General features: G+C 62.0%; 60 protein-coding genes and 2 tRNA genes (2 of these 62 only partly in view). 39 read left to right on the top strand and 23 right to left on the bottom strand.

What is annotated here, in order from left to right; genetic code table 11:
* From nagZ to FJV83_RS26855, 10 genes are all read left to right on the top strand, one after another.
* A protein-coding gene (gene nagZ, locus FJV83_RS26900) for a beta-N-acetylhexosaminidase (RefSeq protein WP_095790978.1) crosses the window boundary here: on the top strand, positions 1–766 show its 3' portion. 254 nt of this gene lie to the left of the window's left edge; 766 of the gene's 1,020 nt are visible here — the last part of the coding sequence; its start codon lies beyond the left edge, outside the window; it ends in the stop codon at positions 764–766.
* 63 nt (positions 767–829) lie between these two features.
* Complete coding sequence (locus FJV83_RS26895) at positions 830–1,633, top strand: ScpA family protein (protein ID WP_095773095.1); 804 nt, start codon at positions 830–832, stop codon at positions 1,631–1,633.
* Positions 1,630–2,394 carry an SMC-Scp complex subunit ScpB gene (gene scpB / locus FJV83_RS26890; protein ID WP_095772859.1) on the top strand — a complete coding sequence of 255 codons (765 nt, stop codon included), beginning with the start codon at positions 1,630–1,632 and terminating at the stop codon, positions 2,392–2,394. The genes FJV83_RS26895 and scpB overlap by 4 nt, the downstream gene beginning before the upstream one ends.
* Positions 2,395–2,574: 180 nt before the next feature.
* A complete protein-coding gene (locus FJV83_RS26885) occupies positions 2,575–2,796 on the top strand; it encodes a twin-arginine translocase TatA/TatE family subunit (protein WP_010909892.1) in 222 nt (73 codons plus the stop codon).
* 30 nt (positions 2,797–2,826) lie between these two features.
* A complete protein-coding gene (gene tatB, locus FJV83_RS26880; RefSeq protein ID WP_095772858.1) occupies positions 2,827–3,552 on the top strand; it encodes a Sec-independent protein translocase protein TatB in 726 nt (241 codons plus the stop codon).
* On the top strand, positions 3,549–4,424 hold the full coding sequence (gene tatC / locus FJV83_RS26875; RefSeq protein ID WP_095772857.1) for a twin-arginine translocase subunit TatC: 876 nt from the start codon (positions 3,549–3,551) through the stop codon (positions 4,422–4,424). The genes tatB and tatC overlap by 4 nt, the downstream gene beginning before the upstream one ends.
* A 104-nt stretch (positions 4,425–4,528) precedes the next feature.
* Positions 4,529–5,833 (top strand): serine--tRNA ligase, encoded by a 1,305-nt coding sequence (serS, locus tag FJV83_RS26870; RefSeq protein ID WP_142886309.1) that lies wholly within the window; start codon positions 4,529–4,531, stop codon positions 5,831–5,833.
* A complete protein-coding gene (gene surE, locus FJV83_RS26865; protein ID WP_095772855.1) occupies positions 5,833–6,591 on the top strand; it encodes a 5'/3'-nucleotidase SurE in 759 nt (252 codons plus the stop codon). The genes serS and surE overlap by 1 nt, the downstream gene beginning before the upstream one ends.
* A complete protein-coding gene (locus tag FJV83_RS26860; RefSeq protein ID WP_142886308.1) occupies positions 6,588–7,241 on the top strand; it encodes a protein-L-isoaspartate(D-aspartate) O-methyltransferase in 654 nt (217 codons plus the stop codon). Before surE ends, FJV83_RS26860 begins: the two co-directional genes overlap by 4 nt.
* 257 nt (positions 7,242–7,498) lie before the next feature.
* Positions 7,499–9,046 (top strand): peptidoglycan DD-metalloendopeptidase family protein, encoded by a 1,548-nt coding sequence (locus FJV83_RS26855; protein WP_142886307.1) that lies wholly within the window; start codon positions 7,499–7,501, stop codon positions 9,044–9,046.
* A 110-nt stretch (positions 9,047–9,156) separates the two neighbouring features.
* Here FJV83_RS26855 and FJV83_RS26850 read toward each other — a convergent pair whose 3' ends face one another.
* Positions 9,157–10,047: an NAD-dependent epimerase/dehydratase family protein gene (locus FJV83_RS26850; protein WP_142886306.1), complete on the bottom strand. Its 891-nt coding sequence runs from the start codon at positions 10,045–10,047 to the stop codon at positions 9,157–9,159.
* Positions 10,048–10,158: 111 nt separating this feature from the next.
* Between FJV83_RS26850 and FJV83_RS26845 the strand changes: the two genes are divergently transcribed.
* The gene (locus tag FJV83_RS26845; protein ID WP_095790984.1) at positions 10,159–10,983 is read left to right on the top strand and encodes an AraC family transcriptional regulator; all 825 of its coding nucleotides are present in this window, start codon (positions 10,159–10,161) and stop codon (positions 10,981–10,983) included.
* Here FJV83_RS26845 and FJV83_RS26840 read toward each other — a convergent pair.
* A complete protein-coding gene (locus FJV83_RS26840; protein ID WP_095790985.1) occupies positions 10,973–11,863 on the bottom strand; it encodes an ATP-binding protein in 891 nt (296 codons plus the stop codon). The genes FJV83_RS26845 and FJV83_RS26840 overlap by 11 nt on opposite strands.
* A 287-nt stretch (positions 11,864–12,150) precedes the next feature.
* On the opposite strand from FJV83_RS26840, the gene yajC reads away from it, so the two are divergent.
* From yajC to FJV83_RS26810, 6 genes are all read left to right on the top strand, one after another.
* Complete coding sequence (yajC, locus tag FJV83_RS26835) at positions 12,151–12,492, top strand: preprotein translocase subunit YajC (RefSeq protein ID WP_010909882.1); 342 nt, start codon at positions 12,151–12,153, stop codon at positions 12,490–12,492.
* A gap of 51 nt (positions 12,493–12,543) precedes the next feature.
* Positions 12,544–15,093, top strand: a complete 2,550-nt coding sequence (secDF, locus tag FJV83_RS26830) for a protein translocase subunit SecDF (RefSeq protein ID WP_142886305.1) — start codon at positions 12,544–12,546, stop codon at positions 15,091–15,093.
* A gap of 26 nt (positions 15,094–15,119) precedes the next feature.
* Entirely contained in the window at positions 15,120–15,515 is a 396-nt protein-coding gene (locus FJV83_RS26825) for an Mth938-like domain-containing protein (RefSeq protein WP_185973408.1), read from the top strand.
* 1 nt (position 15,516) lies between these two features.
* Positions 15,517–16,368 (top strand): phytoene/squalene synthase family protein, encoded by an 852-nt coding sequence (locus FJV83_RS26820; RefSeq protein ID WP_185973407.1) that lies wholly within the window; start codon positions 15,517–15,519, stop codon positions 16,366–16,368.
* Between the two features lie 79 nt (positions 16,369–16,447).
* Complete coding sequence (locus FJV83_RS26815) at positions 16,448–16,876, top strand: hypothetical protein (protein ID WP_142886304.1); 429 nt, start codon at positions 16,448–16,450, stop codon at positions 16,874–16,876.
* Complete coding sequence (locus FJV83_RS26810; protein ID WP_185973406.1) at positions 16,876–17,853, top strand: sterol desaturase family protein; 978 nt, start codon at positions 16,876–16,878, stop codon at positions 17,851–17,853. The genes FJV83_RS26815 and FJV83_RS26810 overlap by 1 nt, the downstream gene beginning before the upstream one ends.
* Here the strand turns inward: FJV83_RS26810 and FJV83_RS26805 are convergent.
* The 4 genes from FJV83_RS26805 to FJV83_RS26790 all read right to left on the bottom strand — a co-directional run bounded on the left by FJV83_RS26805 (position 17,837) and on the right by FJV83_RS26790 (position 20,739).
* Positions 17,837–18,319 (bottom strand): T6SS immunity protein Tdi1 domain-containing protein, encoded by a 483-nt coding sequence (locus tag FJV83_RS26805; protein ID WP_142886302.1) that lies wholly within the window; start codon positions 18,317–18,319, stop codon positions 17,837–17,839. The genes FJV83_RS26810 and FJV83_RS26805 overlap by 17 nt on opposite strands.
* A 112-nt stretch (positions 18,320–18,431) precedes the next feature.
* Positions 18,432–19,841: a methylenetetrahydrofolate--tRNA-(uracil(54)-C(5))-methyltransferase (FADH(2)-oxidizing) TrmFO gene (gene trmFO / locus FJV83_RS26800; RefSeq protein ID WP_142886301.1), complete on the bottom strand. Its 1,410-nt coding sequence runs from the start codon at positions 19,839–19,841 to the stop codon at positions 18,432–18,434.
* A 567-nt stretch (positions 19,842–20,408) separates the two neighbouring features.
* Positions 20,409–20,549, bottom strand: coding sequence for a DUF1127 domain-containing protein (locus FJV83_RS26795; protein ID WP_019858543.1), 141 nt, complete (start codon positions 20,547–20,549; stop codon positions 20,409–20,411).
* Positions 20,550–20,598: 49 nt separating this feature from the next.
* Positions 20,599–20,739, bottom strand: a complete 141-nt coding sequence (locus FJV83_RS26790) for a DUF1127 domain-containing protein (RefSeq protein WP_013531315.1) — start codon at positions 20,737–20,739, stop codon at positions 20,599–20,601.
* Between the two features lie 235 nt (positions 20,740–20,974).
* On the opposite strand from FJV83_RS26790, the gene FJV83_RS26785 reads away from it, so the two are divergent.
* Both FJV83_RS26785 and FJV83_RS26780 read left to right on the top strand, forming a co-directional pair.
* On the top strand, positions 20,975–22,093 hold the full coding sequence (locus FJV83_RS26785; RefSeq protein ID WP_142886300.1) for a DUF2157 domain-containing protein: 1,119 nt from the start codon (positions 20,975–20,977) through the stop codon (positions 22,091–22,093).
* Positions 22,090–22,674: a GDYXXLXY domain-containing protein gene (locus tag FJV83_RS26780; protein ID WP_142886299.1), complete on the top strand. Its 585-nt coding sequence runs from the start codon at positions 22,090–22,092 to the stop codon at positions 22,672–22,674. Before FJV83_RS26785 ends, FJV83_RS26780 begins: the two co-directional genes overlap by 4 nt.
* 219 nt (positions 22,675–22,893) lie before the next feature.
* Here the strand turns inward: FJV83_RS26780 and FJV83_RS26775 are convergent, their stop codons facing one another.
* Positions 22,894–23,745 carry a hypothetical protein gene (locus FJV83_RS26775; protein WP_142886298.1) on the bottom strand — a complete coding sequence of 284 codons (852 nt, stop codon included), beginning with the start codon at positions 23,743–23,745 and terminating at the stop codon, positions 22,894–22,896.
* Positions 23,746–24,405: 660 nt separating this feature from the next.
* Between FJV83_RS26775 and FJV83_RS26770 the strand changes: the two genes are divergently transcribed.
* On the top strand, positions 24,406–24,798 hold the full coding sequence (locus FJV83_RS26770) for a RidA family protein (RefSeq protein WP_095787517.1): 393 nt from the start codon (positions 24,406–24,408) through the stop codon (positions 24,796–24,798).
* A 90-nt stretch (positions 24,799–24,888) separates the two neighbouring features.
* Here the strand turns inward: FJV83_RS26770 and FJV83_RS26765 are convergent.
* Positions 24,889–24,973: transfer RNA gene (locus FJV83_RS26765), tRNA-Leu, on the bottom strand.
* A gap of 371 nt (positions 24,974–25,344) precedes the next feature.
* Here FJV83_RS26765 and tig point away from each other — a divergent pair.
* From tig to FJV83_RS26740, 5 genes are all read left to right on the top strand, one after another.
* Entirely contained in the window at positions 25,345–26,829 is a 1,485-nt protein-coding gene (gene tig / locus FJV83_RS26760; RefSeq protein WP_142886297.1) for a trigger factor, read from the top strand.
* A 12-nt stretch (positions 26,830–26,841) separates the two neighbouring features.
* Complete coding sequence (locus FJV83_RS26755) at positions 26,842–27,516, top strand: hypothetical protein (RefSeq protein ID WP_246691927.1); 675 nt, start codon at positions 26,842–26,844, stop codon at positions 27,514–27,516.
* A 153-nt stretch (positions 27,517–27,669) separates the two neighbouring features.
* Complete coding sequence (locus tag FJV83_RS26750) at positions 27,670–28,050, top strand: cytochrome c family protein (protein ID WP_027046909.1); 381 nt, start codon at positions 27,670–27,672, stop codon at positions 28,048–28,050.
* Positions 28,051–28,086: 36 nt separating this feature from the next.
* Complete coding sequence (locus FJV83_RS26745; RefSeq protein WP_142886296.1) at positions 28,087–29,022, top strand: heme o synthase; 936 nt, start codon at positions 28,087–28,089, stop codon at positions 29,020–29,022.
* 457 nt (positions 29,023–29,479) lie between these two features.
* Positions 29,480–30,292: a DUF2189 domain-containing protein gene (locus FJV83_RS26740; RefSeq protein ID WP_095772839.1), complete on the top strand. Its 813-nt coding sequence runs from the start codon at positions 29,480–29,482 to the stop codon at positions 30,290–30,292.
* A 155-nt stretch (positions 30,293–30,447) separates the two neighbouring features.
* On the opposite strand, the gene FJV83_RS26735 is transcribed toward FJV83_RS26740, so the two are convergent.
* From FJV83_RS26735 to FJV83_RS26705, 7 genes are all read right to left on the bottom strand, one after another.
* Positions 30,448–30,921 (bottom strand): aminoacyl-tRNA deacylase, encoded by a 474-nt coding sequence (locus tag FJV83_RS26735; RefSeq protein WP_095772838.1) that lies wholly within the window; start codon positions 30,919–30,921, stop codon positions 30,448–30,450.
* Between the two features lie 138 nt (positions 30,922–31,059).
* Positions 31,060–31,449, bottom strand: coding sequence for a cytochrome C oxidase subunit IV family protein (locus FJV83_RS26730; RefSeq protein ID WP_095772837.1), 390 nt, complete (start codon positions 31,447–31,449; stop codon positions 31,060–31,062).
* A gap of 9 nt (positions 31,450–31,458) precedes the next feature.
* Complete coding sequence (locus tag FJV83_RS26725) at positions 31,459–32,178, bottom strand: heme-copper oxidase subunit III family protein (protein ID WP_095772836.1); 720 nt, start codon at positions 32,176–32,178, stop codon at positions 31,459–31,461.
* A gap of 14 nt (positions 32,179–32,192) precedes the next feature.
* Positions 32,193–32,897: a cytochrome c oxidase subunit 3 gene (locus tag FJV83_RS26720; protein ID WP_095772835.1), complete on the bottom strand. Its 705-nt coding sequence runs from the start codon at positions 32,895–32,897 to the stop codon at positions 32,193–32,195.
* A complete protein-coding gene (gene ctaD / locus FJV83_RS26715; protein WP_095772834.1) occupies positions 32,894–34,663 on the bottom strand; it encodes a cytochrome c oxidase subunit I in 1,770 nt (589 codons plus the stop codon). The genes FJV83_RS26720 and ctaD overlap by 4 nt, the downstream gene beginning before the upstream one ends.
* Positions 34,664–34,686: 23 nt before the next feature.
* Complete coding sequence (coxB, locus tag FJV83_RS26710; RefSeq protein ID WP_095791083.1) at positions 34,687–35,571, bottom strand: cytochrome c oxidase subunit II; 885 nt, start codon at positions 35,569–35,571, stop codon at positions 34,687–34,689.
* Positions 35,572–35,834: 263 nt separating this feature from the next.
* On the bottom strand, positions 35,835–36,515 hold the full coding sequence (locus FJV83_RS26705; protein WP_142886330.1) for a GntR family transcriptional regulator: 681 nt from the start codon (positions 36,513–36,515) through the stop codon (positions 35,835–35,837).
* Positions 36,516–36,831: 316 nt separating this feature from the next.
* Between FJV83_RS26705 and FJV83_RS26700 the strand changes: the two genes are divergently transcribed.
* From FJV83_RS26700 to FJV83_RS26690, 3 genes are read left to right on the top strand one after another with little or no spacing between them, the layout of a single operon-like run.
* Positions 36,832–37,638 carry an SDR family oxidoreductase gene (locus tag FJV83_RS26700; protein WP_142886295.1) on the top strand — a complete coding sequence of 269 codons (807 nt, stop codon included), beginning with the start codon at positions 36,832–36,834 and terminating at the stop codon, positions 37,636–37,638.
* Between the two features lie 10 nt (positions 37,639–37,648).
* On the top strand, positions 37,649–38,596 hold the full coding sequence (locus tag FJV83_RS26695; protein WP_142886294.1) for a 3-hydroxyacyl-CoA dehydrogenase: 948 nt from the start codon (positions 37,649–37,651) through the stop codon (positions 38,594–38,596).
* Entirely contained in the window at positions 38,593–39,555 is a 963-nt protein-coding gene (locus FJV83_RS26690; RefSeq protein ID WP_142886293.1) for a 3-keto-5-aminohexanoate cleavage protein, read from the top strand. The genes FJV83_RS26695 and FJV83_RS26690 overlap by 4 nt, the downstream gene beginning before the upstream one ends.
* 90 nt (positions 39,556–39,645) lie before the next feature.
* Here FJV83_RS26690 and FJV83_RS26685 read toward each other — a convergent pair whose 3' ends face one another.
* From FJV83_RS26685 to map, 3 genes are all read right to left on the bottom strand, one after another.
* A complete protein-coding gene (locus FJV83_RS26685) occupies positions 39,646–40,416 on the bottom strand; it encodes a hypothetical protein (protein ID WP_185973405.1) in 771 nt (256 codons plus the stop codon).
* Positions 40,417–40,769: 353 nt separating this feature from the next.
* The gene (gene radC / locus FJV83_RS26675; protein ID WP_142886290.1) at positions 40,770–41,531 is read right to left on the bottom strand and encodes a DNA repair protein RadC; all 762 of its coding nucleotides are present in this window, start codon (positions 41,529–41,531) and stop codon (positions 40,770–40,772) included.
* Between the two features lie 57 nt (positions 41,532–41,588).
* Entirely contained in the window at positions 41,589–42,416 is an 828-nt protein-coding gene (gene map / locus FJV83_RS26670; RefSeq protein WP_095772828.1) for a type I methionyl aminopeptidase, read from the bottom strand.
* Between the two features lie 40 nt (positions 42,417–42,456).
* Here map and FJV83_RS26665 point away from each other — a divergent pair, with 40 nt between their 5' ends.
* From FJV83_RS26665 to FJV83_RS26640, 6 genes are all read left to right on the top strand, one after another.
* Entirely contained in the window at positions 42,457–42,651 is a 195-nt protein-coding gene (locus tag FJV83_RS26665; protein ID WP_142876309.1) for a hypothetical protein, read from the top strand.
* Between the two features lie 64 nt (positions 42,652–42,715).
* A complete protein-coding gene (locus FJV83_RS26660) occupies positions 42,716–43,012 on the top strand; it encodes a DUF982 domain-containing protein (RefSeq protein ID WP_095772827.1) in 297 nt (98 codons plus the stop codon).
* Between the two features lie 210 nt (positions 43,013–43,222).
* Positions 43,223–43,486, top strand: a complete 264-nt coding sequence (locus tag FJV83_RS37105; RefSeq protein ID WP_095772826.1) for a DUF6074 family protein — start codon at positions 43,223–43,225, stop codon at positions 43,484–43,486.
* 581 nt (positions 43,487–44,067) lie between these two features.
* Positions 44,068–45,294, top strand: a complete 1,227-nt coding sequence (locus tag FJV83_RS26650) for a pilus assembly protein TadG-related protein (RefSeq protein ID WP_179296426.1) — start codon at positions 44,068–44,070, stop codon at positions 45,292–45,294.
* A 5-nt stretch (positions 45,295–45,299) separates the two neighbouring features.
* Positions 45,300–45,740 carry a TadE/TadG family type IV pilus assembly protein gene (locus tag FJV83_RS26645; RefSeq protein WP_179296079.1) on the top strand — a complete coding sequence of 147 codons (441 nt, stop codon included), beginning with the start codon at positions 45,300–45,302 and terminating at the stop codon, positions 45,738–45,740.
* A gap of 166 nt (positions 45,741–45,906) precedes the next feature.
* Positions 45,907–46,260, top strand: coding sequence for a TadE/TadG family type IV pilus assembly protein (locus tag FJV83_RS26640; protein WP_095772824.1), 354 nt, complete (start codon positions 45,907–45,909; stop codon positions 46,258–46,260).
* 32 nt (positions 46,261–46,292) lie between these two features.
* Here the strand turns inward: FJV83_RS26640 and FJV83_RS26635 are convergent, their stop codons facing one another.
* Both FJV83_RS26635 and FJV83_RS36540 read right to left on the bottom strand, forming a co-directional pair.
* Positions 46,293–46,829 carry a J domain-containing protein gene (locus FJV83_RS26635; protein WP_019858477.1) on the bottom strand — a complete coding sequence of 179 codons (537 nt, stop codon included), beginning with the start codon at positions 46,827–46,829 and terminating at the stop codon, positions 46,293–46,295.
* 74 nt (positions 46,830–46,903) lie between these two features.
* Positions 46,904–47,077 (bottom strand): hypothetical protein, encoded by a 174-nt coding sequence (locus tag FJV83_RS36540; protein ID WP_179296424.1) that lies wholly within the window; start codon positions 47,075–47,077, stop codon positions 46,904–46,906.
* An 825-nt stretch (positions 47,078–47,902) separates the two neighbouring features.
* On the opposite strand from FJV83_RS36540, the gene FJV83_RS37100 reads away from it, so the two are divergent.
* Both FJV83_RS37100 and FJV83_RS26625 read left to right on the top strand, forming a co-directional pair.
* Positions 47,903–48,103, top strand: a complete 201-nt coding sequence (locus tag FJV83_RS37100; protein ID WP_245318119.1) for a nuclear transport factor 2 family protein — start codon at positions 47,903–47,905, stop codon at positions 48,101–48,103.
* A 160-nt stretch (positions 48,104–48,263) separates the two neighbouring features.
* The gene (locus tag FJV83_RS26625) at positions 48,264–48,575 is read left to right on the top strand and encodes a hypothetical protein (protein ID WP_142886289.1); all 312 of its coding nucleotides are present in this window, start codon (positions 48,264–48,266) and stop codon (positions 48,573–48,575) included.
* Positions 48,576–48,644: 69 nt separating this feature from the next.
* Here FJV83_RS26625 and FJV83_RS26620 read toward each other — a convergent pair.
* From FJV83_RS26620 to phaC, 3 genes are all read right to left on the bottom strand, one after another.
* A tRNA-Glu gene (locus FJV83_RS26620) sits at positions 48,645–48,719 on the bottom strand.
* A gap of 439 nt (positions 48,720–49,158) precedes the next feature.
* Entirely contained in the window at positions 49,159–50,415 is a 1,257-nt protein-coding gene (locus FJV83_RS26615) for a YcbK family protein (RefSeq protein ID WP_142886288.1), read from the bottom strand.
* Between the two features lie 216 nt (positions 50,416–50,631).
* Entirely contained in the window at positions 50,632–52,467 is a 1,836-nt protein-coding gene (gene phaC, locus FJV83_RS26610) for a class I poly(R)-hydroxyalkanoic acid synthase (RefSeq protein ID WP_142886287.1), read from the bottom strand.
* On the opposite strand from phaC, the gene FJV83_RS26605 reads away from it, so the two are divergent.
* The 3 genes in view from FJV83_RS26605 to FJV83_RS26595 are tightly spaced (at most 45 nt apart) and all read left to right on the top strand, a layout consistent with a single transcriptional unit that may run on beyond the window.
* Complete coding sequence (locus tag FJV83_RS26605; protein ID WP_179296082.1) at positions 52,455–52,961, top strand: hypothetical protein; 507 nt, start codon at positions 52,455–52,457, stop codon at positions 52,959–52,961. The genes phaC and FJV83_RS26605 overlap by 13 nt on opposite strands.
* Positions 52,962–53,006: 45 nt before the next feature.
* The gene (locus tag FJV83_RS26600; protein WP_019858471.1) at positions 53,007–54,224 is read left to right on the top strand and encodes an LL-diaminopimelate aminotransferase; all 1,218 of its coding nucleotides are present in this window, start codon (positions 53,007–53,009) and stop codon (positions 54,222–54,224) included.
* A gap of 38 nt (positions 54,225–54,262) precedes the next feature.
* A protein-coding gene (locus FJV83_RS26595) for a homoserine dehydrogenase (protein ID WP_142876306.1) crosses the window boundary here: on the top strand, positions 54,263–54,427 show its 5' end (the start). The gene runs 1,149 nt beyond the window's last position; only the first 165 of its 1,314 coding nucleotides appear in the window; the start codon lies at positions 54,263–54,265; its stop codon lies off the right edge, out of view.

Here is a 54,427-nt window from a genome sequence, read left to right as displayed (position 1 = left end):
GGGCGGGGCGCTTGGTGCGCTGTGGCGCGACGATCATGACGCCGGTGCCCGTGCTGCCTGGCTGATGGCGCGCCTGCACGCCTTCGATCTACTGCGCTACGGCATCACCGCGGATTGCCTCCCGGTGCTCGACGTGCCGATAGAAGGCGCCAGCGACGTCATCGGCGCACGTGCCTACGGCAAGGAGCCGCGCGCGGTCATCGAGCTCGGCCGTGCCGCCGCCGAAGGCCTGATGTCGGGCGGCGTGCTGCCCGTGATGAAACACATTCCGGGGCATGGAAGGGCCTTTGCCGACACGCATTTCGAGCTGCCGACGGTCGACGCGTCGCTCAGCGACCTGCAGCGGCATGACTTTGCCCCGTTCCGGGAGCTCAACGACCTGCCGATGGCGATGACGGCGCATGTCGTCTACAGCGCCATCGACCCCAAGAACCCGGCGACGACGTCCGGCAAGGTCATCGACGAGATCATCCGCCGCGACATCGGCTTCGACGGGCTCCTGATGAGCGACGACACCTCGATGAAGGCACTTTCTGGGGATTTCCCGACAAAGGCGGCGTCGATCCTTGCAGCGGGCTGCGATCTGGTCCTTCACTGCAACGGCGTTTTCGAGGAGATGGCGGGCATTGCGTCGCGCACCACGGGGCTTGAAGGCAAGTCGCTGGAGCGTGCAAAGCGGGCGCTGACCTATATAAGGAAACGCGACGCGGCAGAGGAAACCGAGATACGCGCTGAATTCGCCACCTATTTCGATGCGGTGGCCTAACCAAGGGAAGTGACAGAGGCAGTGGCGGAAACATTGGAAGGCAAGGCCGCGAAGGCCGCACCGATGGACCGCCTGTGGGCCGAGAATGACGATTCACGCGTCACCGGCGACCCGTCGCTGGTCGTCGATGTGGCCGGCTTCGAAGGCCCGCTCGATCTTCTGCTGCATCTTGCCCGCACCCAGAAGGTCGACCTGGCGCGCATCTCGATCCTGGCGCTGGTCGAGCAGTATCTGGCCTTTGTCGAGAAGGCGAGGGCGCTGCGGCTCGAACTTGCGGCCGACTATCTGGTGATGGCGGCATGGCTCGCCTTCCTCAAGTCGAAGCTGTTGATCCCCAAGCAGCCGGGCGAAGAGGGCGAGAGCGGCGAGGAACTGGCGGCCGTGCTGCAGTTCCGGCTGAAGCGGCTGGAAGCGATGCGTGATGCGGCGGCCCGCCTAGTCAACCGCAATCGCCTCGGCCGCGACGTGTTCGCGCGCGGCATGCCCGAAATGGTGATCATCGAGAAGCGCAACGCCTATTCGGCGTCGCTCTATGATCTCCTGACCGCCTATGCCCAGCAGCGGCAGAAGCAGGCGATCACCAATGTAACGATCGCCAGGCGTGGCGTCTGGTCGCTCAAGGACGCGCGCGACATCCTGACCCGGCTGATCGGCTCGCTGCGCGACTGGACGGCGCTGGACAGCTTCCTCATCCAATACATGACCAGCCCGGAAGAGCGGCGCACGGCGATCGCCAGCTCGTTCGCGGCGACACTGGAACTGGTGCGCGAGCGCAAGATGGATCTGCGACAGGACGAGGTGTTCGCGCCAATCTATCTGCGCGATCACCGCGCACCGGCAATCAAGGCAGTCGAGGTGGCATCATGAGCGAACGCGCCAACGCTTCGGTTATCCCCTTCAAGGTGGACGATGAGCTGGAAGGCGAGCTCGACCGGACTTCGGCCGAGGATCCGATGCAGAACCCGGCCGAGCGCCTGCATATTGCGGAGGCCGTGCGCATGGCGGAGGCGATCGTGTTCGCCAGCGCCGAACCCGTCAGCGAAAAGCAGCTTGCCGCGCGCCTCCCCGACGGCATCAACGTTGCTTTGGCCATGGCCGAGCTGCAGCAGGTCTACGCCCGGCGCGGCGTTAATCTGGTGCGGGTCGGCGACGCCTGGGCTTTCCGTACCGCCGGCGATCTCGCCTTCCTGATGAGCCGCGATACGGTGCAGCAGCGCAAGCTGTCGCGCGCGGCGCTCGAAGTGCTGGCGATCATCGCCTATCACCAGCCGGTGACGCGTGCCGAGATCGAGGATATCCGCGGTGTCGAGACGTCGAAGGGCACGCTCGACACGCTGCTCGAGACGGAATGGGTGCGCATGCGCGGTCGCCGCAAGACACCTGGCCGCCCCGTCACCTATGGCACCACCGAAACCTTCCTCGATCATTTCGCGCTCGAGGAAATCCGCGATCTTCCCGGTATGGAAGAACTGAAGGGGGCGGGCCTGCTCTCGGGCCGCATGCCGTCGAATTTCGCCATCCCGCAGCCGCCGGCCGATCCCGACTTGCTGACGGAAGACGAGGATCCGCTGACCGACATCGATCTCGAGGAACTCGGCCTGCTGACGCCACGCGTCACGGAAGATTGACCACTGGCGCTCTGTCCAAGCGCGCCGATAGGTCGTAGATGCGCCGATTGGTAGCGGGCCAGCGAGTCGAAAAAGCGTGACATCCGTCACCCTTTCATAAACTCTGTCGCTGTTGTGTTTGAATCCCAACGCGAAAACGCATAGATCATCGCCAGGGAAAACATTCGAGAGAGATTTGCTATGGGTTCATTTTCGATTTGGCACTGGATGATCGTGCTGGTGATCGTGCTGCTGGTCTTCGGCCGCGGCAAGATTCCCGAGCTGATGGGCGACATGGCCAAAGGCATCAAGAGCTTCAAAAAGGGCATGGCAGACGACGACGTCGCCGACGACAAGCGCACCGTCGAACACCGTGCCGACGAGACCGTTTCGGCCGTGAAGGAAAAAGCCAGCAAGAGCTGAGCCAAAAAGTTCTAGTCGGAACAGAGTGCCATGTTTGAAGTCGGCTGGACCGAAATGCTGGTGATCGCGGTCGTCATGATCGTGGTCGTCGGGCCGAAGGATTTGCCCAATATGCTGCGCACCTTTGGCCGCACGACGGCGAAGCTGCGCGCCATGGCCGCCGACTTCCAGAAACAGTTCAACGAAGCGCTGAAGGAAGCGGAACTCGACGACGTCAAGAAGTCGGTCGACGAGCTCAGGGGGCTCAGCCCCGTTGCCGAGATCAGAAAACAGCTCAATCCGTTCGAGCAGGCTGCGGCCGATGTGCGTGCCGGCGTCGACTCGGCGATGAAGCCGAAGCCGGCCGCCGATCCGGCAACGCCGGTGGCTACGGCGCCGCAGGCGTCCGAGCCGTTGAAGAACGGCGCGACGGAAATGCCTGGCGTCAGCGCCGCGGGAGCAACGCCGCCAACGCCGATTTTCCCGGCCATGACCGATGAATCGGTGGTGGTGGCGTCCACGGGACCTGCCGTGACGCCGAAGGCGGGCAGGAAAGCCGCCAAGGCCGCGCCGGCGGCAAAGGTGCCAGCCAAGACCTCGACATCCGCGAAGACGGTGACGGTAAAAGCCGCACCCGCGCCTAAGGCGTCGACAAAGGCCGTGACGAAGCCTGCCGCCGCCAAGGCGACTGCGGCAAAGACCGTGGCGAAAGCCGAACCGAAGCCTGCGCCGGCGAAGAAGCCGGCGGCCAAGAAGACGGCTGGAGCCGCCAAGTGAGCGTTTCGGACAAGGAAAAGGACGAGATCGAGAAGTCGTCGGCGCCGCTGATCGAGCATCTCATCGAGTTGCGCCGCCGGCTGATCTGGTCGCTCGGCGGCTTTTTCGTCGCCTTCCTGGTCTGCTTCTTCTTCGCCAAGAGGCTGTTCAACCTTCTGGTCGTCCCCTTCAGATGGGCGACGAAATGGGCGGGTCTCGACCCGCACAAGGTCGAGCTGATCTACACCGCGCCGCAGGAATTCTTCTTCACGCAGGTCAAGCTCGCCATGTTCGGCGGCATGGTCATCGCCTTTCCGCTGATCGCCACGCAAATCTACAAATTCATCGCGCCCGGCCTCTACAAGAACGAGCGCAACGCCTTCCTGCCGTTCCTGATCGCGTCGCCGATCCTGTTCCTGATGGGCGCCTCGCTGGTCTATTTCTTCTTCACCCCGATGGTAATGTGGTTCTTCCTCGCCATGCAGCAGGCCGGCACGGACGAGCAGGTGCAGATTTCGCTGCTGCCGAAAGTGTCGGAATATCTCAGCCTGATCATGACGCTGATCTTCTCCTTCGGCCTGGTGTTTCAGCTGCCGGTGGTGACCAGCCTGATGACGCGCGTAGGCATGCTGTCGTCCAAGGCGCTGGCCGAGAAGCGCAAATGGGCGATCGTCATCGCCTTCGTCGTCGCCGCCGTGCTGACGCCTCCCGATCCGATGAGCCAGATCGGCTTGGCCATCCCGACCATCCTGCTCTACGAGGTCGCCATCTGGTCGTCCCGGCTGATCGAGCGCAGCCAGGAGCGCGAGCGCCTGGCGCGTGAGAAGCAGGAAGCCGGGGAGACCGTGGCCGACAAGACACCGGACGAGCCTCCGGCGTCGGCTGCCTCGTAAGACCTCAGCGGCGGCGGAAAACGACAAGCGCCGCCCAGCCTCATCTTGCATCGGTCAAGGATGCGGTTTACGCCCTCGGAGCTTAGCTCAGGAGCGTTCAAACCATGCTTGACATCAAATGGATTCGCGACAACCCGAAGGCCCTTGTCGAGGCGCTGGTGAAGCGCTCGTGGTCGGCCGGCGAGGCGCAGTCCACGGTCGATGATCTGATCGCCAGGGACGAGGCGTGGCGCGAACACGTCACCGAGCTGCAGACCAAGCAGGAGCGCCGCAACGCCGCCTCGAAGGAGATCGGCAACGCCATGCGTTCGGGTGACGCCGCTCTTGCCGAAAAACTCAAGGCCGAAGTCGGCGATATAAAAACCTTCATCCAGAATGGCGAGGCGCGTGAGCGCGAGCTCGACAAGGCGCTGACCGACGCGCTGGCGGTGCTGCCCAACGTGCCTCTCGACGATGTGCCGGTCGGCAAGGACGAACACGACAATGTCGTCAAACACATTGTCGGCAAGGTGCCGACGCGGCCGAACTGGGTGAAGGAGCATTTCGAGGTCGGCGAAGCGCTCGGCATGATGGATTTCGAGCGGGCGGCAAAGCTGTCGGGCTCGCGCTTCACCGTGCTGAAGAGCGGATTGGCGCGGATGGAACGCGCGATCGGCCAGTTCATGCTCGACCTGCATACGACCGAGCACGGCTACGAGGAAGTGATCCCGCCGCTGATGGTGCGCGACGAAGTGCTTTTCGGCACCAACCAGCTGCCGAAATTCGAGGAAGACCTGTTCTTCACGCCGCATGGGGAGGGTAGGCTTGGCCTGATCCCGACCGCCGAGGTGCCGCTCACCAATCTCGTGCGCGGAGAAATCACCGCGCATGAAAAGCTGCCGCTGCGCTTCACCGCGCTGACGCCGTGCTTCCGTTCGGAAGCCGGCTCGGCCGGCCGCGACACACGCGGCATGCTGCGCCAGCACCAGTTCTACAAGGTCGAGCTGGTGTCGATCACCGACCAGGAATCCTCGCTCGCCGAGCACGAGCGCATGACGCAATGCGCCGAGGAAGTGCTGAAGCGGCTGGAACTGCCGTTCCGCACCATGGTTTTGTGCACCGGCGACATGGGATTTGGCGCGCGCAAGACCTATGACATCGAGGTCTGGTTGCCCGGCCAGAACGCCTATCGCGAAATCTCGTCCTGTTCGGTCTGCGGCGATTTCCAGGCGCGCCGCATGGACGCGCGCTACAAGGACAAGGACGGCAAGGGCAATCGCTTCGTCCATACGCTCAACGGTTCGGGCACCGCCGTCGGCCGCGCCCTGATTGCCGTCATCGAAAACTACCAGAACGAGGATGGCAGCGTAACCATTCCTGAAGTGCTGCGGCCTTACATGGGCGGTCTGGCAAAGATCGAAGCGAAGTAATGCGCATTCTTCTGACCAATGACGACGGCATTCATGCCGAGGGCCTGGCGTCGCTCGAACGCGTCGCGCGCACACTCTCCGACGATGTCTGGGTGGTGGCGCCGGAGCAGGACCAGTCCGGCTATGCGCATTCGCTGTCGATCTCGGAGCCGCTGCGGCTGCGCAGGATCGGCGAGAAGCATTTTGCCGTGCGCGGCACGCCGACCGATTGCGTCATCATGGGGGTGAAGAAGATCCTGCCCGGCGCGCCCGACCTGATCCTGTCAGGCATCAATTCGGGCGCCAATATCGCCGACGACGTCACCTATTCGGGAACCGTCGCCGGCGCCATGGAAGGCGCGCTGCTCGGTATCCGCTCGATCGCGCTCAGCCAGGGCTATTCCTATGTCGGCGAGGATCGCATCGTTCCCTATGAAACGACCGAGGCGCTTGCGCCGGCACTGCTGAAGAAGCTCGTCGCGACGCCGCTGCCGGACGGCGTGCTTCTCAACGTCAATTTTCCCAACTGCCTTCCCGAAGAGGTCGCGGGCACGGTGGTCACCACACAAGGAAAACTCGTGCACAGCCTGTGGGTCGACGAGCGCCGTGACGGGCGCGGCCTGCCTTACTACTGGCTGCGCTTCGGCCGCGAGCCGGTCGAGGGCAAGCAAGGCACCGACCTCCACGCGCTGCGCAACCGTCTGGTGTCGGTGACGCCGTTGCAGCTCGACCTCACCGCGCATGAGATCCGTGACCAGCTGAGCAAGGCGCTTGCATGAATCTGCCAATCGATGACCGCGAAGGATTTGCTGCTTTCCTGTTGCGCCTGCGCGGCAGGGGAACCGTGCCGAAGGCGTTGATCGCGGCTTTCGAGGCGACACTACGGCGCGGCTTCCTGGCGGCCCACTTCCACCAACTCGCCTGGTCCGACCGCATGCTGCCGATCGAATGCGGCGAGGCGATCGAAGGCGCCGACATGCAGGCGGCGGTGATCGCGGCCCTTGCCATCGAACCGGGAAACCGCGTTCTCGAGATCGGCACCGGCTCCGGCTATACGGCGGCGGTGATGTCGCGGCTGGCGGCGCGGATCGTCACCATCGACCGCTACAAGACCCTGGTCGAGCAGGCCAGGCAGCGTTTCGAGGCGCTTGGCATCGGCAATGTCATCGTGCGCCAGGCTGACGGCTCCGGCGGCCTGCCTGCAGAAGGCCCGTTCGACCGCATTGTCGCCTGGGCCGCCTTCGACAGCCTGCCGCGCTTCCTGCTCGACCAGCTGTCGAGCGGCGGCATCGTCATCGCGCCGATCGGGCCGGAGGAGGGCGAGCAGGTGCTGGCCAAGCTCACCAAGGTCGGCAGCCGTTTCGAGCGCGAGGATATCGGCCTCGTGCGGCTGCAGCCGATCCTGCGCAGCATAGCTGCGGTCATCTAGGAGCATTGATATTCAGGTGAGACCGGCCTGCAAATGGCTGACACCTGCGCTGCCGGTGCTCACGTACTGAAGTACGCTCCGCTCCGGTTCTCGGTATCAACCATTTTCGACTTGGTCTGACCTGAATCTCGACGCGCCTCCGGCGCACTCGAATGTTTTAAGAAAATTTTCGTCGGATTCTAATGGGTTAACCGACCAGTAACATTAACGCGCTTTAATCCGATCCAGTTGGTGCAGCGTTTGTGCGGGTTAGTGCGATGCAACTCAGTGTTTTGAAGACAAACAGTCGCAATCTGGCGCGGGGCTGCGCTGTTCTCATGATTGCGGGGGCGGCCGCCGGGTGCAGTTCCCAGGCTTCGCGGTTCAACAGTGTCGACGACGTCTTCACTTCCTCGACCAACAATCAGCGCGCCATCATCAACAAGCAGGATGCCGTACAGCCCTATCCGGGCGATGTCTCGGCCGCGCCGCTTGACGGCAGCCACACGCAGTCGATCAGCCGCTCGAGCCTCGACCCGGTTTCGAGCCGGCCGTTGCCGCCGCCCGTTTCAGCCCAGGCGCAACCCGCGCCGGCGCTCGCGCCTGGCGCCAATCCAGTGCGTGTCGCTTCGGCGCCGGCCATGGTTCGGCCTGCTCCCCATGTCGACAGGACGACAACCGGCACCGTGGAGCCGGCCGCCAAGCCGTTCAAGAATGCCCAGCCCGACGCGCCGAAGGTGGCCGAGGCGGGCAGGCCGCACGCGACCGAGATCGTCGTCAGGGACGGCGAGACCATTTCCGGCCTGGCGGCGCATTACAAAGTGCCGGCCGATGTCATCATGAAGGTGAATGGCCTGAGCCCGACCAAGGGGCTGAAGACCGGCCAGAAGATCGTCATTCCGGCCTATGCCTATTCGAGCAAGGCCGAGCCGAGGGTCGCCGACGCCAGGCCGTTGAAGGACGGGCCGGCGAAGGATGGCAAGCACGACCTGCCGGCCACCGCGCCGGACAAGGTCGCCGTCCTGCCGCAGCAGCCTAAGCTCAAGGAAGGCAAGTCCGCCGCGCAGGTCGATGCTTCGGCCGCCGCAAGCCAGCCCAAGGAGCCCAAGCCGGCGCAGGTCGCCAAGGCAACAGGCGCCGCCGGCACCTACACGGTCCAGTCGGGTGACACGATGTCTTCGATCGCCAGAAAGACCGGCGTCGGCGTCGTTGCGCTGAAGCAGGCCAACGGAATGAAGGATGGCCTGCTCAAGATCGGCCAGACCCTGAAGGTGCCGGCCGGTGGAACCGCGACGGTCGCCAGCGCCAAGCCGGCGAAAGTCGATCCGGTGACCACGGCAACCACGCAGCCTCCGGCAAAGGCCACGCCGTCGGAAACGCTGGCATCCTATACGCCGCCGAAGAAGGACGCGAAGGTCATCCAGCAGGCCGAGGACGACGACGCGGTGGCGCCCGATGCCACGGGTATCGGCAAGATGCGCTGGCCGGTGCGCGGCCGGGTGATCTCCGGTTTCGGATCCGGCAAGGACGGCGTCGACATCGCCGTGCCCTCGGGCACGCCGATCAAGGCGGCCGAGAACGGCGTCGTCATCTACGCCGGCGACGGGCTCAAGGAATTCGGCAACACGGTGCTGGTGCGCCACGAGAACGGCCTGGTCACCGTCTATGGCCATGCCAGTTCGATCGAGGTGCAGCGCGGCCAGAAGGTCAAGCGCGGCCAGGAGATCGCACTCTCGGGCATGAGCGGTACGACGGACTCGCCGAAGCTGCACTTCGAAGTGCGCAAGAACTCGGCGCCGGTCGATCCCTCGACCTATCTCGAATAGAACAAAAAAAGCGATTTTGCGGGCCGTCTGACCTCCAGTCCGGCCCGCCGGCTCAGCCCGTTCCGCAAGGAGCGGGCTTTTTCAGTTTGTGCAAAGCCCGCCCGCGCGGTTCACAGATGATCGCGGAGCGTGTCGGCGATCATCTCCTCGAGGCTGCTGGCCTTCACGCCCAGAAGTGCTTCTGTGTCGGAGGCATCAACCAGCAGGGGTCTCTCGAAGAGGTAGCGCATCTCGATGGCCTCATGCATGCCCAGGGATTCGATCTCAGGGGCGGAATAGGAACGTGTCCCTGAAACCTCTCGTCCGAGCACCGCCGCGGTTTTCTGGATGAGCTCCCGTGGTGAGGCGTATTGCGAGGGAACGTGAAACGCGCGTCCCCATTCGCCGTTGTAGCGGGCCGCCGCGACCAGCGTCCTCGCGACGTCCTTGGTGAAGGTCCAGGCATGGGTTGCGTCGAGGTCGCCAATGAAGGCGATAGGCGTGCCCTCGATGATGGAGGGCAGCGCGATCAGTGAAAAATAGCTGATCGCGCCATGTCCGAGATAGTCGCTGGAGCGTATTTCGATCGCCGGTACGTCGGCACGAACCGCCCGCTGCCACATGATCGTCCTGGCGGTTCCCTTCCTCGAAGTGGGATCCAGAGGCAGGTCGGAGCGAAGCGGGCTATCGGCATTTTCCCCATAGCCATAGAGGTTTCCGAGCACGATGAGTTTGGCGCCGACCGCTTCGGCCGCGCGCACGGTGCCATCGATGATGGGGAAAAAGTCGATCGGCCACCGATCATAAGCGGCCATGGCACACATGAAAATGGCATCGGCACCTCGGCAGATACGCGACAGTTCCGAGGCATGCGTGGCATCGGCCTGTATGGTCCGCACGTTCGGCAGCGCGTTCGAACCGACGCCTCGGCTGGTGAGAACGACATCATGTCCTTCCTCTCCAAGAAGGCGCGCGGTCTCGCGTCCAACCGGGCCCGCGCCGACGACAACATAGAAACTCATAGCAACCTCTCTTCCAAGCTTGATGGAGAGACGTGCGTACAGGTTCGCGGCATTGAAAATCGCGCGGGAATTGCCAAATCTTGAACAGGTTTCGCCACGAATCGAGAGAGCATGCGTCCACAATTCGCTCCGGCCCGATCCCCATCCGACGTCGCAATGATCTCCCGGCACATCGAGGCAGGTGTCCATCGTCTGCCGCGGGCGCCGCACCATCGTGTCATGGTGCATGCAAGCGCGGCGACACGCTCCTACTGCAATCAGGTTGGGCGCCATTTCGTCAGGCGCGCCGGCGATATCGACCTGGTACCAGCTGGCGAGGAGGGCGGTTTCGAGGCCGAAACCGCGTTCGACACGATCGAGATCGTCTTGCAGCCAGCCCTGATGGAAAGGGTAGCGGCGGAACTTGGCGGCAGGGCGCTGATGTCGCGGCTCGACACGCGCCACCTGCTTCGTGACCAGCGCATCGCGCATCTCGCTCGCGCGCTCCAGAGCGATCTCGATGCGGGCGCACCGAGTGGCTCTCTATTCGCCGACAGCATTGGCGCCGCGTTGGCGGTCAGGCTGCTTGGTGCCGACGATATGGACATCGAACGAACGAACCGCCTGTCGGATATCCAGCTCAAGCGCGTCCTGGAGCACATCGAGGCCGCTCTCCACGAGCCGCTCTCGATCCATCGGCTGGCCCGGGTGGCCGGCGCGAGCAGCTCGCACTTGCGGACATGGTTCAAGGTGGCGACGGGCGTCACACTGCATCGCTATGTGTTGCGACGTCGGGTCGAACGCGCGCGTGCCCTGCTGCAGCAGGGAGATCTCAGCACCAGCGAGGTCGCGGAATTGACGGGCTTCGCGCACCAGTCACATCTGGCGCATTGGATGCGCCGCGAGATCGGCCAAACGCCGCGCGACGTGCGACGGGCGCGACGCCTCAATCCTTGAGCGGCTTGCCAAGCCGGCCGGCCAGATCCTGCGTGAATTGCCAGGCGACGCGGCCCGAGCGGCTGCCGCGCGTCGTCGCCCATTCCAGCGCCTCCGCGCGCAGCTGCTCGGGGTCGATGTCGAGGCCATGATGGCTGGCATAGCCGTTGATCATCTCGAGATACTCATCCTGCGAGCATTTGTGGAAGCCGAGCCAAAGCCCGAACCGGTCGGAGAGCGAGACCTTCTCCTCGACCGCTTCGGACGGGTTGATGGCGGTCGAGCGCTCATTGTCGATCATGTCGCGCGGCAACAGATGGCGGCGGTTCGAGGTGGCGTAGAAGATGACATTGGCCGGGCGGCCTTCGACGCCGCCTTCAAGTGCCGCCTTCAACGACTTGTAGGACGTGTCGTCATGATCAAAGGACAGGTCGTCGCAAAACAGGATGACGCGGAACGGCGCGGCCTTCAGCAGACCCATCAGCTTCGGCAGCGTATCGATGTCCTCGCGGTGGATCTCGATCAGCTTGAGCGGCAGGTCGGATTTAGCCTTTTGTGATTTGGCCCGGGCATTGATCTCGGCATGCACGGCCTTGACCAGCGACGATTTGCCCATGCCGCGCGCGCCCCACAACAGCACGTTGTTGGCGGCAAAGCCGGCGGCGAAGCGCTCGGTATTGTCGACGAGGATGTCGCGGACGCGATCGACACCGCGGATCAGGCCGATGTCGACGCGGTTTACCTTGCGCACCGGCTCAAGATAGCCGGGATCCGCCTGCCAGACGAAGCAGTCGGCCTCGCGGAGGTCGGTTTCATGCACCGGCGGCGGGGCGAGGCGGCCGACAGCCTCGATCAGGCGGTCAAGTTTCTTGTTGAGGGCGTCGATGGTGCTGTCGGTCATTTCAGGTCTTCTGGCTCGTTTCCTGGGCAGGCAGGTGGGACACGTTCGAATCCGTCGGGTTCGAAACCTGTCCCAACCTTTTGTTCGAGCGTGATCTTTTCGGTAAACCGGCTCTCGCTTTTCGCGATCCTGCTCTAACACGGGCGAACAGGCCGGAAAAGCAGCCGATTTGGTCGGTCGCGCAGTTGCATTGACAACTTTACCGACTATATTCCGGCCAAATTTCAAGGGGCCGCCAAACTCCGCAGGACGGTTGGCGGCTGTTTTCAAAATTCAGGAGTACCTCGATGTTCGTGACACCGGCATACGCCCAAGGCATTGGCGGCGCCTCTCCCGATATGTTCATCAGCATTTTGCCGTTTGTCCTGATTTTCGTGATCATGTATTTTCTGATCATCCGCCCGCAGCGCACGCAGCTGAAGAAGCGCGGCGAGATGCTGGCGGCGGTCCGCCGCGGCGACACGGTCGTCACCGGCGGCGGTTTCGTCGGCAAGGTGACGAAGGTGATCGACGACAACGAGCTCGAGATCGACCTTGGTGGTGGCACCAAGGTGACGGCGCTGCGCTCGACGATCGCCGATGTGCGCGTCAAGGGCGAACCGGTGGCCAACCAGAACGCCAAGAAATAACCCAATTCAAGGCGGAGCGATCCGCGGACACGCTCTGACGGACGACGCCATATGCTGTATTTTTCGCGCTTCAAGATGATCCTGATCTGGGTGGCCGTCGCCATCACAGTGATCCTCGCCGCGCCCAATCTGTTCCCCGCCAGCACGTTGGCCCAGCTGCCGAGCTGGGTGCCGAAGCGGCAGATGACGCTCGGCCTCGACCTGCAGGGCGGTTCGCACATCCTGCTGGAGATGAACCAGAACGATCTGATCAAGGATCGGCTGGAGACGACGCGCGACGAGATCCGCACGCTGCTGCGTGACGCCAAGATCGGCTATACCGGCCTTGCCGGCACCGGGCGGACCTTGCAGGTGCGCATCACGGATCCGGCCCAGCTCGACGCCGCGAAAAAGGCGTTGAAGACCTTGACCGATCCTGTTGCCGCTGGCCTGTTCTCTGGCGGCTCCATCCAGGAAATGTCGCTGGATGATTCCGAGCCGGGTCTACTCAAATTCACCGTCACCGACGCTGGTATCAAATACCGCACATCGACCGCGTTGGCGCAGTCGATCGAAGTGGTCGAGCGCCGCGTCAACGAACTCGGCACCACCGAGCCCATCGTGCAGCGGCAGGGCGACGACCGCATCCTTGTGCAGGTGCCAGGCCTGCAGGATCCGCAGCGGCTGAAGGAAATCCTCGGCCAGACCGCGAAGCTGACCTTCCAGATGGTCGACCAGTCGATGCCGGTGCAGGACGCGCTCAAGGGGCGCCCGCCCGCAGGCTCCTCGGTGCTTTATTCCCAGGACGATCCGCCGGTTCCGTATCTGATCGAAAACCGCGTCATCGTTTCGGGCGAAAACCTCGTCGACGCGCAGGCGACCTACAATTCGCAGAACAACGAGCCGGTGGTTTCATTCCGCTTCGATTCGAAGGGCGCCGCCCGCTTCGGCCAGGCGACCTCGCAAAATGTCGGCAAGCTGTTCGCCATCATCCTCGACAACCAGGTGATCTCGGCGCCGCAGATCCGTGAACCGATCCTCGGCGGCACCGGCCAGATATCAGGCAATTTCACCGCCCAGAGCGCCAATGATCTCGCCGTGCTTTTGCGAGCCGGCGCGCTGCCGGCGACACTGACGGTCATTGAGGAACGCACTGTCGGACCGGGCCTTGGCCAGGATTCGATCCATGCCGGCAAGGTGGCCGGCATCATCGGTTCGATCCTCGTCGTTGCCTTCATGTTCGTTGCCTACGGCTTCCTCGGCTTCCTCGCCAACATCGCGCTGGCGGTGCACGTGGCGATGATCGTCGGCCTGCTGTCGCTGCTTGGGGCGACACTGACCTTGCCGGGTATCGCCGGTATCGTGCTGACCATCGGCATGGCGGTCGATTCCAACGTGCTGATCTACGAACGCATCCGCGAGGAGCGACGCGCCGGCCGCTCGGTGATCCAGGCGATCGATACCGGCTTCTCGAAGGCGCTGGCGACGATCATTGATTCCAATGTCACTTCGCTGATCGCGACAGTGGTGCTGTTCTATCTCGGCACCGGCCCGGTGAAGGGCTTTGCCATCACCTACGCCATCGGCATCCTGACCACGGTGTTCACCGCGTTCACCTTCACCCGCATGCTGGTGTCGATCTGGTTGCGCCGCGCCCGTCCGAAGGAATTGCCGAAGGCCCCGGTGACCTTCATTCCGCCGGGCACCAAGATTCCCTTCATGGGCATCCGTCGCTGGACATTCACGCTCTCGAGCGCGCTGTCGATCCTGTCCGTGGTGACGTTCATGACCGTCGGCATCAATTACGGCATCGACTTCAAGGGCGGTTCGCTGATCGAGGTGCAGGCCAAGAGCGGCAATGCGGACATCGCCGACATCAGAGGCCGGCTGTCGGATCTCAACATCGGTGAGGTCCAGGTGCAGCAGTTCGGTGCGCCAAACGACGTGCTGATCCGCGTCGGCACGCAGGATGCCGGTGAAAACGCCGAACAGACGGTCATCGACAAGGTGCGCGGCGAGCTGCAGGACAATTATGACTTCCGCCGCGTCGAAGTTGTGGGGCCAACGGTTTCCGGGGAGTTGGCCAAGCAAGGCACGATCGCAATGCTGGTCGCGCTGGTCGGCATCCTGGTCTATGTCTGGTTCCGCTTCGAATGGCAGTTCGCGGTCGGCGCCATCGTGGCGACGGTGCACGATGTGGTCATGACACTCGGCTTCTTCGTCATCTCCGGGCTTGAATTCAACCAGTCATCGCTGGCGGCGATCCTGACCATCATCGGCTATTCGCTGAACGATACGATCGTGGTCTATGACCGCGTTCGTGAGGATTTGCGAAAATACAAGCGCATGCCGCTGCCGCAACTGTTGAACAACGCCATCAACGAGACGCTGTCGAGAACGACGCTGACCTCGGTGACGACCAGCTTGGCCCTGCTGGCGCTGGTTTTGTTCGGTGGCGAGGTGATCCGCTCGTTTACGCTGGCCATGCTGTTCGGCGTCGTCTTCGGCACCTATTCGTCGATCTTCATCGCGGCACCGCTGCTGATCCTGTTCAAGCTGCGGCCGCAGGCTTCGGCCGACGAGGAGAAGCCGGTCAACGGCGGCAAGGCGGTCGCGACCTGACGCGCGGCCCCGAAGGGGTGACGAAAGTGGTGACCGGCAAAGGCATCGTCATCCGCGAGGCGCACTTCCCCGGCCGCGCGTCGATCGAGGCCTATGGCAATGGCGGGTTCCGCTTTGCCGACATGTCGCATCGCGGTTCGCTGCTGTGCCTGCCATCCGGCATCCATGGCTGGGAGCCGGCGGACGCTTCAGCGCTGACAGTGGCGGATTTCGAAAAACTGCTTGCCGAGGCCGACAAGGTCGAGATCCTGCTGGTCGGCATGGGCAAGGATTTGAGGCCGTTGCCCGCGGCGCTGCGGGCGGCGCTGAAGGAGGCCGGTATTGCCTGCGACCCGATGTCGACCGGGGCTGCGGTGCGGACCTACAATGTCCTCCTGGCGGAAGACCGCGCCGTGGCTGCCGCGCTCATCGCCGTCGAGTGATATGTCGCAAAATGCCAAAATCGTCATGGACGCGGTGCGCGCCGCCGATCATGACCGCTATCTGACGGCACTCTACGCGCCGGCCGACAAGCGCGATGCGCTGTTTTCGCTCTACGCTTTCAATGCCGAAATCGCCGGTATCCGCGATCGCATCCATGAAGCATTGCCGGGCGAGGTTCGGCTGCAATGGTGGCGTGACCTCATCGCCGCCGACAGTGACGGCGCAGCCATCGGCCATCCCGTCGCCGACGCATTGAAGGCGACAATTTCTGGCCATCACCTGCCGAAACTGGCCTTCGACAACATGCTCGAGGCGCGCATCTTCGATCTCTATGACGATCCGATGCCGTCGCGTACCGACCTGGAAGGCTATTGCGGCGAGACGGCGGCCGCGCTCATCCAGCTTGCCGCAATGGTGCTCGATCCCGTCGAGGCGCCCCGCTTCGCCGAACTGGCAGGCAGGGCGGGCTGCGCGCAGGCCATGACCGGACTGCTGCTGCTGTTGCCGCTGCACCGCAAGCGCGGGCAGTGTTTTTTCCCGACCGACATTCTGGCGGCGGCGGGATCGACGCCGGAGGAATTTGTTGCCGGCGATGGCGGGCCTGGGGCGCGGCGTGCCGTAGCGGCGATAACAGCGCTGGCACGCGAACACCTTTCAGCTTTCGAGCAAGGCGCCGCCGTGCTGCCGGCGTCGTTGCGCCCGGCATTCCTGCCATTGGCGCTGTCGCGCGCCTATCTCGACAGGATGGAAGGCTCGCGCCATTCGCCGCTCGACGGCGTCGCGCGGCTATCCGCCTTGCGCCGGCACTGGCTGCTGGTGCGGCGGGCGAGCAAGGGCTGGCCGGCACTTTGACGTAAACGTCAATCGTGCTAAGGATTTGGCCGTGCCGGGAACTGTCGCCAGAGATGACAGGCCGGCCCGGAGGAAATCCATGAGCTTGCCCTTTCTGGTCGTGATCGTCGTCCTTGGCATTGCGCTGTCGGTTGCCGCGGTGCATTTCACCGGCGGCAGCAAGACGGCCACGCTGGCCGATCCCGATCAGGCGTTGCACCGTTTCGCCGAGGATTTTCCCGACGAGATGGTTGCAACAGTTCGCCTGACGGCGGACGCCAAAACAGCATTTCTGGAGCTTGGACGAGGGCGCACCGGCATCGTCCACACCATCGGCGACTGCTTCTTGACGCGCATCGTCACCGCTACGGACGTCTCGGTGTCCAATTCCGACGAGACGAACACAATTCAATTGCGATTGACGGACTTCACCTGGAAGGGCGGCCGTTTCCGCTTCGCCAATGCCGGCGATGCGCAGGCCTTGCTGAAAGCTTTTGAAGCACGCCATGCCGCCAGGGAGGCCGCGTGATGGACAGCTATGATTTTCCGCAAGTTACCCAGTTGGCCATTCCGTTCTTCGTCGCCGCCATCCTGATCGAGCTCTGGCTGGTGCGCACCGGCCGCGCGAAAGGCTCGTTCGAGACGCGCGACACGCTGACCAGCCTGATGATGGGCACCGGCAATGTCGTCGCCGGGCTGCTGCTTGGCGTCGTCTCCTACTGGGCGCTGCTGTGGCTGTGGCAGTTCCGCGTCTTCAATCTCGGCCTGTCGGTCTGGGTGTTCCTGGCCGCCTTCCTGCTCGATGATTTGCGCTACTATGTCTATCACCGCATCGCGCACCGGGTGCGCTGGGTGTGGGCCGAACACGTCAACCATCACTCAAGCCAGCATTACAATCTGTCGACGGCGCTCAGGCAGAGCTGGACGGGCCTGTTCACCTTCATGTTCGTGCTGCAGGCGCCGCTGGTGCTGCTCGGCTTTCACCCAGCGGTGATTGCCTTCACCTTCGGCTTCAACCTTGTCTGGCAGTTCTGGATCCACACCGAGGCCATCGGCAAGATGTGGGGCTGGTTCGAGTTCATCTTCAACACGCCCTCGCACCACCGCGTCCACCACGCCACCAATCCACGCTATCTCGACGCCAACTATGCCGGCACGCTGATCATCTGGGACCGCATGTTCGGCAGCTTCGTCGAAGAGCTGGAAGAGGACCGGCCGCGCTATGGCATCGTCAGGAATCTCGGCACCTTCAACCCGCTGAAAGTGGCGTTCCACGAATGGATCGGCATGTTCAGGGATGCGTTTGCGCCGGGTATTACGCTCAGCGATCGCCTGAACTACCTGATCAAGCCGCCCGGCTGGAGCCATGACGGCTCGCGCGAAACTTCGGAGAGCCTGAAGGCGGCCTATGTCAGGCGCAATCCTGCCGAGGCGGGGAAGCCGGGATTGCCGATGGCGGGTGCCGAGCCGGCGGAGCAGCGTTACGCGCCTAATCGATCACCTTGAGCCGTACCCTTGAGCCGTCGGACAATTCGCTCAGCCGGCGATGAATATCGGCCATGCCTACGAACTGCTCACTCACGGGGACCACAAACATGTTTTCGACATCGAATTTGCCCTCGGCAAAGGCGGGCAAGATGGTGAAGCCGTAGCATTCTCCCGTCTTCGGCTTCTTGTCTGCGGCGCGAAGGCGTTCCACAAGCGGCGGGAGGAACCACTCGTCAACGAGATCAGTACGAAGCCTGATCATCTCCTCAAATTCCGCCCGATTGTGAGCCACCTGCTCGACCAAGCCCGTCCCGGTATCGAGCCAGTGAACCCCGTTGTTCGGCTGCTCGATAAACACGCCTCCAACCATTGAGCAAACAACCGGGTTCCAAGGCTCCGGTAAAAGCCACGACCACGCTCTTGCCGCCGCCTGCGCGACGTCCGGTTCAAGTTGGAAAGCTATCTCTGGCCAGCTGACGCTCATCGGACCTCCACCATGAAGGTAGAGCTAGATGGAGAACTTCTGCAACTAGTCCGTGAAGAACTCTACTTGATGGCGGCCGAGACCGGGGCAGATTGGAGTATGCAATTAAAGGCTACTCTGCCGCCACGGCTCGCACGGGCAGTCCGAGCCATGTCGTGCAATCGTCCAGCGCGCGCGATGTGATGGCATGGCGCTTGGCAACCGTCTTGTCCTTGCCGCGCAGGCGTTTGCCCTCGGCCTTCGATGCTTCCACGGGCGGGAACAGGCCGAAATTCACGTTCATCGGCTGGAAGGAGCGCTTGCCCGGCTCGTCGTCCGAAACAATGTGGCCGCCGGTGATGTGGTTGAGCAGCGCGCCGAAAGCCGTGGTGAGCGGCGGCAGGGACGGCGTATGGCCGAGCCGCTCGGCGGCGGCGAAGCGGCCGGCGAGCAGGCCGATCGCGGCACTTTCGACATAACCCTCGCAACCGGTGATCTGGCCGGCGAAGCGCAGGCCCGGACGCGATTTCAGCTGCAGCGAGGCGTCGAGCAAGGTCGGCGAATTGATGTAGGTGTTGCGGTGCAGGCCGCCGAGGCGGGCGAAGTCGGCGTTTTCCAGGCCCGGAATGGTGCGGAAGATGCGGACCTGTTCGGCATGCTTCAGCTTGGTCTGGAAGCCGACCATGTTGTAGAGCGTGCCCAGCGCATTGTCCTGCCTTAGCTGGACGACGGCATAGGCCTTGACCGTCGGGTTGTGCGCGTTGGTCAGGCCCATCGGCTTCATCGGCCCGTAGCGCAGCGTCTCGACGCCGCGCTCGGCCATGATCTCGATCGGCAGGCAGCCGTCGAAATAGGGCGTGCCTTCCCATTGCTTGAATTCGGTTTTCTGGCCGTCGATCAGCGCCTGGACGAAGGCGAGATACTGCTCCTTGTCCATCGGACAGTTGATGTAGTCCTTGCCGGTGCCGCCGGGGCCGACCTTGTCGTAGCGCGACTGGAACCAGCAGGTGTCCATGTCGATCGTGTCGAAATGGATGATCGGCGCGATGGCGTCGAAGAAGGCGAGCGCATCGGCGCCGGTCGCCTCGGCGATCGATTGGGCCAGCGATGGGGCGGTGAGCGGTCCCGTGGCGATGATCGCCTGGTCCCAGTCCGCCGGCGGCAGGCCGGGAACTTCCTCGCGCTGGATGGTGATCAGCGGGTGCGCCTGGAGCTTCTTCGTCACGGCCTCGGAGAAGCCGTCGCGGTCGACGGCCAGTGCGCCGCCGGCCGGCACCTGGTTGGCGTCGCCGGCGCTCATGATCAGCGAGCCGGCCAGTCGCATCTCGGCGTGCAGCAGGCCGACCGCGTTGTTCTCGGCGTCGTCGGAGCGGAAGGAATTGGAACAGACGAGTTCGGCCAGGCCATCGGTCTTGTGCGCGTCCGTGCCGCGAACCGGGCGCATTTCATGCAGCACGACGGGAACACCGGCCTGCGCGGCCTGCCATGCGGCTTCGGAACCGGCGAGACCGCCGCCGATTATGTGTATGGGATTTTTGCTCATGAGCGCCGGAATAATCGCTTGGGGCGGCGATTGCAATTGCCGTGCTTGGTGCGGGCAAACCGCAGATGGTGAACCAGGCGCCGAAAACAACAACACCCGCCGGGGGAGGAGGTCCGGCGGGTGTCGTTTTGGGGGTCGATCCTCGGGAGGAGGTGAAGATCGACCGTATTCGCCATCGCCGGGGAGGAGGTCGGCTTTGACGAAATCTCTTTCGCGTTTTGAAAAGGGGCGAAACCCTTTGGAGCAAAATTCATTTTGCCCCGGGGAAACAACGCCCGCCGCGGGAGGAGGTGCGGCGGGCGCCGTTTGGTTGGCCAACCCTCGGGAGGAGGTGAAGGTTGGACCTATTCGTCATTGCCGGGGAGGAGGTCGGCTTTGACGAAATCTCTTTTGCCATCTTTTAAAAGGGGCAAAACCCTTTGGAGCAAAATTCGTTTGCCCCGGGAACAGCGCCCGCCGCGGGAGGAGGTGCGGCGGGCGCCGTTTTGGTGGTCAACCCTCGGGAGGAGGATAAGGGCTGACCGTTCGCTGGAGGTCGGGGAGGAGGTCGACCCCAGCGAAATTCCGTTAGATCGCCCGGCGGGCGATGATCTTGATTTCGTCGCGGACGATACCGAGATCATGCAGCTGGCGGTTCGAAAGGCGACCCAGCTCGGTAACCGTCTCGCGATATACGCGCCAGTTACGATAGTTGCGGATCAGGTTCATTGTCGTTCTCTTTTCGGAAACTTGTTCGGACCATTTGCGGTCCGAAAAATTAGACCGCCTTGCGAGCGACGTAAGGAATGTCGCTGCGGCTGATGCCGAGGTCGGTCAGTTCGCGGTTGCTCAGGCGGCTCAGCTCGGACACGGTGTCCCTGTAGCGGCGCCAGTTGCGATAGTTGCGGATCAGGTTCATGGTAGTTCTCGTTTCGTCTTTCTTGCGGATCATTCCGTTTGTGTACGAACTATAAATAGGCGGGCTCATATCGATTTAAAAGCGCTATGGCTGCATGGCAGCAATGCAAATTGTGCAATGCAACATTAACGCGCCTTCATGGACCTGACACAAAGAAGCCAGAATCGGAAAGTGCCGTGACGTCAACGGTTTGGCTGGTTCGGTTAAAAAAACGACCTAGCGGGGGATGCAGGACATGGCGGGCTATTCGACACGGGTCAGATCCGACATTGTGCGGTGGCTCCAGGCAGGCCTGATCGACGCCGCGACGGCCGACGCCCTGACGCGAGACGTCGAGGCGAATACGCGCAAGTCGCTGAGCTTCGGTTCGATCCTGGCCATGATGGCGGCCCTGCTGTTCGGCGCGGCCATCCTGATCTTCGTCGCTGCCAACTGGGATGCCTTTCCGCGGCTGGCGCGGGTCGCGGCGCTGTTTGCCATCATCCTTGGCGGTTATGTCGGCGGCGCGGTGCTGAAGACGCGCGACCATGCGGCGATCGGCGAAGCCCTGTGGATCGTGGCGGCGGCTGCCTTTGGCGGTTCGATCGCGCTGATCGGCCAGATGTACCATCTGTCCGGCGACGAGGCTTCCGCGCTGGTCACCTGGGGCGCCGGAACGGCGCTGGCGGCAGTCGCGCTGCGGTCGAACCCGCTGACCGTCGCTTCGGTCGGCATCGCCGACGCCTGGCTGTTCCTGAAGGGGTTCGACTATTACAGCCGCAGCGAGTTTCCGCATGCCTTCGTCGTCATGGCCATCGTGCTGTTTGCCGTCTCGTTCTGGACCCGCAGCCAGGCCGCGCGGCACCTGATCATCTTGTCGCTGCTCTTCTATATCGTGCTGTTGGCCGGCAATCACGCGACGCTGCCGGTGGCGATCCCTCTGGTCATCGTCTCCGCCGTGCTCTTCGCGGCTTCTGTCTTCGCACCGGAACCGGTCGACAGGATCGTGCAACTCGGCGGCCGCTTGCCCCTGCATGCGCTGCTCGGCTTTCTTACCGGGCTGGCCATCATCCAGTTCGAACTGGCCGACGAAAGCACTTACAACAGCGGTTTCGCCATTGCCTCGGTCGTTGCGCTGGCCGGCATCGTCGCCGCCATCGTGCTGGCGGGACGGGAGAGCCGTGGCCTGCGCTGGCTTGCCTATCTCGGCTTCGCCTTCGAACTCGCCATGATCTATGTCGTGACCTTGCAGTCGATGCTCGACACAGCCGGCTTCTTCCTTGCCGCCGCGGTGCTGCTCGGCATCCTGGCGATCATCATCATCCGCGTCGAAAAACGCATGAAGGGTCCGGCAACGGGGGGAGCCACCGCATGATGACCGGAAAGAGGCTTGTTATCTCGGCGCTGGTGCTGGCGCTCGTCCAGATCGGGTTCCTGAGCTGGATCATCGCCGGCCGGGCGGCGATCCTGCGCAACGGCAAGGAAGCGCTGCTGAGGATCGAACCCGTCGATCCGCGCGATCTGCTGCGCGGCGACTACATCATCCTCGGCTACGCGATTTCGCGCATTCCGGTGAAAATGATCGCCAACATTCCCGCCGGCAAATTCTCCAGCGACGATACGTCGATCGTGGTCCGGCTGAAAAAGGGCGCCGACGGTTATTGGACGCCGACCACCGCCTGGTTCGGCAAGGCGCCGGCGCCGGCCGCAGCCGACGAGGCTGATATTGCAGGCCATGTCGCCGAAGGCTGGGATCTGCGCAGCGAGGGCATGACCATCGCGCCGGACTACGGCATCGAGCGGTTCTACCTGCCGGAAGGCGAGGGGATGGCGATCCAGAGCGACATGCGGGTGCGCCCGTTCGGGATAAGACTTGCGCTCGCCAGCGACGGCACCGCGCAGATCAAGGCGCTGGTGGACGGGGACAAGACGCTATTCGAGGAGCCGCTATATTAATATCGATGGATGCCGGTTATCGGTGCGAAGCAAGACCAGACGCCTCTAAATCAAGTGTAAGGCCTTGCCGTACAAGCGTTGCGGCAGCGCGGCACCGGCATGGACTCATTTTGTGTCAACTGTAGTGCCCCACCGGGAGTGGCGTGTGCCACTATGCGAAATAGCCAAACAGATTTTTCGCAAGAAAGTTCACTGACTCAGGATGGAGGATTCCGCTGGTCAACTCCGGACCTTACTCGTCTCGGCGATGATTTTGGGATAGGGACCAATCGATATTGTGTAGCTAAAGTCTGCTACGCCTTTTTCCTGCTTGTGTGTCGAGGGGCTGCGCACAAGCCAGTCATACACACCAGAAACCATGCAGCGATCGTTTGCACAGGTGACCACAATGCTGTCATTGCGGACGTTATATATGCGTTCAGGCCATCGCCGGTAATAGTTCCTCTTGTCCTGAATGATCGAACTCAGGTTCGTCAACTTGCCATAATAGTCGACGGTGCGAGCGTAGGACGCCTGAACTTGAGCAAGAGCGAAATCGTCGTTGTCGCCATGATGCTCGATCAGATCCTTGACGAAGGCGACCGCAGCGCTCTCCGCCTGTTGCCTTGCGTCAGGTGCAGGCACTGGCACAGGCGCAGGATCTGGCCGCGTCGACACCTGCGACGTATCCACGGGCGATTGGTTCGCTGCGACATTGGTCACACGCAACTCTGCCATTTCGCTGGCCGATAGGTATCTTATGTCATGCTTGTCATAGCTCGACGCCAATTCAATCAGCTCGGGGTCCACTCCCATCTCGACTACATAGGATGTGATTGCGGCCGTTCCGAGCTCGACACGGGCCTTGGCTTCTTCTCTGGAAATCCCGTCAGTCCATTTCAACCAAGCCCGATGAATGCCGATAGTACCTGGTTCGGCAACACGGTGGACGCCACCCAAGAAGGCCAGTGAGCAGGCTGAAGCGCACTGCAATTGGCGAACCTGAAGCGTATCCAATCCCGCCGCGCGGATCATACGCCCCAACCGAAGCGCGCTGCCGACGTTGCCGCCGGGGGAGTTGAATACGATCATCCGAGCCCCGCTGCCCGCAACCGCGTTGCTAAAGGCGTTCAGGGGTTCATTGTCTTTGAACTCTCCGGAAACAACAAGAAACGGCTGCTGCCCTGGAGACGAAACAGGCGTGTATTCTAGGGCCTCAACCTGAGATGTTGCCGCCGCTACAATCGACCCTACCGCCAGAACTAGAGACAATACACGCACAAACTGACAGAGCCCCAACCTGCCTTCAGCCAATAAGAACCTGTCTACGCGCTATTTCAAGAGCCTTCTTTGAAAGTTGGATTTCGTGGGGGCCATTCGCCGAAAAGATTGGTGCAGATGAAGGACCCCCACGTCTTTCGGCACCGGACCCTAAATCCAGGGCATCTACCAGTTCCGCCAAATCCGCATGCTCCGGCGACATGTGGATGCGCCACCGCGCGCCGGCCGGATCAATTGACAGTACGCTGTCGACTGACCAATCATTGCCGGACACCCCATGCGAAATGCACTGAGTTAGCCGTGTTGATGGCGTTGACCCCAATCGGCGCGCTGGCCAGCGCGTCGTCGCCCTGGGAGATTTCGCGCGGGGCCGTGCCGTTGATGTCACGCGCCCGGCGCTGTCGCCCTGTGTGCCAGCGGCGCGGTGATCATCACTATCGATTTCAGCCGAACAAAGCAGGAGATTGTCCAGTGTCGCTCGAACTCATCAACCCCGATGATCTGCCAGTTCCAGAGATGTACACACAGGTTGTCGTCGCGACGGGATCCAAGCTGGTATTCATCTCAGGTCAGCAGCCCGAAGACATAAACGGCAAGCTGGTTGGGCATGGTGATTTTGCGGCGCAAGCGCGCCTGGCATTCGGCAATCTCGGCCGGGCGCTCAGTGCGGCAGGCGCGCGGCCCGAGCAGGTTTGCAAGATTACGATCTACATTGTCGACTACAAGCGCGACGAACATGTGCCGATCATCGAAGAAGCGCAGATTTCGCTGTTTGGAGATCACAAGCCAGCCAATGTGGTGGTCGGGGTGGCGATAATGTCCCCAGGCTACCTCATAGAGGTCGATGCGATAGCGGTCATTTGACGAGGCCATCAGAAGCTAGCTTCCGAGGAGTCTCTTTGCCATCTAGCGAGCTTCAGGTGGCCTGCGACCCGAAGCTCGCAGAGCGAAGGGTGGTGCGGATGAAGGGACTCGAACCCCCACGCCTTTCGGCACTGGAACCTAAATCCAGGGCGTCTACCAGTTCCGCCACATCCGCATCGCCCGGCAATCCCATGTAGCCGTCATTCTGTCAATGTCGGAGACGAGATGTCAGAGACGAGATGTGGGCTAGGGCCGAAATGTTGGTTATTCGCCTAAGCGCGAAGACTGTTGAAAATTAGGCTCGCCTGTGACAAAAGGCGTGTCAAATGTGACGGGACGCGACGATCCGCTTCTGCAGAATGTGATAAGAAGTAGGAAAAACAAGAACTTATTCACATTTTGGAACGCAGTTTGGGAGAGTTTGAGCCGTAATTTCGGTCAAATCGCCAGGTTCCGTACCAAAAGCCATTCCCGGCAAGAATATACCGGCAGGCTGTAAACGGCAGAGGCCGTGGCAGTCTCATTGGTGAAAACAAAGGTTTTACGATGCAGGTCACCGAAACGCTCAATTCCGGTCTCAAGCGCGAGATCAAGATCACCGTGCCGGCCGGTGACATGGAAGCCAAGCTGATGGCGAGGCTCTCGGACGCGCGCAACAAGGTTCGCATCAACGGCTTCCGGCCGGGCAAGGTGCCGGTGCAGCACCTGCGCAAGGTCTATGGCAAGTCGTTCATGGCCGAAGTGGTCAACGAGATCCTCAACGACTCCACCCGTTCGATCATTACGGGCCGCGGCGAAAAGGCCGCCATGCAGCCCGAAGTCATCATGACCGAGGACGAGAAGGAAGCCGAGAAGATCCTGGCCGGCGGGACCGACTTCGAGTTCCGCCTCAACTATGAGGTCATCCCGGCGATCGAGATCAAGGATTTCTCCGACATCAAGGTGACGCGTCAGGTGTTCGACGTGCCTGAGGCCGAGATCGACGATCAGGTCAAGCGCGTTGCCGAATCGGCACGCAGCTATGCGCCGAAGACCGGCAAGGCCGCCGAAGGCGACCGCGTCAGCATCGACTATGTCGGCAAGATCGATGGCGAGGCCTTTGCCGGCGGCGCCGGCACCGACCAGCCGTTGGTGCTGGGCTCCAAGGAATTCATTCCTGGCTTCGAGGACCAGCTTATCGGCACCAAGGCCGGTGACGAAAAGCAGGTCACCGTGACCTTCCCGGAAAACTACCAGGCCGCACATCTGGCCGGCAAGGAAGCCACGTTCGATGTCACCGTCAAGGAAGTGTCGAAGCCGGGCGAGCTGGAAATCAACGACGAGACCGCCAAGAACCTTGGCTTGGAATCGTTGGAGCGCCTGCGTGAGATCGTGCGCGGCCAGATCGAGAACCAGTTCGGCTCGATGACGCGCCAGAAGGTCAAGCGCCAGCTGCTCGACCAGCTCGATGCCGCCTATTCGTTCGAGGCGCCGTCGAAGCTCATCGAGGCCGAGTTCAACAACATATGGGCTCAGGTCACCCGCGACCTGGAGGCCGCCGGCCGCACCTTCGCCGACGAAGAGACGACCGAAGAAGAAGCCCGCGCCGAATATCAGCGTCTTGCCGAACGCCGGGTGCGTCTCGGCCTGGTGCTGGCGGAGATCGGCGAGAAGGCCGGTGTCACCGTATCGGACGAGGAATTGCAGCGTGGCCTGTTCGAGCAGGTTCGCCGCTTCCCGGCCAACCAGCAGCAGGAAGCTTTCGAGTTCTACCGCAGCAACCCCGAGGCGCTGAATGCGCTGCGCGCGCCGATGTTCGAGGAGAAGGTCGTCGACCACCTTCTCGGCCAGATCTCGGTCACCGACGTCAAGGTCAGCAAGGAAGAGCTGATGGCCGACGACGAGGACGCGGAAACCACGACCAAGGCGAAGCCCGCGAAGAAGGCCGCGGCCAAGAAGGCTGAAGCCAAGGCGAGCGAGGCCGGCGACGAGGCGGAAGAGCCGAAGAAGAAGGCCGCGCCGAAGAAAAAGGCCGCCAAGGACGCCGAATAAGTCCCGAGCTTGATGGAATCGACGAAGGCCGCCCTCGAGGCGGCCTTTTTCGTTGCGAAACTGCAACAGCCGATTCGCTTTGCGGGAAATGGCACTTGGCGATACCTGGCGTTGAGCATTATCTGCGCTGCTGTTGCAAACCGTGTGGTTCCTGGAGGGGGCGTTGAGCCTATTCTTCGAAAAGGGGCGTCCCGTGCCCTGGCGCTCGTTCTGGCCTTCGCCTGCGATGTTGCCCAGGCCGGCGCGCTTGCCGGCGAGTGGCGCTTCGGAACGGACGATGATGGCCTTGTGACCGCTTCGCTTCATGGCACCAACAAGCTGATCACGGGTGGCGGTGCCTTGAGTTACAGCCCGGTGTTGACCATTGCCTGCCGGGCAGACGGAGAACCGCGCTGGACCGAATGGCTGCAGTTGAATGACGGGGTTTCGGCCAGCCGCAAGATCACCATGTCCGTCACTGTTGACGACGGCGGCAAGTTCGACGAGAGCTGGTCGGTCGGATCGCGCGGCCGAATGCTGGTGCGCGACGGCGCCGACGGCATCAAGCGCCTTGTTCCCGCAAGCCGGCTGTCGCTTTCATGGCGGTTCGGCTTGTTGTCAGGCCGCGGCCAGGCGGATTTCGACCTTGCGGGGCTCGAAGAGGCGGTTGAGCAGATCGCCGGAAGCTGCCGGACCGATCCGCCTTGAGCGTGGCTGGGTTCTAAACCTTCGCAATGCTTGGCTTTTTCTACCCGCCGCCTGGATTCCATGGTATGTTTGTACCGCAATTCCACTGGGGAGAGATATTCTGCCCAAGGCGCGATCGTCCGAGGCATAAATGGCGATCAGGGAGGAAATGCCATGCGCGCTATAGCGTTTTTTGCTGGGGTGTCCGTTACGATCTTCATCGCGCATCCGTCGCAGGCACAGGATGCCGCGGCTGGTGAGAAGGTCTTCACCAAATGCCAAGTCTGCCACATCGCAAACGAGGACAAGAACAAGATCGGTCCATCGCTGCACGGCGTCATCGGCCGCACGGCCGGTACTCATCCGGATTTTAAATACTCCGATGCCATGATTGCGGCCGGCAAATCCGGCGTCAAATGGGACGAGCCAACGCTGACGACCTACCTTCACGATCCCAAGGCCATGGTCAAAGGCACCAAAATGACGTTTCCCGGCCTCAAGAACGATGCGGACGTGGCCAACGTCATTGCCTATCTGAAAACCTTCTCCAAGTGACCTGGCCCCCTCGCCACCCATCGGTGGTCGTCCGAGATGTCGACTAGGGAAAGCCCCCTCAAGGATACCTCCATCCGCCTTTCGGAAGCGACGGCGGCCGATTTCTTCGCGCTTTTGAAGCCACGGGTCATGGCGCTTGCCGTATTCACCGCTTTCGTAGGCCTGATGGTGGCGCCTGGCGCGATGAATCCGGTCATCGCCGTGATCGCAATCGGTTCGATTGCGATCGGAGCAGGAGCGGCGGGGGCCCTCAACATGTGGTATGACGCAGACATCGACGCGCTGATGTCGCGCACGTCAAGACGGCCGGTTCCGTCGGGCCGCGTCGCGCCGGGCGAAGCTCTCGGCTTCGGCCTTGTGCTTTCCGCGCTTTCGGTCATGACACTCGGCGTACTGGTAGGCTGGCTTGCCGCATCGCTGCTGGCCTTCACCATCTTCTTCTACATCGTCATCTACACGATGTGGCTGAAGCGCTCGACACCGCAGAACATCGTCATCGGCGGCGCGGCTGGTGCCCTCCCTCCTGTCATTGGCTGGGCGGCCGCAACCGGCGCCGTCGGCATCGAAAGCCTCATCCTGTTTCTGATCATCTTTCTGTGGACGCCGCCGCATTTCTGGGCGCTGGCGCTGTTCAAGGTTGGCGACTACGCCGCTGCCGGCATTCCGATGATGCCGAATGTGGCCGGCCCTGCTTCGACGCGTAGGCAAATCCTTGCCTATGCCTTGCTTCTGGCGCCGGTCGGCCTGCTGCCTTGGCTCTTCGGATACACCAGCGGCTACTACGGAATCGCCTCGGCCGCATTGGGCGTCGGTTTCATCTGGCATTCATGGAAGGTTCTGGCCGCTTCCGAAACGGAGCTGAAACCCGCCAAGGCGCTGTTTGCCTATTCGATCCTCTATCTTTTCGCGATCTTCGCCGCGCTGCTTGCCGATACCATTGCCATGCGCGCGCTGATCTCAGCCGGGATCTGAGCGCAGATCGCCATCCGCGAACCGCTCTGGCCGGCCGGCGAGTGCCGTGCCGAAGACGGCGCAGTGCCGTCACGATGGCAGCGCACAGAATCCCAGCAACAGCAGAATGATTATGCCAAGGCCGACTATGAGAAGCGTCCTTGCGTCCATGACCTTCGCCTTCGACCCAGTGCATGGTCCTGAGGATCGGGATCGACTCTGCTGCACCGCTCTCCGGTTCGCAAAGGATCCAAGTGGTCCAGCGCCTTTACGTGCCCCAAAAAAGAGACATGCGGCGCAGCATGAGCATATCGAAGAAGGGTTTCCAGAGCCAGCCATGCGGCCCAACAACGGGCGACAAGTCCCTCACAAGAGAGTATATTGGTGGCGGTGCAGGTCGCGGTTTTGCGTGGCCAGTCACGCAAACGTCAGCACCGCTAAATCGCGACCTTTCCGGACCCGGTCTGGAGGAACGGTCATGGCAAGCTTTCATGTGATAGCAGGCGCCAGCGAGACGCTGGAACATACCAAAATTCGAAAAATCTCTGTTTCCGACCTTTTTGACGCGCTCAGGCGGGGCGTCGATGATTTCATGGTCAAACCGTCGCATATCATCTTTCTCTGCCTGATCTATCCGCTCGTGGGCGTCGTGCTCGCCGCCTGGACTTCAGGCGCCAATGCCTTACCGTTGTTGTTTCCGCTGGTTTCTGGCTTTGCGCTGGTTGGCCCATTCGCGGCGATAGGCCTCTATGAAATCAGCCGTAGACGGGAAGCCGGGCTCGACACCTCCTGGAGGCACGCTTTCGAGGTCAGGAATTCTCCGGCGCTGCCGGCCATCGCGGCGGTCGGGATCATGCTGTTTGCAATCTTCATCACGTGGCTTTTGACGGCGAAGATATTCTACGAATATCTTTTCGGCCCGGCTCCGCCGGAATCGATATCCAGCTTCATCAACGCGATATTTGCCACGGGACGCGGCTGGACGCTGATCATATTGGGGCACGCCATCGGCTTTGTCTTTGCCGTGGTGGTGTTGTGCACGACGGTCGTCGCCTTCCCATTGTTGCTCGACCGCGATGTCGGTGCCTATGAAGCGATCCACACCTCGGTGCGTGCGGTCCTGGCGAACCCGATCGTGATGGCTGTCTGGGGGCTGATCGTCGCCGTCGGCCTGATCATTGGCTCGCTGCCGGTGTTCGTCGGGCTCGCCGTCGTGTTGCCGATCCTCGGCCATGCCACCTGGCATGTCTACCGCAAGGTTGTGGAGTCGCCCGCCAGACCGACGAGTTGAGGACGTTTTGCTTCACCGCACCGGCCAGAGCATTTTACCGTTTCATGGAAACGGTAAAATGCTCTATTTCTTTGTTTTAACGCAATTCCGGACGGAAAACCGATCACACTTTTCCTGGATTGCTCAGGATGCCGGTGCGGGTTTGATCGAAGCCGTCAGTAAGCCCGGTGGCTGAAGCGGGCGCGGTATGCGCCCATCGTCAAGTTGCGGAAATCCTCGCCGCTGACATGCACCAGCGTTCTGTGGTCGCCGCCTTCGAAGTAGATGTCGGCGGCATCACCAAGGCTGTCATCGACAATCACCGGCACATCGTAGGGGGCGCCGATCGGCGGAATGGCGCCGGTATCGCAATCAGCGAAGAGCGAAGTCACCTCGTCTTCGGAGGCCAGTCCGAGACGCTTGTCCATGACGTCTTGCAATGTGCCGAGCTCGATCCTGTGCGTGCTGGGAACCACGGCCAACGCATAGCCGAGCTCGTGGTGAACAACGACCGATTTGGCCACTATGCTGCCGGGTACATGCGCCGCGATGGCGGACTGTCTGCTGGTGGACGTGCGATGGTGGGCGACTGTGTCGTATGAAATTCCCTTCCTGTCGATAAAGTCCTTCAGTCTGGTAGCGATCGTCATCTTGGCCTCCCTTTGCCGGAGTTCGCGACGGGTGGGGAAACGAGGGCAGTCATTCTCCTTATGTCGTTTCCGATACTAAAATAGACCAGCTGCTGATGGTTCGAGGCGCGGCGGCAAGATCTGAATGCGGTTCGTGCCTCAGGGTCCGGCTCCGAAAAATGCCAGCCGGGTGAAAAGCGTGTAGTCGGCTTCGAAGACCATCATTGTCACGAACACCAGCACCAGTATCGGCGGCAGGATGATCGCATAGGCCAGCGCCAGCCGTTCCCAGGCCATGTGCATGAAGACAGCGACGATCAGCCCTGCCTTGAGGATCATGAAGATCAGGATCAGCGACCATCTGAGATAGCCGTGGAGGCCGAAATAGTCGACCAGGTAGGAGCAGGTGCTGAGGATGAACAGCCACGCCCAGACCACCAGATAGAGCTTGATCGGATGTTGCTGATGCACGTCGGCACGGGCGACGGCCGCCGGCGCTGCCGCATGAAGTGCGTGTTGTCCTAGGCCGTTTGCGGTTGCTTCAGCCATGTCTGCCTCTCACCAAAGATAGAAGAATGCGAAGATGAACACCCAGACCAGATCGACGAAGTGCCAGTACAACCCCATGATCTCGACATTCTCGTAGCGGCCGGTGCGGCTGGTGAAGAAGCCGCGCCGTCCGAGGTCGTAGTCTCCGCGCCAGACTTTGCGCGCCACGATGATCAGGAAGATCACACCAATCGTCACATGCGTGCCGTGGAAACCGGTGATCATGAAGAAACACGACCCGAATTGTGCGGCACCCCAGGGATTACCCCAGGGTCGCACCCCTTCAGTGATCAGCTTTGTCCATTCGAAGGCTTGCATGCCGACAAAGGTCGCGCCGAGTGCCGCGGTCAGAAGCATGAGGATGGCCGTCTTGCGGCGGTCGTGGCGATAGCCGAAGTTGACCGCCATGGCCATTGTTCCGCTGCTGGAGATCAGCACGAAGGTCATGATGGCAATAAGGATCAGCGGGATATCCGAGCCGCCGATACGAAGCGCAAAGACCTCGCTCGGATTGGGCCACGGCACCCGTGTCGAAATGCGCGCGGTCATGTAGGAGAGCAGGAAGCAGCCGAAGATGAAGGTGTCGCTGAGCAGGAATATCCACATCATGGCCTTGCCCCAGGACACGTTCTTGAACGCACGCTGATCCGAGGACCAATCGGCGGCAATGCCTCGCCAGCCTGTAGGCCGTGGCTCCGTATGGCCGATATGTGTCAGTGTCTCTGCCATCCGCTTGATCCCCTTTAGGTCAGCAACTCCCGGCAAATGTCGATGAACGTCGCGGCCCAGCCGGCCAGCAACGCGAAGATGGCAAGCCAGACGAAGAGTAGGAAATGCCAGTACATGGCGCATAGTTCCACGCCGAGGCGAAGCCGTTCCGGCCGCGCTCCAGTCCAGGCGCTCGTGGTCGTCCTGCCCAGACCCACCAGCCCTCCCAAGACGTGCAGGCCATGCATGCCGGTTATCAGGTAAAAGAAGCTGTTGGCCGGATTGGAGGCCAGGAAATAGCCGTCGGCGGTCAGCTGCCGCCATGCCATGAACTGACCGACCAGGAAGGCGAGCGCGGTGAGCCCGGCCGTGGCAAGGCCGAGCCTGACAGTGTCGATCTGACCCCTGCGCGCCGCCACCGAAGTGCATTGCAGGGCGACGCTGCTCAGGACCAGCACGCCGGTGTTGAGCCAGAGCAGTCGCGGCAGGGGCAACGGCTGCCAGTCCGACACCGCCATCCGCATGAAATAAGCACTGGTGAAGAGCGCGAACAGGCAGCCGACGACAGCAAGGAAAACGCCGAGACCTATCTTGGCTGTTGGCAGGGCCGACCGGTCGAGCCCGACAAAATCACCGGCCAGACCTTGCTCGAGCCATGGCTTCGTCATCAGCCGCTGGTGCGAAAGCCACCATCCGGCAAAACCGGCAATGACGAGCAGGAAGACCAGGATGACGCTCATGCCGGCTCCCTTGAGGGTCCGAAGGAGCCCGGCATGTTCTGCGGGATGAAGTCTTCCTTGGCACCCGGTACGCTGTAATCGTAAGCCCAGCGATAGACAATCGGCAGGTCCTTGCCGAAATTGCCGTGGGCCGGCGGTGTTTGCGGCGTCTGCCATTCGAGGGTCGTGGCCCGCCACGGATTGCCGCCGGCCTCGCGGCCATGGCGGATGCTCCAGATCAGGTTGAACAGGAACACCATCTGGGCGAAGCCGACAATGAAGGCCATGACGCTGATGAAAGAGTTCAGGTGATGGGCCGACTCCGTCATGATCGTCATGTCGGTCAGTTCGGCATAGCGCCGCGGCACGCCCATCAAGCCGAGGTAGTGCATGGGGAAGAAAATCAGGTAGGCGCCGAGGAAGGTGACCCAGAAATGGAACCGGCCCAGCGTTTCGTGGAGCATCCGGCCGGTGACCTTCGGGTACCAATGGTAGATCGCGCCAAAGACCACGAGGATCGGGGCGACACCCATGACCATATGGAAATGGGCGACGACGAACATCGTGTCGGACAGCGGAACATCGACGACGACATTGCCGAGGAACAGGCCGGTCAGCCCGCCATTGACGAAGGTGACGATGAAAGCCAGGGCGAACAGCATGGGTATGGTGAGATGGATGTCGCCGCGCCACAGGGTCAGCACCCAATTATAGACCTTGATGGCGGTCGGAATGGCGATGATCAGCGTCGTGGTGGCGAAGAAGAAGCCAAAATAAGGGTGCATGCCGCTGACATACATGTGGTGCGCCCAGACCACGAAACTCAGCGCGCCAATGCCGACGATGGCCCAGACCATCATCCGGTAGCCGAAGATGTTCTTGCGTGCATGGGTGCTGATCAGGTCGGATACGATGCCGAACGCCGGCAGCGCCACGATGTAGACCTCGGGATGGCCGAAGAACCAGAACAGGTGCTGGAACAGGATCGGGCTGCCGCCATTGTGTTGCAACTGCTCGCCCATCTCGGAAATCGCCGGCATGAAGAAGCTGGTGCCGAGCACGCGGTCAAGCAGCATCATCACGCTGGCGACGAACAGCGCCGGAAAGGCGAGCAGCGCCATGACGGTCGCGGTGAAGATGCCCCAGACGGTCAGCGGCAGCCGCATCATCGTCATGCCGCGGGTGCGACCCTGCAGCACGGTCACCACATAGTTGAGGCCACCCATCGTGAAGCCGATGATGAACAGGATCAGTGAGGAGAGCATCAGGATGATGCCCCAGTCCTGGCCGCCTGGCGTCCCGCTCATGATGGCCTGCGGCGGATAGAGCGTCCAGCCGGCGCCCGTCGGTCCGCCGGGCGCAAAGAAGCTCGACACCAGGACCAGCACGGCGAGCAGGTAGATCCAGTAGCTCAGCATGTTGACATAGGGAAAGACCATGTCGCGCGCGCCGACCATCAGGGGGATCAGATAGTTGCCAAAGCCGCCGAGGAAGAGGGCGGTGAGCAGGTAGATCACCATGATCATGCCGTGCATGGTGATGAACTGGTAGTAGGCCTCCGGGGTGATGAAGTCGAACGTGCCGGGAAAGCCAAGCTGCAGTCGCATCAGCCAGGACAGCACCAGGGCGACCAGGCCGATTGCTGTTGCCGTTGCCGAATACTGGACGGCGATGACCTTGGCGTCCTGCGAGAAGACGTATTTGGTCCACCAACTGTGCGGATGGTAGAGTTCTACTTCCGCGACTTCGGCCGGCGGGATGCCATCTGCAGGGGTGATGTCGACCATAGGAACACCTCCGTGTCCTTTTTTCAGCGAGACCCTACCGTTTCGAGCCTTGCTGCAATTTCGGGACCCGCTGCCGCGGTCTGTCCCGTCGTCTCGTCTGCCGACCCCGTCTTCTGGGGGGCCGACAATTGTGCAAAAGTCTGCTGCTGGCCGAGCCAGGCGACATAATCTTCCTGGGTGTCGACCATCACGACGCCATGCATCATCGGATGTCCCTGGCCGCAAAGTTCGGCGCATAGGACCTGGAAGGTTCCGGTCCTGGTCGGGGTGAACCAGAAATAGGTCACCGAGCCCGGGATCATGTCCATCTTGGCGCGGAATTCCGGTACATAGAAATCATGCAGCACATCGATCGAGCGGAGCAGCATCTTGACCGGTTTGCCGACCGGCAGATGCAGATCGGCCGCTGCGACCACGACATCGTCCTGACCATTGGGATCGCTGGGGATGACCCCCAGCGGATTGTCGGCACCGACATCGCGCGTGTCTGATGTACCGAGCTTGCCGTCCCTGCCGGGCAGGCGGAAACTCCATTGCCATTGCTGGCCAATGACCTCGACCTCTGTCGCGTCGCGTGGAACGGTAACAAATCGGCTCCAGACGAACAGGCCGGGAACCAGTAGCGCCGTGACCCCAACCGCGGTGACGATCGTCAGCCACGATTCGAGCCGCTTGTTCTCCGGTTCGTACGCAGCACGATTGCCTTCCCGATGACGGAAGCGGAACACGCAATAGGCCATGAAAAGCACGACGGCGGCGAAGACGACGCCGGTGATCCAGAAGGTGATGATGATGGTGTTGTCGATATAGGCCCAGTTCGAGGCAATCGGCGTCCACCACCATGGGCTCAGGAGGTGAAACAACACCGAGCCCACGACGATCAAAACGAGTACAAGCGCTACGGCCATGTCCCGTTCCTCCGGCATTCAAGGGGGAGCGAAGCCGCCCGCAAGAAATGCCAAGCGCATCATAGCTTAATTTGGGGTCGCAATTCCAGAGGCTACTATCTTGACGGGAAAAATGCGTCCTTTGCCGCAGCGAGACGGGCTATCCCTGGATCAGCAGCAGGCTGGAATGACCTTCTGACCGCCTCAACGATCGTTCGAGCAGGAATTCCGAACGGCGCTTGGGGAGGATATGAGCGGAGGCTGTTTTAGCCGGATTCCCAGTGCTATTTCAGCAGGTCGACCAGGACGTCGAAGGCGGCGTCAATATCGGCGCGGACGGCCTGGCGGACGGCTTCGGCATCGCGGTTGCGCAGTGCCGCGAACATCTCCTGGTGATGCTCGTTGGCGGTCGAATAATTTCCGGAATCATGCAGCATGTTGAAATAGGGACTGATCTGCAGCCAGAGATTCTCGATGATGTTGAGGATGTTTTCCGAGCCGGCCGCGCGGTAGATGGAGAAGTGAAAGGCGTAGTTGGCGCGCAGATAGGATTTGACGTCTCCCGCCGCGTTGGCCTGTTCGAGCGCTGTCAGTTGCTGGCCGAGTTGCGCGATGCCCTGATCGTCGATGCGCTCTGCCGCCCAGGCGGCGGCGATCGCCTCGATCTCGAAGCGGACATTCCTGAGATCGATGAGGCGCGCGCGGCTGAGTGCGGGAATGCCGATCGAGCGCCCTGAAACGACCATCAGGGCATTGGCCGCGGTCAGTCGCCGCAATGCCTCCCTGACCGGCATAGGACTGACCCCGAAGGCGTCGGCCAGGCTTTGCACCGTCACCATCTCGCCAGGCACGATGCTGCCGTCGAGGATCAATTCGGTGACGTGGCGATAGACCCTGTCCTGCAGGGTCTCCCTGGACAGGGGCACGATCTCGACACCCGGCTTCCTGAACGCCGCTCCGGCCATTTCCATCAACCTTTCGGCGCAAAGGCCGCGCCATAACTCGTTCCCGGAATGCAGGGTTCCGGCTGCCGCGTCAAGCGTCGGCGCCCCAGTCTTGATGTAAGATATTTCATCATTGATCGTTGATCAAATGATGATACGGTCTCCGACATCGAATGACGAGGGCATGCTCGGCGGCGTGCTGCTTTTGACGGCGCTGCAGATGCTGCTGGCCGGCACCACGCTGCCTACGCCACCAGGGCAATTCTTTACGGGCTGGTCGTTCTGGGCGCCGTCATGGCGCTGCGCGAACGGCGGCTGCAATGAAAAGGACAGGACGATGAGCGCAAAGGCACCCGCATCGGCGGACGAATTTCTGGCCGGGCTGAAAGGGCAGCGCGTGCTGGTGACGGCGGGCGCCGGCGGCATCGGCTTCGCCATCGCCGACACGCTGTCGCGGCTCGGCGCACGCATCGTCGTCTGCGACATCTCCGACGAGGCGCTGGCCGCGGCTCCCGGCAAGATCGACCTGGTCGCGGCGGCCAAGGCCGATGTCTCGCGCGACGAGGACGTCGACCGGCTGTTCGAGACGGTCAAGGAGAAACTCGGCGGGCTCGACGCGCTGATCAACAACGCCGGCATTGCCGGGCCGACAGGCGGTGTCGACGAGATCGAACCGGATGACTGGCGGCGCTGCATCGATATCTGCCTGACCGGGCAGTTCCTCTGCGCAAGGCGCGCCGTACCGCTGATCAAGGCAGCCGGCGGCGGCTCGATCGTGTCCATGTCGTCGGCGGCCGGCCGCCATGGCTACGCGTTCCGCACGCCCTATTCGGCCGCCAAATTCGGCGTTATCGGCTTCACGCAAAGCCTCGCCAAGGAGCTTGGGCCGCACGGCATCAGGGTCAATGCCATCCTGCCCGGCATCATCGAGGGGCCACGCATCGAAAGCGTCATCGCGGCGCGCGCCAAACAGGTCGGCATCAGCCACGAGGAGATGACGGGCCGCTATCTGCAGAACATCTCGCTGCGCCGCATGACCAGCCCCTATGACGTGGCCTCGATGGTGGCGTTCCTGCTCTCCGATGCGGGCATCAACATTTCCGGCCAGTCGCTCGGCGTTGACGGCAACGTCGAAACACTTTGAGGACCAAGCCATGGCCAATGTCGCGATTGTCGGAAGCGGGTTCATCGGGCGGGCCTGGGCAATCAGCTTCGCCCGCGCCGGCCATGATGTGCGCATGTGGGATCAGTCGCCTGCCGCGACGGGCGGGGCGCGCGACTACATAGAGGGCGTGCTCGGCGATCTCTCCGCGAACGACCTGCTGCGCGGGCAATCCGTCGACACCGTGCTTGGCCGCATCGCCATCGTTGGCGAGCTGGCGGAGGCGCTGGCCGGCGCAACCCATGTCCAGGAAAACACGCCTGAAAACCTGGATGTGAAGCGGGAGGTGTTCTCGCTGATCGATCGGCTTGCCGGGCCGCAAACGATCATCGCCAGTTCCACCTCGGCGTTGTTGCCGTCGAAATTCACCGACCATCTGCAAGGGCGGCACCGCTGCCTAGTCGTGCATCCGATCAACCCGCCCTATCTCATTCCGGCGGCAGAGGTGGTGCCGGCGCCGTGGACTTCCGCCGAGACGCTGGAGAAGACGCGCGCCTTCCTCATCGACGCCGGCCACGCGCCGCTGGTGATGAGGCGCGAGCTCGACGGCTTCATCATGAACCGCCTGCAAGGGGCCTTGCTGGAGGAGGCTTTCCGGCTTGTCGCGGACGGCTACGCCAGTGTCGAGGATGTCGATATCGGCATTCGCGATGGCTTGGCACTGCGCTGGTCCTTCATGGGACCGTTCGAGACCATCGACCTCAACGCACCCGGCGGCGTGCGCGACTATGTCGATCGTTACCAAGGCATCTATTCCAACATCTTCCCGCAGATGCTGCGCCGCGTCGACTGGGCGGGCGATGTCATGAAAACGGTCGAGGCCGAGCGCAGCAAGCGCCTGCCGAGGGAAAGCCTGGGTGACCGGCAGGTCTGGCGGGATCGCCGGCTGATGGCGCTGGCGGCACACAAGAAGAAATCGGATCAGGAGTTCGGACAATGAAAGAAACCAGCCGCAAATCAGGCGCATCGGCGGCCAAGGGCAAGGTCATCATCACCTGCGCGGTGACGGGTGCGATCCACACGCCGACCATGTCGCCCTATCTGCCGATCACGCCGGATCAGATCGCCTCGGAAGCGATCGCGGCGGCGCAGGCCGGTGCTGCGATCCTGCATCTGCATGCGCGAGACCCGGAAACCGGCAAGCCCGACCAGACGCCGGAGGCGTTCGCCCGCTTCCTGCCGCACGTCAAGCAAGGAACCAATGCCGCCATCAACATCACCACAGGCGGCAGCCCGTACATGAAGGTCGAGGAGCGCGTGCGCCCGGCTGCCCAGTTCAAACCTGAGGTCGCCTCACTCAATATGGGCTCGATAAATTTCGGGCTCTATCACCTCGCCGACAAGTACGAGACCTTCAAGTTCGACTGGGAAAAGCCGCATCTGGAGGCGACGCGCGACCTCGTTTTCCGCAACTCGTTCAAGGACATCGAATACATTCTGGCGACTTGCTACGACAATGGCACGCGCTTCGAGTTCGAGTGCTACGACATCGCCCATCTCTACAACCTCGCCCACTTCGTCGATCGGGGGCTGGTGAAGCCGCCGTTCTTCGTGCAGTCGGTGTTTGGCCTGCTCGGCGGCATCGGCACCCATCCCGAAGACGTCGCCCATATGAAGCGCACAGCTGACCGGCTGTTCGGCGACCAGTTCCGCTGGTCGGTGCTGGGCGCCGGCGCCAGCCAGCTGCGCATCGCCGCGCAATCGGCAGCACTCGGCGGCAACATCCGCGTTGGGCTGGAGGACAGCCTGTGGGCCGGCAAGGGCAAGCTCGCCAAGTCGAACGCCGAACAGGTCTTGCTGGCGCGCAAGCTCATCGAAGGGCTTGGCATGGAGGTGGCGACGCCTGACGAGGCGCGCGAGATCCTGTCCCTGAAGGGCGGCGACAAGGTCGCCTTCTGACCCGGCCAGGACCGAGGGTGCGAGTTTTTCTCGATGGTCAAGAAATAGCAAGGCCGCCGGCGGCCTTGCTATTGCTGTTCCGGTCGACGCCTAAGGCGTCGTCTGCGCTTCGATCTTGGTAGCCATCTGGTCGATCTTGTCTGCAAGGACGCCTTCGGCCCAGGCGGTGACGTCGTCGTCGACGGGCTTGTTGGCCATGTCCGTCAGCGCTGCATCGAGCGATGCCTGGTCGGTGCCGACGGTTGCCGTGGCAGCCGCCGCCTCAGCCTGGTCCGCCGCTGCGTTGTCGGCGTCGACAACGGCCTGCTGGGCGGTGATCTGATCTTTCACAGCCTGGATCTGCGCAGCCGTGGCATTCGGATCAGCCTGCAGTGCGGTCAGTTGCGCATTCAGCTTATCCAGTTGGGCCTGCGCGGCGGCGGCCGTGGCGGCTGCCGTCTCAGCCGCGGCCTGGGCAACCTTGGCTTTCGCCGACTGTGTCACGAAGGCCTGGAGGGCGGCGAACTTCTTGCTCTTGGAATTCATATAGGCGTTGATGTTGCGCTGCAGCGAATTCAGCCGGCCGAGTTTGGCATGGATGTTTTTCTCCTTCGGCACGGCTGCGACCTTGGTGGTCGTGTCGACCGTGGTGTCGGTCGTGGCATCAGCATCCACCTTGCCAACACGTCCGGGGGCCGACGCAGACTTGCCATGCGAGGCACCGCTGTTGCCTTTGCCATTGCCGCCAGCATTGCCGCCGCCATTGCCGTTGCTGCCACCGTGGCCGCCACCGTGCCCGTTGCCGCCGCCCCCGGCGAGCGCCGGCGACGTCAGAAGCGCCAATGCGGCAATCGCCGCGAACAGAGTTTTTCGGTTTGTCATGGTTTCTCCTCGGGGAATCGCCACCTCCGCCCAACCGCGCTAGATCAGCGTAATATGAGAATCCACTAATCGTACGGAGTAAACTTTAGACAAATGCGGTCGCAATGCGCGAGTCTGGTAATGGCTTGTGGCTTAACTTATTGATATTTCATGCAAATAGGCGCCGTGAGGTCGCTGTGCTACTGAAGTCCCATACCAGCCAGGACCATGGTCCCGTCCGTCAGACAATGTCGGTCGGAAACGCGTTGGAATACCGGAAGTCGATGACGAAAGCCTGGCCGAATGCGTGAGGCAGGAACGCCATGGCTTTGCTTTCAGCGAAGACGGCATGGTCGCCATGTTGGTCGTTGCCCCTAGATCAGCAGCAGGCCCTTCATGCTGGCGTATCCCTTGCGCCCGATGATGATGTGGTCGTGCACGCCGATGCCCAGCCGTTTGCCCGCTTCGATGATCTCTTTCGTCATCTCGATATCGGCGCGCGATGGCGTCGGATCGCCTGACGGGTGGTTGTGCACCAGGATGATCGCGGTGGCCGACAGTTCGAGCGCGCGCTTGACCACTTCCCTGGGATAGACGGGCGTGTGGTCGACAGTGCCGGTCTGCTGCACCTCGTCGGCGATCAGCGCGTTCTTCTTGTCGAGGAACAGGATGCGGAATTGCTCGCGCGCCTCGAAGGCCATGGCCGAGCGGCAATAGGCGAGGAGCTGCGTCCATGACGAAAGGACTTCACGGCCGTGCACCTCGCCATGCGCCATGCGTTGCGCTGTCGCGGCGACAACCTTCAGGTCGAACGCCACCGCCGGGCCGATGCCCTTGACCTCCTGCAGCAGGTTGACGGGCGCGCCAAGCACTTCGGCCAGCGTGCCGAAGCGCGCCAGCAACGCCTTGGCGGCCGGTTTGGTGTCGGCGCGCGGGATCAGCCGGAAGAGCAAGAGCTCCAGAAGTTCATAGTCGGGCAGGGCGTCTGGACCCGCCGAGGCAAAGCGCTCGCGCAAACGGTCGCGGTGGCCGAGATATCCAGGCTTTTCAGCTGGAAAGGGCCTCGCCTTCGCCGCGGGCCGAACCGGCACCTCGGCGAAGAAACTCCGCTCGTCGTCGTCGCTGGCCTTCCCCATCAGCCCCCGCATCCAGCCAATCAGTCGGGCAAGGCGCTCGCCCGACGTATCAAAATATCAGGCCGGCAGGCCGGGCCGGTCGAGGTTCTTGGGCGAGAGCGTGAAAATCTCGCAGCCGGTGTCGGTCACGCCGATCGTGTGCTCGTACTGTGCCGACAGCGAACGGTCCCGCGTCACCGCCGTCCAGCCATCCGACAGCACCTTCACATGCGGCCGGCCGAGATTGATCATCGGCTCGATGGTGAAGATCATGCCGGGCCGCATCTCGACGCCCTCATTGGCGCTGCCATAGTGCAGGATGTTGGGGGCGTCGTGGAAGAGCTGGCCGACGCCATGGCCGCAGAAGTCGCGCACCACCGAGCAGCGCTCCGCTTCGGCAAAAGTCTGGATGGCGGCGCCGATGGCGCCGGTGCGGGCACCCGGCCTGACGGCGGCGATGCCGCGCATCAGGCATTCATGGGTGACCTCGAGCAGACGTTCGGCCGCGCGCTTGATGGTGCCGACCGGATACATGCGCGAGGAATCGCCATGCCAGCCATCGAGAATGTAGGTGACGTCGATGTTGACGATGTCGCCATCCTTCAGCGGCTTGTTGTCGGGAATGCCGTGACAGACGACGTGGTTGATCGAGGTGCAGGACGATTTCGTGTAGCCGCGATAGTTGAGCGTCGCCGGCAGCGCGCCGTGATCCATGCCGAACTCGAAGACGAAACGGTCGATGGCGTCCGTGGTGACGCCGGGCGCGACCATCGGCACCAGCGCGTCCAGGCAACGGGCGGTGAGGTCACATGCCTTGCGCATGCCGGCAAAACCGTCCTCGCCATAGAGGCGGATCTGGCCGGTGTTTCTGAGAGGGGCCGTGGCGGCGTCGAGATAGGTGACCATTTTGTCCGTATGGAAGGGTAAGCGCTGCAGGAGTTCTGGCGTGGGTATTCCGCCAGATTTGGCACTTGAGGGCAAAAGGTTCAAGGAAGAACTGGCTGATGCGGGCTTAGCCGGCGGGATATTCGTATCGTCGGGCCAATTTCGATCGGTTTTTGCACGGTTGCTTTCCTTTCCGGCCATCGTGCGAAGCAAAAACGGCCGTTTCCGCAGTGACGACACATTTGCGTGGCACTGAGCGGGCAAAGCAACTTTTGACGACGAACGGCGCTGCCTGGGCGACGGGGTCGGGAGATTTGCGGATGGATAGATTGCAATTCGAGGTGCCGGTGCGCATTGCGCAAGGCCCCGGCTTGCCCGTCGAGGAGATTTACAGCGTCGAGCAGGCGCTGGATTTCCTGCAGGACTGGCCGGCGCGCCGGCAGGGACCGGTGTATCAGAAAGCCTTCAATGCCTGCTTCGGCGCCACGGTGGACGTGGTCAAGACCGAGGATGCCTGCCGGGCGTTCATGGCGTTCTGCCGTGTCACCGGACTGATGGCCAGCGACATGATGGCGCCGCGCAAGCGTGGCGGCGAGGCAAGCCTGCAGCGGGCCTGAGGGCTGCTTCGCCTGTTCCGATCGACCAACTCCGTTTTCTCAACCAACTTGGCTTGAATGTGCGTGGTGATCTCGTGCCTGAATCATCATCTGCATTTCCTCGCACGATGATGCATCGACAGCGGCGTTAAGCTTCCGTTTCCACCTTGGCGGCTACGCCAATGCTTGTTCAGCAATGGTTGATTCGTTGCGTCAGTTCAGGTTTGGAAGATGTCCCCAGAAAAAGTCCGTGCATTCCCGATCGACCGTCAGCTGTTCTTGGTCAGGGAAGTTGCAGCCAGCCTAGACAATCTGCATGGCGAGCCTGCAGCCTCGTTCTGGAGGGCTAAAGCGGCCGAGTTGCTTGACCTGGTTGTCGGGTCGGGCAGGGACAGAGCAACCGCCAGTGATGAAGTGCGCAGGTTTTTCCTGGCCGTACAGAGAGAGCTTTCGGCTGGACTGGCGACTGAGTCGGCTCCAGTTCTTTCCGCCTGAAGAAAATATTTCTTCCAGGCAGCACCTGGCTGCGCCTTCGTTGTCCCGAGGGCGGCCGAGGACGCGGTCACCGTCAACGGGCGGAGATGGCGTTCGATGAGCCTGACATCGAAGCAACATCGCGCGACCTTGATACATCAAAGTTAAATGCGGAGAATCGCTTCGCTGCTAATAATAAGGTGGCGGGGGCTGCTCGGGAGGAGCGCCCATGGAAATACGGGACCTCGTTGCCAAGATATCAGTTGGGCTGCTGAAGCGCCGTGGCAATGCCCTATCGCTGTCCATCAAGCCGAGACGCGCATCCTTGGCGGACATTCCCATTAAATCGCGGCAAAAACCCGCGCATCGCCCACCGCCTCCGATTCGTCCAGCCAGCAACATGTAGTTCGAGGGCTTTTGCCCAGGCGCAAGGTGCCGAACCGTGCTGACGTTCCAGCGCCGTGAGTTTCTTGCCTATCGCGACGTCTGCATGCACTGATCAGCCGACGGCCCACTGTTTGAAGCCAATCGAAGCCCTCATCAAAAAATGAACCGAACTTTTTAGCCGTTCCTTCATATATGCATGCTTTCTAATTTAAGTTATGATTTTCAATTGCTTCGCCCGAATTCGGATCATGGCGACCGGTATACGCCGGAGCACACGGGCGAATGTTGCCACCATCTTCGCCCTCAGCCTGCCGATCGTCGTCGGCGCGGCCGGCTTTGGCGTGGAGACCTCCTACTGGTACTACAACAGCCTGAGACTACAGGCGACGGCCGATGCCGCGGCCTATGCCGGCGCGCTTGAACAGATCTCGGGTTCCGACAAGCCGACGATCGTCGCGGCCGCGACGCAGTCGGCAGCGACGAACGGGCTGGGCTCGGGCACGATCATCGTCAACACGCCGCCGGCGTCCGGGCCGAATACGGCGAAGAAGGCGGTCGAGGTCATCGTCGCTCAGAACCTCAACCGGATGTTCACCTCGATCTTCACGCAGAGCCAGGTTCCCGAACAGGCGAGGGCGGTGGCTCTCATCACCGATGCCTCGAAGGCCTGCATGACCGCGCTCGACCAGACCGCCTCGCAGGCTGCATCGTTTTCAGGCAATACCACCGTGAAGGTCACCGGCTGCGTGGTGATGTCCAATTCGATCGCTCCGGACGCCATCAAGCTCCAGGGCTCGGCGAGCCTCCAGGTCGATTGCCTGATATCGGCGGGCGGCGTGTCTCTCAGCAATCCCGTCACCACGGTCTGCGCGGCCCCGATCACCCAGGCGCTGCCTGCGGCAGATCCATTTGCAGACCTCCCGGTTCCGGCGGCCTCGAACCCATGCCAGAACGACAACAAGGCGACGCTGAGCCCAGGCACCTATTGCAGCGGCATGACGCTGAAGGGCAATGTCGCCCTCTCGCCCGGCGTCTATGTCGTTCAGGGCGATCTCAAGATAAACGCCAACGCGATCATCACCGGCAGCGATGTGACCATCTTCATGTCGGGCAGTTCGACCGTCAGCATGAATGGCAACGCCTCCGTGAAGCTCAGCGCGCCGACCTCGGGTATCTATTCCGGTGTGCTGTTCTACGGCGACAGGGCCGGCAACAGTGCATCCAGCACATTCAATGGAACAGCGGATTCGCTGCTAACCGGGGCCATCTACTTCCCCAAACAGCAAGTGAATTATCTTGGCAATTTCTCGGGCAACAGCGGCTGCACCCAGGTCGTCGCCAATACGATTCAATGGTCCGGCAGCACGACCATCAACCAGGATTGCACGAGCCTCGGAATGCGCGACATTCCGGCGGCGCGGTCCGTGGCGCTGGTGGAGTAGCCTCCGTGGAGCCCCGATCTGTGCCGATCCTGAGCGATAAAACGGGCGTTGCAGCGGTCGAGTTCGCGATGGTCCTGCCTTTCCTGTGCGCGGCGCTGCTCGGTATCATCGACGGCTGGTCCTATGTGACGAGTTCGCTGTCGATGCGTGCCGGCGTGAAGACCGCCGCGAACCTGATCATGGAAGGCTCGACGAATGATACGGCGACGCAGGCCGTCGCCATTTCGAGCTGGGAGAAACGGCCGGCGGACGGCCAGGTCACGCTAAGCCGGATCTATATGTGCGGGACGACCGTGGTCGACGCCTCCACTCTGTGCAGCGGACCAAAGGTGCCGTCGGTCTATGTTCAGATCCAGGCATCGGCCACCTGGACGCCGCCCTTCACCTTCGGCGTCTTTTCCGCTTCCAGCGTCATCGGCCATCTGGAGGTGATCCGTGTTCGCTAGGGCGTCTCACCGTTTCGCGGAAATGGCGAAACGCCCTCGCTCTTTGTTTTGCCGCGATTCCCAAGCGAAAGCGCTGCGCGCTTTTCCCGGGACAACCAGCTCACACTTTTCCTGGAATTGCGCCAGGCAAGGCGCCTTCGGGCGAGATCGTTCGGGCGGGGCCGGGTTGGAGTTCGCGCTGATCGCACCGTTCCTCATCATATTGCTGTTCGGGATCTTCGCCTTGGGCTGGTCGATGCATTCGGTGTCCAGCGTTCGCTATACGCTGGAGACATCATCGCGCTCGCTGCAGCTTCAGAACACGCTGACCCAGGCCGACATCCAATCGATCGCCAGGCAGAAATTGCAGGCCTTGGGTTTGAAGGATGTGAACGTGACGATCGCCATCGACCCGGCAAGCGGCGGTTTCCGCATGGCGCATCTGACCGCCACCTATGCCTTCGTCGTCGATTTTCCTTACCTCGACACCTTTCCGATCAACTACGCCACCACCGTTACCGTACCGCTGGTCGGCGGTTAGTGAAATGCGGCGCTGACGCGAACTTCCGCGTTTCAGCCGGCATGATCCAGCAATCTTATCGTGGTGTCACGGCGATGTTCGGAATTGGCGCGATCGATGCCTTCCACGGTGATCGCGAAGGTTCCGTTCTCGATCCTTCCAATCCAGCCCTTGGCTTTTAGGTACCAGAGATGAAACTCAAGATGTTCTCGTGGACAGCCTGACAAACGTTCGATTTCTGTATCGCCAATGCCGGGATTGTTTACGTCTTGCCGGCGCTTGACGTAAAGCAGCGAGAGCAATTTCGCCTGAATGGCCACATCGCGTTCGATTGTTGTGTTGTTGCTGGCTTCCCCAATCAACTCCGTTCGCAGATTCAAATGGTCTTTGTGCTGGATATCATACCGCGCGCGCTTCACAGGATCCTTGAGCACATTGTGGGCTTCCAGGATTTCGCTAAAGCGTGATTCATCGCCGGTGTCCTGATTGTCAGGATGGTAGCGCATGGCAAAATAGCGGAATACCCGTTCTATCGTTTCCGAGTTGGCGTTCGGGCTGATTTCCAGGAGTTCGTAGTAATCAACGAACAAGATGGCGCCCCCACAACTTCGCTATTGCGCACACCGTCGAGAGCATGACTGCTGAAGGCAAGGAACGACAGTCCTCAACTTGCGGCTTGGATCGGCGCGAACCGAAGCTGGTCGAGAGAATCCGCGCGTGACATTGCCATCAGTCGCGCAACGGCGAAGGCGGCCAGAATGATGAAAACAGCCGTGAGGTTAAGGAAGGCGGGTGATGCAAAGATGCTCCCGCCCGGATCATAGCAGCTCAGTTCCATGGCGCTCTACCCCTTCAGCGACCTGATGGTTTGGATAATGATCCGGCTTGGTGAGGAACACAAGCGCTTGCTAATAAGATGGTTGATGCGGTTGCTCCGGGACTCAAGGCAAGGGCGGCTGAGATATTCGGCAAACAGGGGGTGGAGTGCACGAAAGCCTGTACGCCGAAGGGGAATCGAACCCCTTGTTACCGCCGTGAAAAGGGCGGGCTTCGCGAGGCTCCCTGGAAGGAAGGCGCCGTTGAAATCGATCGCGCCTGGTGGGCGGCGCCTGAGCAGGCCGGACGATGCGGCCGCGCAACTTGCGGCGACCGGTTCTTCCGTCCAGTAATGGATCAATCGTCGCTGGCACAACAATTGCATTGTCAGCGATGCCGGCTGTTGGGACCGGCAATTGGGGCCGAGGTTGGGGCAGGCCTCGCCGCTTCGCAAATGGAGCGGCGGGGTTTCTGCGTTCAAGCAGATTGCAGGTGCATCCAGAGACACAGCGACTGGCCATGGGCGGGCGCCAGGACGCACGGGAAGCCTCTGCCGCGTAGGACAGCGCCAGCGAGGAACGCGCGCTGGTGCGCCCGCCAAGCGGCTTAACGCCTCACCTGAGGATGAAGTACAGCGGAACGAGTATCGAGAATGCCGCGATAGCGGTCAGAAAAATGTCTGTGGTCATGAGCCCCCGCTCGGAATTTCACGACCATCTCACATTCAATTAGCTAAAATGCAAATGAACTCGCGGCCGGCCTTTCGTGGGACAGCACCGGCGCGGCCGCCCGCGGCTGAGCAGGCCAACAGGCGCCCAAGGTTCCGTGGCCTTACCGGGAGGAAGTGATGTCGATCCGCGACGAACTGCAGGAGCTTTGGGACATCTACGTTGCGGCCTATCGGGCCGGCGATGCTGCCGGTTGCGCGGCGGTATTCACCTCTGACGCGGAATTGCATTCTCCCTATGCGCCGCCGGCTCGCGGCCGCGCGGCGATAGAGGCGCTGCATGGCGTCTGGACCCAATACGCCACCCCGACAAAACACTAGCCAGAGGCGGGGGCATCCGGGAAGCTGGCATGGTCTCTCGCGGCCTATTCGGAGGGTGAGGCGACCGGGAACGGAACTTCGCTCAGCGTTTTTGAGCGACAGGCTGCTGGCGGACGCTGGCTGATCCGCATTGCAGCCTCAACAGCACCGATCCCGGCCAATGACCGACAAAGCCGGCCACAACCTGCTCGCCAGCGTCTTCGGCAAGGCGCACGTGCGCACTATCCTGACTACACAGGATGAGGGTGAAACCCAAGCGCCGGACAGGCGATGCTTCAGCATGGCGCGCGAGGGCTCGGGTCGAGGAGATCGCCCCGAAGCCGAAGGAGCGCTAAAGGGCTCGGCGCAGGCGGCAACATGTCCGGTGATGGAATGGCGAATCTCCGAAAGGTCCGCCGCATCAGACATGCCGGATTCGGCGCGGGTGGTGACGTCCATCATGCACGCGAAATTGTTTGTGTTGCCATTTTGACCAATTGCCTGGAATCGGCCCAAAAATTGGACAGTAAGGACTGGGAGGTCGCTAAGTGTTTGAAAGGTCTGGTACGCCCAAGGGGAATCGAACCCCTGTTACCGCCGTGAAAGGGCGGTGTCCTAACCGCTAGACGATGGGCGCGCTCAGACGAAGCGGCTTATACTGACGTTGTGCGCAACCGGCAACCCGTCAGGTGCCGGCTTGGACAACTTTTTTCCGAGGCTTTGGAATCGGGGGCTTCGCCACCCACTGCGCGGCTTGGTGACTAGCGAAAACGCCCATTGCTTCGTCATTCCAAGGCGGAGCAAGGAGCAAAGCTACTCGGCGCAGACCCTGGAGCTGCTCCGCAGCCAAAGGAATCCATGCCGCGACTTCAAGGCGTTGCAACGGTGCGGAATTCTGCTCGGCTGCGCCCTTCAACCAAGGCCACGGAATGGATCCTCGGGTCTTCGCGACGGAGCTTCGCTCCTGCTCCGCCCGTGGATGACGAAGTTGGGGCATGCTCGGGCCAATGTGGAAAGTCCGCTGGAACGATATTGATGGCACGACCTGGCCGCTCTGGCCCGTCAAATCGCGCCGTTCAGCCGTCACCACCACCGCTTCGCCTGCGGCAGCGCCAGTTCCAGTCGCGCTCGGGCCCGACGTCGACATGGACCGATTCGGTATGGCAATAGGTGCCGACGCCACCGCGGCCGGGCATGGTCCTGATGTAGTTCGCCAGCTCCCATTTGGAGACGCCGGGCACCTGGATGTCGGCGGCGGCGCAGTACATGTGCAGCGAGTTCTTGGCGCCGTTGGCGCGGCGGTTGCGGGCAGGGTCGCGGTAGCCTGACGTGACCATCATCTTGCGGCCGTAATGGCCTTCGATCGTCTTCAGCACGCGCACCAGCGACGGCTTCAGGCAGGCGACATCGACGCTTTCGTTCTGCTTCAGCAGGCCGTTTGGTGCGAGCCGGGCCATGCCGGCGGCGGACGCAACCTGATAGCTGCCGCCGATTGGACCCTCGTCCTCATTGAGGTCGACGTCGCTTTCGTCGTCGAGGCCGGATTTGCGCTTGATCTCGAACAGGGCGGTCTGGCGCACGCCAGGCAAGGCATCGCTGCCGGTGATATGACCTGCGTCGTCACCGGTCGAGGCCAACTGTATCGGCTTTGCCGTGGAGTCGGCCGAGGCCAACGTGATGATCGGCTTTGCCGCCGCCGCAGGCGCGGGTTTGGCCTGTGCGGTCGGCTGTTCGCCCGATCGCGTGTTGATGAGCGGAGCCGGTGTGGCCGAAGCGGGCGTGGCGCCGAACATCGAGGCCAGGAAGCCACGTTTCTTTGGCGCCTCGGCTGGTGGCGCCTCACCTGCGGTCACATAGACCGGATTGTTCATCACCGGCGCCGCGGCCGGCTTTGGCGTTGTCACCGCGGCATCGGCGGCGGCGATCTTCTGGGCGACCGCGTCTGTCTGCTGCGCCGTCTGGGCCGGCTGCTGCAAGGCTTGCGGCGTTTGTCCCGCGATCGCTTCAGCGCCGGCCGGCGTTATCAGCGGAAAGGCTGCTTGCGGCTTGGCGATCGGTACGTAAGCGACTTTTTCGGGGAGTGCGGTGTCGCCTTCGCTCATCACGGTCGTTTGCGTGGCCGTTGTCTGCGATGTCGAATCGGCGGTGGCGATGGACTTGCCGGTGGCGGCCGCATTGATGTCAGAGGCGGAGGCATTGTAGCCGGGCATTCCGACCGACATTGTCGGGTCGCCGGCCGATGTGCAGGAGGCCAGGAGCACACAGCAGAGCGCTGCCAAGATGGCGCTGCGTTCTCCCTTTGCGAGGCTCCATCCTGCTGATTTCAAAGTCAAATTCCCCCTCGATGTCCGGTCGGTACGTCCTTGGCGCAGCACTGGAAGTCGCTGTCCAAGGTGACCTTTGTCTCCGATCCGGAAACGAGACCTGTGTCAAATCCGCAAGCCTGGAAGTATTTTTGCAGTGATTGCCGAATTACGGCTGCTTGATGGTTGACGACACCATTTCGCCCGCTTTTGACGGGCCGTCAACTCACCAGACATTACAGTCCGTTACACTCGCACCTTCACATAGCTGCCGGGAGCATCGCCCAAGGTTTTCATATGCTTGCCGGGTTTGCGGGCAGGCACACGGGTGTCGTCCTTGGCCTCGATCCAGCTTTGCCAGTGCGGCCACCACGACCCGGGATGCTCAGCGGCCCTGGCAATCCATTGGCCGAAATCGCCTTCCGGTTTGCCGCCGGTCCAATACTGGTACTTGCCGGAGGCGGGCGGATTGACGACACCGGCTATGTGGCCCGATCCCGCCATCACGTAGTCGACCTTGCCGCCGAAATATTTCGAGCCGAGGAAGACGGACAGCGCCGGCGCGATGTGATCTTCGCGCGAGGCGAGGTTGTAGATCGGAATGGTGATATCGCCGAGCGAGACCGTATGCCCCGCCAGTTCCATCTTGCCGCGCGAGAGGTTGTTCTCGAGATAGCAATTGCGCAGGTAGAAGGAATGGTTGGCCGCCGCCATGCGGGTCGAATCGGCATTCCAGTAGAGCAGGTCGAAGGGCAGGGGGTCCTTGCCTCGCATGTAGTTGTTGACGACATAGGGCCAGATCAGGTCGCCGGAGCGCAGCATGTTGAAGGCGGTCGCCATCTTGGTGCCGTCGAGATAGCCCTTCTCGTTCATTGACTTCTCCACCGCCGCGACCTGTTCCTCGTCGACGAAGACTTTCAGGTCGCCGGCATAGGTGAAGTCGACCTGCGTGGTGAAGAAGGTAGCCGACTTGATGCGGTCGTCGCCTTCCTGTGCCATCAGAGCCAGCGCCGCCGCCAGCAGCGTGCCGCCGACGCAGTAGCCGATCGCGTTGACGTCCCGCTCGCCGGTCGCCTCCTCGATCGTGTCGAGGCCATATTGCAGGCCTTCCCTGATATAGGCTTCCCATCCCTTCGCGCCGTGGCGCTCGTCCGGATTGATCCAGGAGATGACGAAGACGGTGTGGCCCTGCTCGATCGCCCAGCGGATGAAGGATTTCTGCGGGTTGAGGTCGAGTATGTAGAACTTGTTGATCCAGGGCGGGCAGATCAGCAACGGGCGTTTCAGCACCGTCTCGGTCGCCGGATCATACTGGATGATCTCGGCGACATCGCTGCGGCCGACCACCTTGCCGGTTGTGGTGGCGATGTTCCTGCCGATCTCGAAGGGCGAATAGTCGGCCTGGCGCAGTTTCAGGTCGCCCTTGCCGGCGGCGATGTCCTCGGCCAGCATCTTCATGCCGCGCACCAGGTTCTCGCCGTTGGAAGCGACGGTCTCGCGGAAAAGCTCGGGGTTGGTCAGGATGAAATTCGACGGCGAGATGGCATTGGACACCTGCTTGACGTAGAAGCTCGCCTTGTGGCGGGTGTGCTCGTCCAGACCTTCGGCGTGCTCGACCAGTTCGGACGCCCAGCGCGAGGTGACGAGATAGGCCTGCTTGAGGAAATCGAAGAAGGCGTTGCGGCCCCATTCCGGGTCCTGGAAACGCTTGTCGCCGCGCTCCGGCTTGACGGCGTCGTCGGGGCCTTCGGCGTTGGGGCTGACGCGTTGGATGGCGTTCGCCCACACGGTCATGTAGCCGGCGAACAGCCGCGTCTGCGCTTCGAGCGCGCGCTGGGGGTCGGCGAGCCAGTATTCGCTCAGCTTGGAAAACGTCTTGACCATGTCGACGACCGGCTCGGCGACGTGGTCGCGCACTTCGCCGCGCTCGCGCGGTTCGGCCCAGGCGGACGCCGCCTTGCCGGCCTGCTCGACCATGCGCGCCATGTTCAACGCAAAGCGCTCCGGATCCTTCACCAGATATTGCTCGACGGTCGAAGGCTCGTCATCTTCCGTTTTGCCCGAATCGGGTGTTTTGGACATGGTTCGCAGGGTTCCTCCCGAAGCGTTTTCTTGACATATTAACATGGGACATCCGACAGGGTCCAATCTCGCTCTACCTCGGCTGCCAAGGAAACAATATGACGATTAATATTGGCGAGACTGTTTTTTTTGATGCCGCACGCTTTTGCCGCATCGGCGCGGCGATCGTGCTTTTGGGGATCGCCGGGTGTTCGAGCACGAATACCAGCGCTCCGGTGCCGATGGCCGACAATGCAGGTCCAAAGGATACCGGCACCTTTCCGAACCTCAACATCCCGCCCAAAGTGGCGAACAAGCAGCTGACGCAGGCCGAGACGAACGCCAAGCTCGCCGAACTCAAGGCTGATGGCGGCGCACAGGGCGCCAAAAGCGGCGGCGGCGCTGCGGTCGCCAATCAGGCGGCGTTGGCGGACCTAGCCACGAAACATGGTCCGCAGACGCTGAAGCAGATCGAAGGCAAATGCGATCCCGCCCTCGACCCTACCTGCAAATGAGTATATAGCGCGCGCCCATAGCCCCTTTTGCTGTCTGGAACTGCCATGGAAGAGTTTCACAAGGTCCGCCGGCTTCCGCCTTACGTGTTCGAGCAGGTCAACCGGCTCAAGGCCAGTGCCCGTTCGCGCGGCGCCGACATCATCGACCTCGGCATGGGCAATCCGGACCTGCCGACGCCCAAGGCCATCGTCGACAAATTGTGCGAAGTAGTGCGCGATCCGCGCACCCATCGCTATTCCTCCTCGCGCGGCATTCCCGGCCTGCGCCGCGCCCAGGCGGCCTATTATCAGCGCCGCTTCGGCGTGAAGCTCAACCCCGACACGCAGGTGGTGGCCACGCTCGGCTCGAAGGAAGGCTTCGCCAACATGGCGCAGGCGATCACCGCGCCTGGCGACGTCATCCTGTGCCCGAACCCGACCTATCCGATCCATGCCTTCGGCTTCATCATGTCGGGCGGCGTCATCCGCTCGCTGCAGGTCGAGCCGGACGATGGGTTCATTCCAGCGCTGGAACGCGGCGTTCGCCACTCGATCCCGAAGCCGCTGGCGCTGATCCTCAACTATCCGTCGAACCCGACGGCGCTGGTCGCTTCGCTCGACTTCTACAAGGACGTGGTGGCGTTCGCGAAGAAGAACGACATCATCATCCTGTCCGACCTTGCCTATTCGGAGATCTATTTCGACGGCAACCCGCCGCCTTCGGTGCTGCAGGTGCCGGGCGCCATCGATGTCTGCGTCGAATTCACCTCAATGTCGAAGACTTTCTCCATGCCCGGCTGGCGCATGGGTTTTGCCGTCGGCAATGAGCGGCTGATCTCGGCGTTGACCCGGGTGAAGTCCTATCTCGACTACGGCGCCTTCACGCCGATCCAGGTGGCGGCGGCCCATGCGCTCAACGGCGACGGCGCCGATATCGCCGAGGTGCGCGAGGTCTACCACAAGCGCCGCGACGTCATGGTCGATTCCTTCGGGCGCGCCGGCTGGAACATTCCAGCTCCCGCCGCCTCGATGTTCGCCTGGGCGCCGATCCCCGAACCGTTCAAGCATCTCGGTTCGCTCGAATTCTCCAAGCTGCTCATCGAGCACGCCGATGTGGCGGTGGCGCCCGGTGTCGGCTTCGGCGAACATGGCGACGATTTTGTGCGCCTGGCGCTGGTCGAGAACGAGCACCGGATCCGCCAGGCGGCGCGCAACATCAAGCGCTTCCTGTCGACCAGCGCCAAGCAGCCCAACAATGTGGTGCCGCTGTCCGCCCACCGGTAAGCAAAAATTCGATCTGATTTTGAGGGACGTCGCCTTCCATGGCTGAAGCTCTGCGTGTTGGAATTGCCGGACTTGGTACGGTCGGCGCATCGGTGGCGCGGGTGCTGCGCGACAAGGCAGCGGAACTGACCCGGCAATGCGGGCGCGACATTGTCGTGTCGGCGGTTTCGGCGCGTGACCCGAAACGCGACCGTGGCGTCGAT

Source organism: Mesorhizobium sp. WSM4307, from assembly GCF_007003945.1.
In the GTDB taxonomy this organism is placed as follows: Bacteria; Pseudomonadota; Alphaproteobacteria; order Rhizobiales; family Rhizobiaceae; genus Mesorhizobium.
Note: the sequence above shows the minus strand (reverse complement) of the source record. Positions and strands in the feature narration are given on the sequence as shown.

Excerpts from the sequence above, each read along its gene's own strand:
- FJV83_RS26895 (WP_095773095.1), top strand. The coding sequence starts at position 830 with ATGGACCGCCTGTGGGCCGAGAATGACGATTCACGCGTCACCGGCGAC.
- scpB (WP_095772859.1), top strand. The coding sequence starts at position 1,630 with ATGAGCGAACGCGCCAACGCTTCGGTTATCCCCTTCAAGGTGGACGAT.
- FJV83_RS26885 (WP_010909892.1), top strand. The coding sequence starts at position 2,575 with ATGGGTTCATTTTCGATTTGGCACTGGATGATCGTGCTGGTGATCGTG.
- tatB (WP_095772858.1), top strand. The coding sequence starts at position 2,827 with ATGTTTGAAGTCGGCTGGACCGAAATGCTGGTGATCGCGGTCGTCATG.
- serS (WP_142886309.1), top strand. The coding sequence starts at position 4,529 with ATGCTTGACATCAAATGGATTCGCGACAACCCGAAGGCCCTTGTCGAG.
- surE (WP_095772855.1), top strand. The coding sequence starts at position 5,833 with ATGCGCATTCTTCTGACCAATGACGACGGCATTCATGCCGAGGGCCTG.
- FJV83_RS26860 (WP_142886308.1), top strand. The coding sequence starts at position 6,588 with ATGAATCTGCCAATCGATGACCGCGAAGGATTTGCTGCTTTCCTGTTG.
- FJV83_RS26855 (WP_142886307.1), top strand. The coding sequence starts at position 7,499 with ATGCAACTCAGTGTTTTGAAGACAAACAGTCGCAATCTGGCGCGGGGC.
- FJV83_RS26850 (WP_142886306.1), bottom strand. The coding sequence starts at position 10,047 with ATGAGTTTCTATGTTGTCGTCGGCGCGGGCCCGGTTGGACGCGAGACC.
- FJV83_RS26845 (WP_095790984.1), top strand. The coding sequence starts at position 10,159 with ATGCGTCCACAATTCGCTCCGGCCCGATCCCCATCCGACGTCGCAATG.
- FJV83_RS26840 (WP_095790985.1), bottom strand. The coding sequence starts at position 11,863 with ATGACCGACAGCACCATCGACGCCCTCAACAAGAAACTTGACCGCCTG.
- yajC (WP_010909882.1), top strand. The coding sequence starts at position 12,151 with ATGTTCGTGACACCGGCATACGCCCAAGGCATTGGCGGCGCCTCTCCC.
- secDF (WP_142886305.1), top strand. The coding sequence starts at position 12,544 with ATGCTGTATTTTTCGCGCTTCAAGATGATCCTGATCTGGGTGGCCGTC.
- FJV83_RS26820 (WP_185973407.1), top strand. The coding sequence starts at position 15,517 with ATGTCGCAAAATGCCAAAATCGTCATGGACGCGGTGCGCGCCGCCGAT.
- FJV83_RS26815 (WP_142886304.1), top strand. The coding sequence starts at position 16,448 with ATGAGCTTGCCCTTTCTGGTCGTGATCGTCGTCCTTGGCATTGCGCTG.
- FJV83_RS26810 (WP_185973406.1), top strand. The coding sequence starts at position 16,876 with ATGGACAGCTATGATTTTCCGCAAGTTACCCAGTTGGCCATTCCGTTC.
- FJV83_RS26805 (WP_142886302.1), bottom strand. The coding sequence starts at position 18,319 with ATGAGCGTCAGCTGGCCAGAGATAGCTTTCCAACTTGAACCGGACGTC.
- trmFO (WP_142886301.1), bottom strand. The coding sequence starts at position 19,841 with ATGAGCAAAAATCCCATACACATAATCGGCGGCGGTCTCGCCGGTTCC.
- FJV83_RS26795 (WP_019858543.1), bottom strand. The coding sequence starts at position 20,549 with ATGAACCTGATCCGCAACTATCGTAACTGGCGCGTATATCGCGAGACG.
- FJV83_RS26790 (WP_013531315.1), bottom strand. The coding sequence starts at position 20,739 with ATGAACCTGATCCGCAACTATCGCAACTGGCGCCGCTACAGGGACACC.
- FJV83_RS26785 (WP_142886300.1), top strand. The coding sequence starts at position 20,975 with ATGGCGGGCTATTCGACACGGGTCAGATCCGACATTGTGCGGTGGCTC.
- FJV83_RS26780 (WP_142886299.1), top strand. The coding sequence starts at position 22,090 with ATGATGACCGGAAAGAGGCTTGTTATCTCGGCGCTGGTGCTGGCGCTC.
- FJV83_RS26775 (WP_142886298.1), bottom strand. The coding sequence starts at position 23,745 with ATGATCGTATTCAACTCCCCCGGCGGCAACGTCGGCAGCGCGCTTCGG.
- tig (WP_142886297.1), top strand. The coding sequence starts at position 25,345 with ATGCAGGTCACCGAAACGCTCAATTCCGGTCTCAAGCGCGAGATCAAG.
- FJV83_RS26755 (WP_246691927.1), top strand. The coding sequence starts at position 26,842 with ATGGAATCGACGAAGGCCGCCCTCGAGGCGGCCTTTTTCGTTGCGAAA.
- FJV83_RS26750 (WP_027046909.1), top strand. The coding sequence starts at position 27,670 with ATGCGCGCTATAGCGTTTTTTGCTGGGGTGTCCGTTACGATCTTCATC.
- FJV83_RS26745 (WP_142886296.1), top strand. The coding sequence starts at position 28,087 with ATGTCGACTAGGGAAAGCCCCCTCAAGGATACCTCCATCCGCCTTTCG.
- FJV83_RS26740 (WP_095772839.1), top strand. The coding sequence starts at position 29,480 with ATGGCAAGCTTTCATGTGATAGCAGGCGCCAGCGAGACGCTGGAACAT.
- FJV83_RS26735 (WP_095772838.1), bottom strand. The coding sequence starts at position 30,921 with ATGACGATCGCTACCAGACTGAAGGACTTTATCGACAGGAAGGGAATT.
- FJV83_RS26730 (WP_095772837.1), bottom strand. The coding sequence starts at position 31,449 with ATGGCTGAAGCAACCGCAAACGGCCTAGGACAACACGCACTTCATGCG.
- FJV83_RS26725 (WP_095772836.1), bottom strand. The coding sequence starts at position 32,178 with ATGGCAGAGACACTGACACATATCGGCCATACGGAGCCACGGCCTACA.
- FJV83_RS26720 (WP_095772835.1), bottom strand. The coding sequence starts at position 32,897 with ATGAGCGTCATCCTGGTCTTCCTGCTCGTCATTGCCGGTTTTGCCGGA.
- ctaD (WP_095772834.1), bottom strand. The coding sequence starts at position 34,663 with ATGGTCGACATCACCCCTGCAGATGGCATCCCGCCGGCCGAAGTCGCG.
- coxB (WP_095791083.1), bottom strand. The coding sequence starts at position 35,571 with ATGGCCGTAGCGCTTGTACTCGTTTTGATCGTCGTGGGCTCGGTGTTG.
- FJV83_RS26705 (WP_142886330.1), bottom strand. The coding sequence starts at position 36,515 with ATGGCCGGAGCGGCGTTCAGGAAGCCGGGTGTCGAGATCGTGCCCCTG.
- FJV83_RS26700 (WP_142886295.1), top strand. The coding sequence starts at position 36,832 with ATGAGCGCAAAGGCACCCGCATCGGCGGACGAATTTCTGGCCGGGCTG.
- FJV83_RS26695 (WP_142886294.1), top strand. The coding sequence starts at position 37,649 with ATGGCCAATGTCGCGATTGTCGGAAGCGGGTTCATCGGGCGGGCCTGG.
- FJV83_RS26690 (WP_142886293.1), top strand. The coding sequence starts at position 38,593 with ATGAAAGAAACCAGCCGCAAATCAGGCGCATCGGCGGCCAAGGGCAAG.
- FJV83_RS26685 (WP_185973405.1), bottom strand. The coding sequence starts at position 40,416 with ATGACAAACCGAAAAACTCTGTTCGCGGCGATTGCCGCATTGGCGCTT.
- radC (WP_142886290.1), bottom strand. The coding sequence starts at position 41,531 with ATGGGGAAGGCCAGCGACGACGACGAGCGGAGTTTCTTCGCCGAGGTG.
- map (WP_095772828.1), bottom strand. The coding sequence starts at position 42,416 with ATGGTCACCTATCTCGACGCCGCCACGGCCCCTCTCAGAAACACCGGC.
- FJV83_RS26660 (WP_095772827.1), top strand. The coding sequence starts at position 42,716 with ATGGATAGATTGCAATTCGAGGTGCCGGTGCGCATTGCGCAAGGCCCC.
- FJV83_RS37105 (WP_095772826.1), top strand. The coding sequence starts at position 43,223 with ATGTCCCCAGAAAAAGTCCGTGCATTCCCGATCGACCGTCAGCTGTTC.
- FJV83_RS26650 (WP_179296426.1), top strand. The coding sequence starts at position 44,068 with ATGATTTTCAATTGCTTCGCCCGAATTCGGATCATGGCGACCGGTATA.
- FJV83_RS36540 (WP_179296424.1), bottom strand. The coding sequence starts at position 47,077 with ATGGAACTGAGCTGCTATGATCCGGGCGGGAGCATCTTTGCATCACCC.
- FJV83_RS37100 (WP_245318119.1), top strand. The coding sequence starts at position 47,903 with ATGTCGATCCGCGACGAACTGCAGGAGCTTTGGGACATCTACGTTGCG.
- FJV83_RS26625 (WP_142886289.1), top strand. The coding sequence starts at position 48,264 with ATGACCGACAAAGCCGGCCACAACCTGCTCGCCAGCGTCTTCGGCAAG.
- phaC (WP_142886287.1), bottom strand. The coding sequence starts at position 52,467 with ATGTCCAAAACACCCGATTCGGGCAAAACGGAAGATGACGAGCCTTCG.
- FJV83_RS26600 (WP_019858471.1), top strand. The coding sequence starts at position 53,007 with ATGGAAGAGTTTCACAAGGTCCGCCGGCTTCCGCCTTACGTGTTCGAG.